At 73.8% G+C, this 56,087-nt stretch carries 53 protein-coding genes (1 of these 53 running past the window's edge); 22 read left to right on the top strand and 31 right to left on the bottom strand.

The genetic code is table 11. The features are described from left to right. Positions 1–5,179: the 3' portion of a metallophosphoesterase gene (locus tag KME80_RS28695; RefSeq protein WP_219509481.1), read on the top strand. 215 nt of this gene lie to the left of the window's left edge; 5,179 of the gene's 5,394 nt are visible here — the last part of the coding sequence; the start codon falls outside the window, past its left edge; the stop codon is at positions 5,177–5,179. 24 nt (positions 5,180–5,203) lie between these two features. Here KME80_RS28695 and KME80_RS28690 read toward each other — a convergent pair whose 3' ends face one another. The 3 genes from KME80_RS28690 to KME80_RS52880 all read right to left on the bottom strand — a co-directional run bounded on the left by KME80_RS28690 (position 5,204) and on the right by KME80_RS52880 (position 8,310). Further along, positions 5,204–5,914 (bottom strand): YqjF family protein, encoded by a 711-nt coding sequence (locus KME80_RS28690; protein WP_219509480.1) that lies wholly within the window; start codon positions 5,912–5,914, stop codon positions 5,204–5,206. A 65-nt stretch (positions 5,915–5,979) separates the two neighbouring features. Next, positions 5,980–7,245, bottom strand: a complete 1,266-nt coding sequence (gene eno, locus KME80_RS28685; RefSeq protein WP_219509479.1) for a phosphopyruvate hydratase — start codon at positions 7,243–7,245, stop codon at positions 5,980–5,982. Positions 7,246–7,371: 126 nt separating this feature from the next. After that, entirely contained in the window at positions 7,372–8,310 is a 939-nt protein-coding gene (locus KME80_RS52880; protein ID WP_219509478.1) for a winged helix-turn-helix transcriptional regulator, read from the bottom strand. Positions 8,311–8,461: 151 nt separating this feature from the next. Here KME80_RS52880 and KME80_RS28675 point away from each other — a divergent pair, with 151 nt between their 5' ends. From KME80_RS28675 to KME80_RS28665, 3 genes are read left to right on the top strand one after another with little or no spacing between them, the layout of a single operon-like run. Beyond that, on the top strand, positions 8,462–8,788 hold the full coding sequence (locus tag KME80_RS28675) for a PadR family transcriptional regulator (protein ID WP_219509477.1): 327 nt from the start codon (positions 8,462–8,464) through the stop codon (positions 8,786–8,788). Beyond that, complete coding sequence (locus tag KME80_RS28670) at positions 8,785–9,141, top strand: DUF1048 domain-containing protein (protein WP_219509476.1); 357 nt, start codon at positions 8,785–8,787, stop codon at positions 9,139–9,141. The genes KME80_RS28675 and KME80_RS28670 overlap by 4 nt, the downstream gene beginning before the upstream one ends. A 1-nt stretch (position 9,142) precedes the next feature. Continuing rightward, the gene (locus KME80_RS28665) at positions 9,143–9,469 is read left to right on the top strand and encodes a DUF1048 domain-containing protein (RefSeq protein WP_219509475.1); all 327 of its coding nucleotides are present in this window, start codon (positions 9,143–9,145) and stop codon (positions 9,467–9,469) included. Here KME80_RS28665 and KME80_RS28660 read toward each other — a convergent pair. Beyond that, a complete protein-coding gene (locus KME80_RS28660; RefSeq protein ID WP_372455399.1) occupies positions 9,438–10,940 on the bottom strand; it encodes an MFS transporter in 1,503 nt (500 codons plus the stop codon). The genes KME80_RS28665 and KME80_RS28660 overlap by 32 nt on opposite strands. A 102-nt stretch (positions 10,941–11,042) precedes the next feature. On the opposite strand from KME80_RS28660, the gene KME80_RS28655 reads away from it, so the two are divergent. Beyond that, the gene (locus KME80_RS28655) at positions 11,043–11,645 is read left to right on the top strand and encodes a TetR/AcrR family transcriptional regulator (protein ID WP_219509474.1); all 603 of its coding nucleotides are present in this window, start codon (positions 11,043–11,045) and stop codon (positions 11,643–11,645) included. A 178-nt stretch (positions 11,646–11,823) separates the two neighbouring features. Here the strand turns inward: KME80_RS28655 and KME80_RS28650 are convergent, their stop codons facing one another. Then, entirely contained in the window at positions 11,824–12,585 is a 762-nt protein-coding gene (locus KME80_RS28650) for an MBL fold metallo-hydrolase (RefSeq protein WP_308125965.1), read from the bottom strand. Positions 12,586–12,678: 93 nt separating this feature from the next. Between KME80_RS28650 and KME80_RS28645 the strand changes: the two genes are divergently transcribed. The 3 genes from KME80_RS28645 to KME80_RS28635 all read left to right on the top strand — a co-directional run bounded on the left by KME80_RS28645 (position 12,679) and on the right by KME80_RS28635 (position 14,902). Continuing rightward, positions 12,679–13,146 (top strand): GNAT family N-acetyltransferase, encoded by a 468-nt coding sequence (locus KME80_RS28645; protein ID WP_219509473.1) that lies wholly within the window; start codon positions 12,679–12,681, stop codon positions 13,144–13,146. Between the two features lie 23 nt (positions 13,147–13,169). Then, a complete protein-coding gene (locus tag KME80_RS28640) occupies positions 13,170–14,498 on the top strand; it encodes an MFS transporter (RefSeq protein ID WP_219509472.1) in 1,329 nt (442 codons plus the stop codon). A gap of 98 nt (positions 14,499–14,596) precedes the next feature. Then, positions 14,597–14,902, top strand: coding sequence for a hypothetical protein (locus KME80_RS28635; protein WP_219509471.1), 306 nt, complete (start codon positions 14,597–14,599; stop codon positions 14,900–14,902). On the opposite strand, the gene KME80_RS28630 is transcribed toward KME80_RS28635, so the two are convergent. From KME80_RS28630 to KME80_RS28605, 6 genes are all read right to left on the bottom strand, one after another. Next, positions 14,878–15,276: a DUF6223 family protein gene (locus tag KME80_RS28630; protein ID WP_219509470.1), complete on the bottom strand. Its 399-nt coding sequence runs from the start codon at positions 15,274–15,276 to the stop codon at positions 14,878–14,880. The genes KME80_RS28635 and KME80_RS28630 overlap by 25 nt on opposite strands. A 119-nt stretch (positions 15,277–15,395) precedes the next feature. Next, the gene (locus tag KME80_RS28625; RefSeq protein ID WP_219509469.1) at positions 15,396–16,415 is read right to left on the bottom strand and encodes a hypothetical protein; all 1,020 of its coding nucleotides are present in this window, start codon (positions 16,413–16,415) and stop codon (positions 15,396–15,398) included. Next, a complete protein-coding gene (locus KME80_RS28620; protein WP_219509493.1) occupies positions 16,412–16,762 on the bottom strand; it encodes a PadR family transcriptional regulator in 351 nt (116 codons plus the stop codon). Before KME80_RS28620 ends, KME80_RS28625 begins: the two co-directional genes overlap by 4 nt. Positions 16,763–16,806: 44 nt before the next feature. Then, positions 16,807–17,655, bottom strand: a complete 849-nt coding sequence (locus tag KME80_RS28615; protein WP_308125964.1) for a cytochrome c biogenesis CcdA family protein — start codon at positions 17,653–17,655, stop codon at positions 16,807–16,809. Between the two features lie 7 nt (positions 17,656–17,662). Continuing rightward, positions 17,663–18,241: a redoxin domain-containing protein gene (locus KME80_RS28610; RefSeq protein ID WP_219509468.1), complete on the bottom strand. Its 579-nt coding sequence runs from the start codon at positions 18,239–18,241 to the stop codon at positions 17,663–17,665. A 63-nt stretch (positions 18,242–18,304) separates the two neighbouring features. Next, positions 18,305–18,658, bottom strand: coding sequence for an ArsR/SmtB family transcription factor (locus KME80_RS28605; protein WP_219509467.1), 354 nt, complete (start codon positions 18,656–18,658; stop codon positions 18,305–18,307). A gap of 50 nt (positions 18,659–18,708) precedes the next feature. On the opposite strand from KME80_RS28605, the gene KME80_RS28600 reads away from it, so the two are divergent. From KME80_RS28600 to KME80_RS28590, 3 genes are all read left to right on the top strand, one after another. Further along, entirely contained in the window at positions 18,709–19,476 is a 768-nt protein-coding gene (locus KME80_RS28600; RefSeq protein ID WP_219509466.1) for an SDR family NAD(P)-dependent oxidoreductase, read from the top strand. A 160-nt stretch (positions 19,477–19,636) separates the two neighbouring features. Continuing rightward, the gene (locus KME80_RS28595; RefSeq protein ID WP_219509465.1) at positions 19,637–20,848 is read left to right on the top strand and encodes a cation:proton antiporter; all 1,212 of its coding nucleotides are present in this window, start codon (positions 19,637–19,639) and stop codon (positions 20,846–20,848) included. Between the two features lie 200 nt (positions 20,849–21,048). After that, positions 21,049–23,439 (top strand): PEP/pyruvate-binding domain-containing protein, encoded by a 2,391-nt coding sequence (locus KME80_RS28590; RefSeq protein ID WP_219509464.1) that lies wholly within the window; start codon positions 21,049–21,051, stop codon positions 23,437–23,439. Positions 23,440–23,449: 10 nt separating this feature from the next. Here the strand turns inward: KME80_RS28590 and KME80_RS28585 are convergent, their stop codons facing one another. Both KME80_RS28585 and KME80_RS28580 read right to left on the bottom strand, forming a co-directional pair. Beyond that, positions 23,450–24,031, bottom strand: coding sequence for a TetR/AcrR family transcriptional regulator (locus KME80_RS28585; protein ID WP_219509463.1), 582 nt, complete (start codon positions 24,029–24,031; stop codon positions 23,450–23,452). Positions 24,032–24,081: 50 nt separating this feature from the next. Then, positions 24,082–25,593, bottom strand: coding sequence for an MFS transporter (locus tag KME80_RS28580; RefSeq protein ID WP_219509462.1), 1,512 nt, complete (start codon positions 25,591–25,593; stop codon positions 24,082–24,084). A gap of 130 nt (positions 25,594–25,723) precedes the next feature. On the opposite strand from KME80_RS28580, the gene KME80_RS52035 reads away from it, so the two are divergent. From KME80_RS52035 to KME80_RS28565, 3 genes are read left to right on the top strand one after another with little or no spacing between them, the layout of a single operon-like run. Further along, positions 25,724–26,395 carry a TetR/AcrR family transcriptional regulator gene (locus KME80_RS52035; RefSeq protein WP_219509461.1) on the top strand — a complete coding sequence of 224 codons (672 nt, stop codon included), beginning with the start codon at positions 25,724–25,726 and terminating at the stop codon, positions 26,393–26,395. Then, positions 26,388–27,260 carry an ABC transporter ATP-binding protein gene (locus tag KME80_RS28570; RefSeq protein WP_219509460.1) on the top strand — a complete coding sequence of 291 codons (873 nt, stop codon included), beginning with the start codon at positions 26,388–26,390 and terminating at the stop codon, positions 27,258–27,260. Before KME80_RS52035 ends, KME80_RS28570 begins: the two co-directional genes overlap by 8 nt. Continuing rightward, positions 27,257–28,813, top strand: a complete 1,557-nt coding sequence (locus KME80_RS28565) for an ABC transporter permease (protein WP_219509459.1) — start codon at positions 27,257–27,259, stop codon at positions 28,811–28,813. The genes KME80_RS28570 and KME80_RS28565 overlap by 4 nt, the downstream gene beginning before the upstream one ends. Before the next feature lie 43 nt (positions 28,814–28,856). Here the strand turns inward: KME80_RS28565 and KME80_RS28560 are convergent, their stop codons facing one another. After that, positions 28,857–29,252 (bottom strand): RidA family protein, encoded by a 396-nt coding sequence (locus tag KME80_RS28560; protein WP_219509491.1) that lies wholly within the window; start codon positions 29,250–29,252, stop codon positions 28,857–28,859. A 106-nt stretch (positions 29,253–29,358) separates the two neighbouring features. Here KME80_RS28560 and KME80_RS28555 point away from each other — a divergent pair, with 106 nt between their 5' ends. Then, positions 29,359–30,327 (top strand): helix-turn-helix transcriptional regulator, encoded by a 969-nt coding sequence (locus KME80_RS28555; protein WP_219509458.1) that lies wholly within the window; start codon positions 29,359–29,361, stop codon positions 30,325–30,327. Positions 30,328–30,391: 64 nt separating this feature from the next. Further along, positions 30,392–30,823 (top strand): pyridoxamine 5'-phosphate oxidase family protein, encoded by a 432-nt coding sequence (locus tag KME80_RS28550; RefSeq protein ID WP_308125963.1) that lies wholly within the window; start codon positions 30,392–30,394, stop codon positions 30,821–30,823. A gap of 18 nt (positions 30,824–30,841) precedes the next feature. Here KME80_RS28550 and KME80_RS28545 read toward each other — a convergent pair whose 3' ends face one another. Then, on the bottom strand, positions 30,842–33,214 hold the full coding sequence (locus KME80_RS28545) for a SpoIIE family protein phosphatase (RefSeq protein ID WP_308125962.1): 2,373 nt from the start codon (positions 33,212–33,214) through the stop codon (positions 30,842–30,844). 71 nt (positions 33,215–33,285) lie between these two features. Then, a complete protein-coding gene (locus tag KME80_RS28540) occupies positions 33,286–37,260 on the bottom strand; it encodes a HAMP domain-containing protein (RefSeq protein ID WP_308125961.1) in 3,975 nt (1,324 codons plus the stop codon). Between the two features lie 141 nt (positions 37,261–37,401). Here KME80_RS28540 and KME80_RS52875 point away from each other — a divergent pair, with 141 nt between their 5' ends. Continuing rightward, positions 37,402–38,586 carry a PP2C family protein-serine/threonine phosphatase gene (locus tag KME80_RS52875; RefSeq protein ID WP_219509456.1) on the top strand — a complete coding sequence of 395 codons (1,185 nt, stop codon included), beginning with the start codon at positions 37,402–37,404 and terminating at the stop codon, positions 38,584–38,586. Between the two features lie 26 nt (positions 38,587–38,612). Then, on the top strand, positions 38,613–39,155 hold the full coding sequence (locus tag KME80_RS28530) for a MarR family winged helix-turn-helix transcriptional regulator (protein WP_219509455.1): 543 nt from the start codon (positions 38,613–38,615) through the stop codon (positions 39,153–39,155). A 24-nt stretch (positions 39,156–39,179) separates the two neighbouring features. Here KME80_RS28530 and KME80_RS28525 read toward each other — a convergent pair whose 3' ends face one another. The 7 genes from KME80_RS28525 to KME80_RS28495 form a co-directional block, all read right to left on the bottom strand. Further along, the gene (locus KME80_RS28525; protein WP_219509454.1) at positions 39,180–39,446 is read right to left on the bottom strand and encodes a YkvA family protein; all 267 of its coding nucleotides are present in this window, start codon (positions 39,444–39,446) and stop codon (positions 39,180–39,182) included. A 63-nt stretch (positions 39,447–39,509) separates the two neighbouring features. Beyond that, positions 39,510–40,544 (bottom strand): flavin-containing monooxygenase, encoded by a 1,035-nt coding sequence (locus KME80_RS28520; RefSeq protein ID WP_219509453.1) that lies wholly within the window; start codon positions 40,542–40,544, stop codon positions 39,510–39,512. Between the two features lie 48 nt (positions 40,545–40,592). After that, a complete protein-coding gene (locus KME80_RS52870) occupies positions 40,593–41,306 on the bottom strand; it encodes a helix-turn-helix domain-containing protein (RefSeq protein WP_219509452.1) in 714 nt (237 codons plus the stop codon). Next, the gene (locus KME80_RS28510) at positions 41,303–41,929 is read right to left on the bottom strand and encodes a vitamin K epoxide reductase family protein (protein WP_219509451.1); all 627 of its coding nucleotides are present in this window, start codon (positions 41,927–41,929) and stop codon (positions 41,303–41,305) included. The genes KME80_RS52870 and KME80_RS28510 overlap by 4 nt, the downstream gene beginning before the upstream one ends. Next, positions 41,910–42,599 carry a DsbA family protein gene (locus KME80_RS28505; protein ID WP_308125960.1) on the bottom strand — a complete coding sequence of 230 codons (690 nt, stop codon included), beginning with the start codon at positions 42,597–42,599 and terminating at the stop codon, positions 41,910–41,912. The genes KME80_RS28510 and KME80_RS28505 overlap by 20 nt, the downstream gene beginning before the upstream one ends. Positions 42,600–42,705: 106 nt before the next feature. Next, on the bottom strand, positions 42,706–43,638 hold the full coding sequence (locus KME80_RS28500) for a M56 family metallopeptidase (protein ID WP_219509450.1): 933 nt from the start codon (positions 43,636–43,638) through the stop codon (positions 42,706–42,708). Beyond that, positions 43,635–44,006, bottom strand: a complete 372-nt coding sequence (locus KME80_RS28495; protein ID WP_308125959.1) for a BlaI/MecI/CopY family transcriptional regulator — start codon at positions 44,004–44,006, stop codon at positions 43,635–43,637. Before KME80_RS28495 ends, KME80_RS28500 begins: the two co-directional genes overlap by 4 nt. Positions 44,007–44,107: 101 nt before the next feature. Here KME80_RS28495 and KME80_RS28490 point away from each other — a divergent pair, with 101 nt between their 5' ends. Then, positions 44,108–44,527 carry a hypothetical protein gene (locus KME80_RS28490; RefSeq protein WP_219509449.1) on the top strand — a complete coding sequence of 140 codons (420 nt, stop codon included), beginning with the start codon at positions 44,108–44,110 and terminating at the stop codon, positions 44,525–44,527. A 102-nt stretch (positions 44,528–44,629) separates the two neighbouring features. Further along, entirely contained in the window at positions 44,630–45,406 is a 777-nt protein-coding gene (locus KME80_RS28485; RefSeq protein ID WP_308125958.1) for an acyl-CoA thioesterase domain-containing protein, read from the top strand. A gap of 21 nt (positions 45,407–45,427) precedes the next feature. Here KME80_RS28485 and gnd read toward each other — a convergent pair whose 3' ends face one another. Both gnd and KME80_RS28475 read right to left on the bottom strand, forming a co-directional pair. After that, positions 45,428–46,858, bottom strand: a complete 1,431-nt coding sequence (gene gnd, locus KME80_RS28480) for an NADP-dependent phosphogluconate dehydrogenase (protein WP_219509448.1) — start codon at positions 46,856–46,858, stop codon at positions 45,428–45,430. A gap of 60 nt (positions 46,859–46,918) precedes the next feature. Further along, complete coding sequence (locus tag KME80_RS28475; RefSeq protein ID WP_219509447.1) at positions 46,919–47,611, bottom strand: HAD family hydrolase; 693 nt, start codon at positions 47,609–47,611, stop codon at positions 46,919–46,921. Between the two features lie 23 nt (positions 47,612–47,634). On the opposite strand from KME80_RS28475, the gene KME80_RS28470 reads away from it, so the two are divergent. Further along, positions 47,635–48,276, top strand: coding sequence for an NAD(P)H-binding protein (locus KME80_RS28470; RefSeq protein WP_219509446.1), 642 nt, complete (start codon positions 47,635–47,637; stop codon positions 48,274–48,276). Positions 48,277–48,455: 179 nt separating this feature from the next. Further along, positions 48,456–50,948, top strand: coding sequence for an ATP-dependent Clp protease ATP-binding subunit (locus KME80_RS28465; RefSeq protein ID WP_219509445.1), 2,493 nt, complete (start codon positions 48,456–48,458; stop codon positions 50,946–50,948). Positions 50,949–50,975: 27 nt separating this feature from the next. On the opposite strand, the gene ptsP is transcribed toward KME80_RS28465, so the two are convergent. Genes ptsP through mtlA form a run of 6 tightly spaced genes read right to left on the bottom strand, consistent with a single transcriptional unit; the run spans position 50,976 to position 55,964 of the window. Next, on the bottom strand, positions 50,976–52,565 hold the full coding sequence (gene ptsP, locus KME80_RS28460; RefSeq protein WP_219509444.1) for a phosphoenolpyruvate--protein phosphotransferase: 1,590 nt from the start codon (positions 52,563–52,565) through the stop codon (positions 50,976–50,978). Further along, entirely contained in the window at positions 52,558–53,052 is a 495-nt protein-coding gene (locus tag KME80_RS52865) for an HPr family phosphocarrier protein (protein ID WP_308125957.1), read from the bottom strand. The genes ptsP and KME80_RS52865 overlap by 8 nt, the downstream gene beginning before the upstream one ends. A gap of 11 nt (positions 53,053–53,063) precedes the next feature. Then, positions 53,064–54,068, bottom strand: a complete 1,005-nt coding sequence (locus KME80_RS28450) for a zinc-dependent dehydrogenase (RefSeq protein ID WP_219509443.1) — start codon at positions 54,066–54,068, stop codon at positions 53,064–53,066. After that, on the bottom strand, positions 54,065–54,490 hold the full coding sequence (locus KME80_RS28445; RefSeq protein ID WP_219509442.1) for a PTS mannitol transporter subunit IIA: 426 nt from the start codon (positions 54,488–54,490) through the stop codon (positions 54,065–54,067). The genes KME80_RS28450 and KME80_RS28445 overlap by 4 nt, the downstream gene beginning before the upstream one ends. Next, positions 54,483–54,791, bottom strand: coding sequence for a PTS sugar transporter subunit IIBC family protein (locus KME80_RS28440; protein ID WP_219509441.1), 309 nt, complete (start codon positions 54,789–54,791; stop codon positions 54,483–54,485). Before KME80_RS28440 ends, KME80_RS28445 begins: the two co-directional genes overlap by 8 nt. A gap of 3 nt (positions 54,792–54,794) precedes the next feature. Further along, positions 54,795–55,964, bottom strand: coding sequence for a mannitol-specific PTS transporter subunit IIC (mtlA, locus tag KME80_RS28435; RefSeq protein WP_219509440.1), 1,170 nt, complete (start codon positions 55,962–55,964; stop codon positions 54,795–54,797). Positions 55,965–56,087: the final 123 nt, after the last annotated feature.

Below are 56,087 nucleotides of genomic sequence, written 5' to 3'. Positions count from 1 at the left end.
CACGACCGGGGCCGACTTCTTCACGGTGTCCGAGCACGACGTCATGTGGGACATCCGCAACGGCGACGACTACCTCGACGACTGGCGCGAGGCCGACTCGGCCGAATGGCGCTACCTGCACGAGAGCGCCGAGAAGTTCAACGCCGGCCAGGACGAGCTGGTCGCCGTCCCGTCGATCGAGAACACCTGGTACGACGGCACCGGCCACATCAACGTGTTCAACGCCGACTGGCACGCCACGGCCAGGGCGACCGAGAAGGGCAGCGTCGACGGCTACGGCAACGCCTTCGGCACCGGCGACCTGAAGTACGACTACTTCACGTTCCTGGCCCGCATCAAGCAGGACCCGGACGCGATCGGCCAGTTCAACCACCCGTCCCCGACCGCGAAGGGCGACTTCTTCGGCTTCAAGGGCCTCGACCCCGTCGCCGACGAGCGGATGGAGCTCATCGAGGTCAAGTCCGCCGACGCGGTGAAGGAGTTCCAGAAGGCGCTCGACGCCGGCTGGCACCTGGCCCCCGTGTGGAACGGCGACGAGCACTCCGCCACCTGGGTGTCCGGCAACCCGTCGATCACCGGCGTGTGGGCCGCGGAGCACTCGCTCAAGGGCCTGTACGCGGCCATGCGCGAGCGCACCCTCTACTCGACGACCGACGTCGACGCCGTCGTCGCGCTCGGCGGCAACGACAAGCCCATGGGCACGATCCTGCCCGCCGCCACCACCGCCCTGAACGTGGACCTGCGGCTCGCCGACCCCGGCGACGGCGACTCCTTCACCGGCGCCCGCCTCATCACCAACGGCGGCGCCGTCGCCCACGACTTCGGCAAGCTCAGCGGCAACGACCTGACGCTGAAGGCCGAGCTCGCCGTCCGCGACGGCGACTTCTTCTACGTCCGCGCCGACCAGGCCGACGGCGACTTCGTGGTCTCCGCCCCGATCTGGATCGGCGAGACCACCCGAGGCGCCAACTACGCCCCGAAGATCACCGTCTCCGGCGTGCCCGCCACCGCCCGCCACGGCGACACGATCACCCTGCCCCAGGCCACCGCCACCGACGACTCCGGCACCCGGCCGGCCGTCAGCGTCGAGGTGTACGACTCCGCCGGCGAGGTCCCGGTCACCGGCGGCGCCTTCCGCGTCCGCTCGTACGACGACGCGTTCGTCGTCGTGAAGGCCACCGACAACCTGGGCAACACCAACGCCGAACTGCTCCGCATCCGGATCTCCCAGGACAAGCCCGACCCCGAGTCCGTCTTCCTGCGCGCCAACGTGGCCGTGGGCGACAGGCCAGGCACCGCCGGCATCGCCGTCACCACCGACCGCGCCATCCGGAAGGTCTACGCGCAGGTCCTGCCCGAGGGCTCGGGCGACTGGGCCGAAGCCCCGGTCCTCACCTCGGAGAACAGCCGCCCGTACGAGGTCGACGTGGTCGGCAACGACGAGCCCGTCCGCCAGCACGCGATCACCGGCCGGACGCTGCGCTCCCACGAGTTCCGCCTGACCGGGCTGAAGACGGGCGCCGCCTACCGCTACCGGCTCAGCGCCGACCGCTCCTCCTGGACCGGCGAGCGCGGCCCGTTCCTCGCCGGCGACGCCGGACCCGTCTACCTCCTGGGCGACGTCCAGGTGCCCGACGGCGACCCCGGCGCCCTCGCCCTGCCCGGCAAGGTGCTCGACCGGCTCAAGGCCCAGCGGCCCGGCGGCGGCACCGTGCTCCAGGTCGGCGACCTCGTCGACCGGGGCGGCCGCGGCGAGCAGTGGGCCGAGGTCCACGAGCACTTCCTGTCCCGCCTCGGCCTGCAGTACGCGGGCCTCGTCGGCAACCACGAGACGTACGAGGACCTGGACTACGACGTGGTCGGCGGCAAGCCGGCCGCGATCTTCACGAACACGTTCGCGCTGCCCGCCAACGGCGCCATCGGGGAGAGCAACTACTCCTTCGACCGCGGCGAGATCCACTTCTCCGTGCTGAACTCCAACACGCGCCTCGACGAGCAGCTCGCCTGGCTGGTCGACGACGTGCGCGCCTCCGGCGCCAAGTGGAACGTCGTCACCGGCCACTTCTCCTACTACGGCGGCCAGCACGCCGACGACGCCGGCATGGACCTCGCCCGGGAGAAGGTCACCCGCGTGCTCGACCGGCTCGGCGTCGACCTGTACCTCGGCGGCCACGACCACGTCTACAAGCGCTCCACGATCTTCGAAGGCCGCCTGGCCAGGACCCCCGAGGAGCAGGCCGCCGGCACCACGTTCGTGACCCTGGGCTCCTCCGGGCCCAAGTTCTACGACAACCAGCAGTTCTGGTGGGACGACAAGGTCTTCGACGAGAACGTCCAGATGGGCGCCGTCCTGGAGGCGACCGAGGCCGGGCTGAAGCTGTCGGCGTACACGATCGACGGGCGGCCCGTCGACGAGGTGACCGTCACCAAGCCGCAGGGCTCCTGGAAGGTCTCCGCCGCCGAGGTCGAGAACCGCGAGCTCGCCGGCGTGGGCCTGCTGTCCTACCCGGGCAGCCTGGACAAGGCCACCGTCATGGCCGCCACGTACGACAACACCCACCAGCGGATGATCGACGTGCGCACGGCCGACGTCACGTTCGACCACCTCGGCCGCGAGCAGTACGTCCGCTTCCGCACGCCGCTGCCGGTCGCGCCCAGCGCGACCGTCAAGCTGTACGTGTGGGACTCGCTCGCGTCCGGCAGGCCGCTGCGGCCGGTCATGACCGTGCGCGAGGGCCTGGCCGGCGAGGGCACCGCCGAGTCGCCCTACCTGATCGACTCCGCCGACGACCTGGCCAAGGTCGACAACGACCCGGCCGGCCACTACCGGCTGACCACCGACCTCGACCTGACCGGCGTCAGCCGCGCCCAGCTCGGCCGCGCGACCACGTTCACCGGCGTCCTCGACGGCGACGGGCACACCGTCTCCGGCCTGGCCGCCCTGCCCGACCAGGGGCCCGGCCTGTTCGCCGACAACCACGGCACCATCGAGGACCTCGTCGTGCACGGCGACGTCACCACCGACCGCACCCCCGCCGGGCTGGTCGCCGACCAGAACCACGGCACCATCCAGCGGGTCCGCGCCGGCGGGACGCTGACCGCGCACAGCTACGCCGGCGCCGTCACCGGCCACCACTTCGGCACCGTGCGCGACAGCGTCTCCACCGCCGACGTGCGCGCCACCACCCAGTACGCGGGCGGCGTCGTCGGCGTCGCCGTGGGCGGCTCCGTCACCGAGAACGTGCTCGCCACCGGGGCCGTCAGCGCGCAGAGCGCCTCCGCCGGCGGCGTGGCCGCCTACGGCTACACCGGCACCCAGGTGAGCCACTCCGTCGCCCTCAACGCGAACATCACCGCGTCGAGCTACGCGCACGCCATCGTCGGCCGCGTCTACGGCGGGCAGACCGCCACCCTGGAGGACAACCACGTCAGCAGGTCCGTGCCGATCAGCGGCCAGACCATCACCGACCCGCCGTCGGCCGGCAACCAGAAGGGCAACGTCGTCGCCCCCTCAGAGATCCAGCGGCAGGCCTTCTACGAGGCGCGCGGCTGGGACTTCGGCGCCGTCTGGCAGTGGGACGACGTCGCCAGGAGGCCGACCCTGCGGATGGCGCCCGAGAAGCTCGAACCGGCCCCGGCGCCCCCGCTGCCCACCGACCCGCGCGGCTTCCACCTCGTCGACAGCGCCGCGGACCTGACCGTGATGGGCGAGCACCCGTCGCACGACTACGCGCTCGCCGCCGACCTCGACCTGACCGGCACGCCGTTCACCAGCCTGCCCAGGCCGTTCACCGGCGAGTTCGACGGCGCCGGGCACAGCATCAGGGGCCTGACCGCCCCGCTGTTCACCCAGGTCTCCGGCCGCGTGCACGACCTCGCCCTGGCCGGCGTGGTGAACACCACCGCCGCCCGCGCCGGCATCCTGGCCGCCACCAGCACCGGAACCGTCGAGCGGGTTCTCGTCTCCGGGTCCGTGACCGCGGGCTCGCGCGCGGGCGGCCTTGTCGGCGACTCCCAGGGCGTCGTGCGCGACTCCTACTCCACCGCCGACGTGCACGTACGCGCCACCGAGGCGGGCGGCGTCGTCGGCGTGGCCCTGGCCGGCTCCACCACCGAACGGGTCTTCGCCACCGGGACCGTCCGCGCGGACACCCGCAACGACGGCGGCGTGGCCGGATACGGCTACACGGGCACGGTCATCCGCGACTCGGCCGCCCTCAACCCGGCCGTCTCGGCCCCGTCCTGGGCGCACCGCTTCCTGGGCCGCGTCGGCGCGGGCCACGTCGCCACCCTGGAGAACAACTGGGCGCTCGAAACCGTCCAGGCCACCACCCAGACCGACACCACGACAGGCCCCGCCACCCTCAACGGCGCCACCGCCACCCGTGACCAGGCCGCCGCCGAGGCGTTCTGGTCGGGCGAGCTGGGCTTCGACCTGGCCTCGACCTGGCAGTGGGACGCCGCCCTCGGCCACCCCACCCTGCGCGCCACCGCCGCGGCCGCCACGAAGCTCTCGGCCGCCGCGACCCTGTCGGCCACGGCCGCGTCGTCGGCCTCGACAGCCTCGACAGCCTCGGCGACGGGGAGCGGGATCAGCCACGCGGCGACCGCGGGCGACGGGACGGTCACCGTCGCCATGTCGGCGGGCGCCGGCGCGGCCGGGGCCCAGCTGTCGTTCCTCCTGCTGAAACCCGGCGCCTCGGCGTCGGCGCCCGGCGAGGCCGACATCGCCCACCTCGGCGAGGTCCGGCTCGACGAGCAGGGCAACGGCGCCCTGACCGTACGCCTGGCCGAGCCGGCCGGGACCGTCCTGGCGCTGAACACCTCGGCCGGGACCCAGCGCTACACTGCGCCCCTGCTCGCGCGGGAGCCCGGCGGCGCGGGGATGAGCGTGGCCGACGACACCGTCACCGCCACGCTCAAGCCCGGCAACGCCCCCGCCCAGGCGACGATCACCCTGATCTGCGCCGGAAAGAGCAAGTGCCAGGAGCAGGTCACCGTCACCCACGACGGCGACCCCGTAGACGCCAAGAAGGTCACGCTCCAGCCCGGCAAGAGCCGCGACCTGAAGCTGAACCTCCGCGGCGACGCCCGCACGGCCCTGCGCGCCGGCACCCCGATCACCCTGGAGGTCCGGATCGGCGCGTCCCCGCCCACCCGGGTCACCGTCACCCCGTGACCCGCGGCGCCCGTGACCTCGCGGTCACGGGCGCCACATCCCCACCCGGACCGGCACCCCGGGCGAGGCGTGGAGCAGGGCGGGCCCCTGCGGGTCCGGCAGTCCCGCGGCCCGGGTCAGGTCCTGCTCCAGGCTGATCAGGCTCGCGTGCCGCAACGGCCAGGGCGGATGCTCCACCGGCGCCCACACCGTCCGGCCCGCCACCCTCGTGAAGAGCCGGAACCGGGCGGTCAGGAAGTACGCGAGCTCGTCGCGTTCGTCCTCCGTCAGCGTGCCGCCCAGCTCCACCTCGACGTCGCAGCGCGGGCCGCCCGGCCAGTGGCGGCGGCACCGGTAGCGGACGCGGCTCCCGCCGCCGTCCACGGACATGTCCGACCAGAAGTACGGCAGCCCGTACCCGGCCCGGCCGCCGAGCGCGGCGGGCAGCCGGCCGGCGTCCAGGGACAGGAACCACAGGCCCGTACGCCCGCGGGCGTCGCGGACGTACGTGCGCAGGTTGGTCTCCGGGAACGTGGACAGCCACGGCAACGCGGGCACGCCCGGGACCCGTACGCCCTCCATGAGAAAGGGCGTCAGCCCCACCCACGCCGTCCCGTCGAAGGTCTCGGGGGTGAGGCCGTCCGGCAGCAGCGCCCGCACGTCGGCGACCGGATAGCGCCAGTGGATGAAGGTCAGCCGCGACCAGCGGTGATACATCACCGGCCGGGTGACGTGAGGGGACGGCGGGGCGCGCATCCCGCACCCCTGCCCTCCGGCGCCGGGTCCAACCCCGGGCCCCGGGCGCCGCGAGGTCCGGGGCGTCAGGGCAGGCGGCCGGCGTAGCGCGCCTGCGTGCCCAGCTCCTCCTCGATCCGGATGAGCCGGTTGTACTTGGCGGTGCGCTCCGACCGGGACAGCGAGCCGGTCTTGATCTGGCCGCAGCCGGTGGCCACGGCCAGGTCCGCGATCACGGTGTCCTCGGTCTCCCCCGAACGATGTGACATCACCACGCCGTAGCCGGCCTCGTGGGCGGTCCTGACGGTGGTGAGCATCTCGGTCAGCGTGCCGATCTGGTTGACCTTGACCAGGATCGCGTTGGCGACGCCGTGCTCGATGCCGCTGCGGAGCAGGGCGGCGTTGGTGCAGAAGACGTCGTCGCCGACGAGCCGGCAGGCGCCGCCGAGGGTGCTGGTGACGAGCTGCCAGCCCTCGAGGTCGTCCTGGGCCATCGGGTCCTCGATCGAGACGACGGGGTAGGCGGCGGCCAGCCCGGCGAGGTAGGCGACGTGCTCGGCGACCGACCGCGTGGCGCCCTCGCCGGAGTAGACGTAGGCCCCGTCGCGGTAGAACTCCGACGCCGCCGGGTCGAGCGTGATGGCGACGTCCGTGCCGGGGACGTAACCGGTGTTCTCGATCGCGGCCATGATGAAGTCCAGCGCCTCCTCGGCCGAGCGCAGGTCGGGCGCGAAGCCGCCCTCGTCGCCGACGCCGGTGTGGTGCCCGGCGGCCTTCAGCGCCGCCCGCAGGGTGTGGAACACCTCCGAGCCCATGCGCACGGCCTCGGCGAAGGTGGCCGCCCCGATCGGCGCGATCATGAACTCCTGGAAGTCGAGCAGGTTGTCGGCGTGGGCGCCGCCGTTGATGATGTTCATCATCGGCAGGGGCAGCAGCGCGGCGTCCGCGTCGAGATAGCGGTAGAGCGGGAGCCGGTGCGAAGCCGCCGCGGCCTGGGCCGAGGCCAGGGAGACGCCCAGGATCGCGTTCGCGCCGATTCTGGCCTTGCTCGCCGTGCCGTCCAGCTTGATCATCGTCTCGTCGATCGCCGTCTGGTCCTCGGCGTTCATGCCGGTGACGGCATCGGCGAGCTCGGTGCGGACCGCCTCCAGCGCCTTCCGCACGCCCTTGCCGTGATAGCGGCGCGGGTCGCCGTCGCGGAGCTCCATGGCCTCGTTGGCCCCGGTCGAGGCGCCCGACGGGATGGCCGCGCGCCCCAGGCTGCCGTCCTCGAGGATCACGTCCACCTCGACGGTCGGGTTGCCGCGGCTGTCAAGGATTTCCCGGCCGGTCACCCGGACGATCGCTGTCATACTCGCCCCTCAGCATGAGTTTCAGTATGGAACTCGGTAAGTTCCAGAGCAAAACTTAACCGGTCGCCGCGTCGAGCGCCACTCGCCGCCCTCCGCTGCGGGGCCGAGGTGTGGGTGGCCGGCGCGTCAACGCCGGGTCGAGGCCCTCAGGCGCTGCGCCATGCCCCCGGACGCGGCCCGCCGCTCCTCCGCCACCTCGGCGCCGAGCCGCAGGGCCTCCTCCACCGCGCCGGGAATGTCGGTGATCGGATAGCGGACGCGGCGGATCGTCCGGGCGGAGTCGACGACGACGACGGCCCGCTTGAGGCGCAGGGCCTGACCGGCCCGGAAGGTGGGCAGCCGCAGGGCCGCGCACAGGGCGAGCTCGGCGTCGGAGAGAAGGGGGAAGGGGAGGTCCTCGGCCTCGGCGAAGGCCTGCTGCTCGTCCGGGCCCTGGGTGCTCACCCCGCGCAGGGCGATCCCGGCGTCGGCGAAGGCGGCGGCGGAGTCGCGGAACAGCCGGTTCTCCAGCGTGCAGCCGGCCGCGCCGGGGATCTGCGACCAGTTCGCCGGCAGCGGGCCCGGGATGCCGGTGGCCGGGTAGGTGAAGACGACGGTGACGGGCGCGTCGCCGGCCACGACGTCCAGCTCGCCGCCGCCCGTCGCGGGCAGGCGCAGCGGGGCGGGCACCCGGGAGCCGACGAGGGTGTGCAGCCGGTCGGCCTGGGGACTGCCGGGGGCGGCGTCGCCGGTGACGGAGCCGTCGCCGAGGACGAACCGGTCCGCCCAGTCCTGCAGGCCGATCAGCACCGGCGCCAGCGCCCGGCCGGCGTCGGTCAGGTGGTATTCGTACCGGGTCGGCCGCTGCTGGTAGGGGCGGCGCTCCAGCACGCCGTGGTCGAGCAGGTGCTTGAGCCGCTCGGCGAGCACCCGGCGCGAGATGCCCAGCTCCGTGTGCAGGTCGTCGAAGCGGCGCCGGCCGCGGATGACCTCCCGTACGAGGAGGAGGCTCCACCATTCGCCGACCACGGCCGCACCCTGTGCGATCGCGCACACGGCGTCCTGCTCCCGCACCTGTCGTGACACTGCCCGTCTCCTTGCCGATCACCGCGCTGCGCGGCGACACTCGCTCCAGTGTAGGTATCGAAGCGAAACCCACCGGGTCCCGCCGCACTACTCTGTGATGCTGTATAGTGGTACTCGGTGCTACAGAGTACCGAGAACGAAGAGGGCCAGGATGGACGACCTGACGGAGATGCTGAAGGGCACGCTGGAAGGCTGCGTGCTCGAGATCATCGGCAGCGAGGAGACCTACGGGTACGCCATCACGCGACGGCTGAACGAGCTCGGGTTCGCCGACGTCGTCGAGGGGACGGTTTACACCATCCTGCTGCGACTGGAGAAGAAGGGGCTCGTCCAGGTCACGAAACGGCCGTCCGGGCTGGGCCCGCCGCGCAAGTTCTACGCGCTCAACGACGCGGGACGCGAAGAGCTCGCGACGTTCTGGGCGAAATGGGAGTACATCACCTCCCGGATCGACAAGCTCAAGGAGGGCGGGACATGAACTTCTGGGAGACCGTGACAGGCAGCGATCTCACCAGGGAATGGAAGGAGTTCGAGACCCGGGCCCGGAAACTGCCCGCCGACCACCAGGCGGCGTGGGAGGAGATCAAGGGTCACCTCGTCCTCTACTCCGACTTCACCGGCCGGAACCTGATGCCGATCTTCGACAGCGCCCTCGGGCTGCTCGAAGAGACGGCGGCCGACGGCCAGAGCGTGCACGAGGTCCTGGGCGACGACATCGCCGGCTTCTGCGCGGCGCTGGCCGGGGGAGAGGGCGGCCGGACCTACCGCGACCGGTGGCGCGAGCAGCTGAACAGGAACGTCGCCCGCAAACTGGGCCGGTTGGGAGGCTGACATGGGCATCCGGGACATCATCGAAGGCAAGAGGCAATGGCGGGCCCACATGGCGCGGGTCAAGGCGCTCCCGCCGGACTACGAGATCGTCTACAAGGAGATCCAGCGATACTTCTTCAAGGTCGGACCGGTCGGCCTGCTCGACGGCTCCCTGCTCCCGGGGCTTCTCGACTTCTTCGAGGAGGGCGTCGCCGCCGGCAAGGGCGTCCTTGAGCTCATCGGTGACGACGTCGCCGCCTTCTGCGACGACCTGATCAAGGACTCGCCCACGTACGCCGACCTCTACCAGCAGTCGGTCAAGGGAAAGTCCGGCCCGGCGGAGACGTGACACCGGACTCCCCGGACGTCTGGGACCCTCTGGACGCGGCCGGGGTGCCGTCGCGCCGCCGCGGCAGCGCCACCGCCAGAACGGCGACGGCGGTCAGCACCACGGCGATGGCGGCGAACGCGTCCCCGTAGCCGGCGGCCGGCACGTGCGCCGGTGCCGGGCCGCCGCCCGGCGCCGCCGTCAGCGCGACCAGAACCGCCAGGCCGAGGGCGCCGCCGACCTGCTTGGCGGTGTTCAGCAGCCCGGAGGCCGCTCCCGCGTCGGCCGGTGCGACCCCCGAGGTGACCATGACGGTCAGCGGCGTGTTCAGCAGGCCGCCGCCGAGCGAGATCAGTACGGCCGGGCCGAGGACGGCCGTCAGGTAGTCCTGGCCGGGGGCGATGCCGCTCTGCCACCAGAACCCCGCCGCGCCGGCCAGCGCCCCGGCGGCGACGAGCACGCGATGATCGACGCGGCGCATCAGCCACGGGGTCAGGCGCAGGCCGACGAGCATGGTCAGCACGGTGTGCGGCAGGAACGCCAGCCCGGTCAGCAACGGCCCGTACCCGAGGACGTTCTGCAGCGACAAGGTCAGGAAGTACCACATCGGGTTCAGGCACGCCCCGGCCAGCAGCATCGTCACGTTGCCCAGCCAGATCGCCCTCGGCCGCAGCAGCGACGGCGGGATCAGCGGCGCCCGCGCCACGCGCACCTCGACCAGCGCGAACAGCCCCAGCAGCACGACCCCGCCGAACCCGGCGACGAGCGTGACGGCAGGGGCGAAGGCGAGGGCGGCGGCGGGCGCGTCGGCAGGGGCGGCGGCGGGCGCGTCGGACAGGCCGCCCGACAGGCCATAGGCCAGCGCGGCCAGCCCGCCGGTGGACAGCACTGCGCCGAGCACGTCCAGCCGCCTCCCGCCGTGCCTGTCGGGCCCGCCCTGCCCGCCGCGCCGGTCGGGGCCGGGCGCGAGCCGGCGGGTCGCGGCCAGGCAGGCCAGCCCGATCGGCACGTTGGTCAGCAGGGTCCAGCGCCAGGACAGAAACTCCGTCAGCGCCCCGCCGACCAGGTTGCCCGTCGTGCCGCCGGCCAGGCTCACCGCCGTCCACACGGCGATCGCGCGCGTGCGCCGCGCGCCCTCGGGGAAGGCGGACGTCAGGATCGTGAGCGTGGCCGGGGCCAGCACCGCCGCCCCCACCCCCTGGCCGGCCCGGGCCGCGATCAGCCAGCCCGGCGCCTCCGCCAGCCCGCCGCCCAGGCCGGCCACGGTGAACACCACCAGCCCGGCGGCGAACACGCGCCGGTGCCCGTACAGATCGGCCAGCCGCCCGCCGAGCAGCAACAGCCCGCCGAAGGTCAGCGCGTACGCGTTGCCCACCCACGCCAGGTGCGCCGCGTCGAAGCCGAGCGCCCGCTGAATGGACGGCAGCGCGACGTTCACCACGGACACGTCCAACACGACCATGAACTGCGCTGCGCACAGCACCGCCAGCACGACCGGCACCGGCTCCTCCCCCTATCGCAATGCGATCACATCGGATTACGGCGTCCACCATATAATCCGATGTGACCGCATTGGAAAACTTTGGGAGGACTGATGGGCCGGGGACCGGGAGCGCACCACGAGCAACGCCGCGCGGACATCGCCGACGCGGTGCTCGCCATCGTCGCCGAACGCGGCCTCGCCGCCGTCTCCCTCACCGAGGTGGCCGCCCAGGCGGGCATCTCACCCGGCCGCGTACAGCACTACTTCCCCGCCAAGCGGCAACTCCTGGAAGCCGCCTTCGAACGCGGCAACGACCTGTCCAGCGCCCGCATCCGCGCCAAGGCCGGCGCTGACCTGCGGGCCGCCGAGCCACGCCTGGTGCTCACCACGGTGCTGGGCGAGCTCATCCCGTACGACGCCGCCACCGAGGCGCACATGCGCGTCCGGCAGTCCTTCCACGCCTTCGCCTTCGCCGAGGAGGCCATCGCCGCCCGCCTGCGCGTCCTGTACGCCGACTTCCACCGCCGGCTCGCCGATGTCATCACCCGCGACCAGCAAGCCGGACGCGTCCCCGCCGCCCTCGACCCGCACACCACGGCGCTCACCCTGGTGGCGCTGGCCGAAGGACTGGCCGCCTACGTGCTCACCGGCGTCACCCCCGCCCCCACCGCACGCGCCCAGCTCCTGACAGCCGTCGCCACCCTGTACGACTGAGCCGCCGGGGCCCTACGCCTCGCCGTCCCCGGCCCTCAGATGATCAACCGAGAGGACGGGGAGGCGGAACCCCACCTTGCCGCTCACGAGGTCGACGGCCGCGACCTGAACCTCGCCGCGAGGATCGGTCCCTCCCGCCATGCTTCCGCGCATCCCCAGGCCACCTCTCTGGACTCATTCATGCGGTACCCCGGGCGGGGCGGCCCAGGGGGGTGGTGAGGTCCTCGTCCGCGATCAGGATCTCGCCGGGGAAGGCCGTCCCGGGTGCCTGTAGCGCGGCGGTCCGGTCGTTGCCGGGCCAGAAGTGCGTCAGCATGACCCGGCGCGCATGCGCACGCCGTGCCCACAGGCCGGCTTCGGCTGCGGTCATCAGGTTGCGGTCCGGGCGTTCGCGCTCGCCCGGCCGGTCGGTGGCCTCGACGATGAACAGGTCCGCGTCGCGGCCCAAGTCCGCCAGCAGGGGAGTGGGGCCGGTGTCGCCCGAGTAGGCGATGGCCGTGCCGTCCGCCTCCAGCCGGATGCCCGCGTTGTCGACCCAGTGCGGCAGCAGGGTCCCGCTGAGCGCGAAGGGGCCTGCCCGGTGGTGGCCGGGCAGGGGGCGCGGGTCGAAGACGGTGCGCAGGTCCACGTCGGGCTCCAGCCCGGCCAGCCGGTCGAGAACCCCGGGCGGGCAGTACAGCGGCAGCCTCGGCCCGCCGGAAGGGCCGTACAGGCGCATGCGGAACAGCGCGTGCAGGTCGACGCAGTGGTCGGGATGCTCCTGCGTGATCACGACCGCGTCCACGGCGGCGTCGGGCCAGCGGGCGAGCAGCCGGGGAAACGTGGCGTAACCCAGGTCGAGCACCAGCCGGAAGCCGTCCCATTCGATCGCTAACCCGCTGCATGCCCGGCCGGGTTCGGGGAAGGCCCCGCAACTGCCGAGAACGGTCACCTGTCTCACGGCACCAACCTCTCACCGCCGCGGTGGTGGTTCCCCCATTACGCGCGCAAGTGGTCATGCCCTGGCGGCCGCCTCCGTCCCTATCGTGTACGGATGATCGACATCGGGCCGCTGTCAGCCGGTGAAAGAGCCGGTTGGGAAGCCCTGTTCCGCGACTACCTCGCCTTCTACGGGCGGACCGAGCCCGCGTCCATGTACGAGCAGGCGTGGCGCAGATTCCAGGACGGCGCGGGCGTACACGCTCTGGGCGCCCGCATGGACGGCGCGCTGGTCGGCATCGCGCACTTCCTGTCCCATCCCAACACCTCGGCGCCCGGGGTCGACTCCTGCTACCTGCAGGATCTCTTCACCGCCCCGGCAGCCAGGGGCAAGGGCGTGGCGCGGGCGCTGATCGGCGCGGTGCGGGAGTGGGCGGCCGAGGCCGGATGCGGACGCCTCTACTGGCACACCCAGGACACGAACGCCACCGCCCGCCGCCTGTACGACCAGGTGGCCGATCACCGTGGCTTCATCGTCTACCAGGTCGCGCTCACTCCGCCCGGCGGGGGAGCCGAGCGGTAAGATCTGCGGCATGCCTCTGATGGATGTCTAGCGCGGGTCGGCCTTCCCCTGAGCGGAAACCCCCGACCTCCCGTGCTGAAATCCGAGGCTCCGTCATGCCCTCCCTGTCTTCGTCGAGCCGTGGCGCCGTCGCGCTCGTGGCCTCCCTTCTGCTCGCCTCGATCGGCAGCGGGCTGTTCATGCCGCTGTCGATCGTGTACTTCACCACGCTGTCCCACGTCCCCCTGCCGGTGCTGGGCGTTCTGCTCGGCGTGGCCAACGTGCTCACGATCCCCGTCCCGCTGTGGGCCGGGGTCCTCGCCGACCGGTACGGGTCGCGCACGCCGGTGATCGGCGCGCAGGTTCTTCAGGCCGGGTCCTTTCTCGCCTACGTGTGGGTCAGCGAGCCGATCGGGATCTTCCTGGCCGCCTCGGTGGGCGCCCTCGGCGTCAGGCTCTACTGGTCGTCGATCTTCACGCTCATCGCCGACCACGCCGATCACCGTGCTTCTGCGGGCAAGGATCTGTGGTACGCGCGGGCCAACATCGCCAGGACCGTGGGGATCGGCGTCGGCGGGTTCGTCACCGGCCTGCTCGTCACCGACGGCCGCCCCGCCGCCTACCACGCGGTCGCCTGGGCATCCTCCGCCTGCTTCCTGCTGGCCGCGCTCGCCCTGGCCGCCCTGCTCCGCCTCCCCTGCCGCCCCGGCCCGGCCGCGCCGGACGCACCGGCCGCCGGTTACCGCGAGCTCGCCGGTGATCGGGTGTTCCTGGGGCTGACCGCGCTGAACGTCGTCTTCGCCCTGTCCACCCTCATGCTCGGGCTCGCGCTCCCGACCTTCGTGCAGACGGCGTTGCGCGGCCCCGCCTGGCTGACCTCGGCCGTGCTGGCGGACAACGCGATCATCGTCTTCGCCCTCGGCGGCGCCCTCACCAGGCGCCTCGCCCCCTACCGCCGCACCCGCGTCCTGTGCGCCGCGGCGGGCCTGTGGGCCTGCTGGAGCCTGTCCCTCGCCGCCCTCATCCCGGACCCGGGCCGGTGGGCGATCGTGGCGCTCGTCGCGGCGACCTTCCTGTTCACCGTCGCCGAGATCATGCACGCGCCCGCCTCCATGGCCCTCGCGGCCACCCTCGCACCGCCGCACGCCCGCGGCCGCTACCTGGCGGTGTTCCAGTACTCCTTCGTCGCGGCGGAGATCCTCGCCCCGGTCCTGTTCGCCACCCTGTTCGACCTCGACCACGCGGCGCCCTTCCTGGTGCTCTCGGCCCTGAACGGCGTCGCGATCGCCTGCACCCTCCGCCTCGAACGCCACCTCCCGGGCCCGGCCCTGCACGCGACACCCCGGCCCGCCCCCAGCACCGACCTCACCTGAGCCCCATACGGCGGAAGTATGGAAAAGCGAGGGCTCCCCGTGGCCGGCGATCGGTGCTCATCTGAAGGTGTTCTCCCACCCGACCGTGAGGAGCCTCCGTGAAGATCCGCAGCTTGTCCGGCGCAGCCCTGGTCGCGGCCGCGCTGGGCGCCGCCGTGCTGGCCGGGGCGGCGCCCGCCTCCGCTTCCGTGGCCGAGGCCACGCCGGCCTCGGCCGGAGGCCACGCCCTCGCGCCGGTGCCGCCGGACTGGTACTGGTCCAGCCGCTACGACACCCTGGCCGCCTGCGAGGTGGCCTTCGAGGACGCCGCCGTGAACGGCCAGTACACCGGGCTCGCCCCCTGCCGGTGGTACCAGGACCGGTACCGGGCGGCCGGTTACTACTTCCTCATGTACATCCCCTGACCCCGGGTCAGGGCCAGTCCGCCGAGGGCCGCGCCCGCCAGTCCGAGGGTCAGGGCGACGGCTCCGCCGAACACCCCGTTGCCGGTGCCGAGCCCGCCGTCGGCGACGGCCAGGTTCGCCGCGCCGTTGAGCCCGCCGGTCAGCCCCAGGACCAGGGCCGCGACGGCTCTCCTCCGCCCGCCGCCCGACCGGCGGGCGGAGCGCGAGGCCGGCCGGCCGGCGATCACGCCGGCCAGCGAGACCAGCGCCGCCACGCTGGCCCAGACGCGCTGCGGGGTGCCGAGGAAGGTGCCGACCCCCTGGCCCGCGCACTCCGCGGCGGACGTGCAGACGGGTGAGGCCGCTTGGGCGGCGAGCACCGACAGGACTGACATGGAGTTCTCCTCCGCTTTCCCGCGACCGGACGTCAGAACTATGTCCGCCGGCCCCGCCGCCGGTCATCCCGCCGGCGGAGACATCTCTCCCTGCTGCGGATGCCGTACGGCCGCGGGATCTACCGCGTCCGCGGCAGTCCGGGAAGCGCCGCCGCGTGGGGGCGTGGCAGGGCGCGCACGGCCGAGACGATCAGCGCCAGGCACAGGAGCAGCAGCGCCGCGCTCTGCGCGGTCAGGGTGATCGTGAGCGGCTGCGCCGGGGCGACGTCGATCAGGAAGTGCGGGGAGCGCGCCGCCATCAGCGGCACCGCGACGACGGCGAGGGCCAGCCGCCCGGCCGGGGCGGTCCCGCGTAGCAGGCTCACCAGGCCGGCGACCAGGAGCGCCGCCGTGGCCACCCCCTGCGGGTCGAGCCAGCCGGCAGCCCACGCGGCCGCCGCGTCCGTCCCGCCTCCGAGGCCGGTGACGGCGAGCACGGCGGCGGCGTACGCGACGGTCAGCCCCAGCGGCAGGGCGGACAGCGGCGGGGAGCGCCGCACCGGGGCGTCCCGGTGGTAGGCGGTCAGCAGGGCCGCGACGGGCACCACGGTGACCAGCAGGTGAGGCGCGGAGTCGACGAGCGCTCGCGGCCAGGTGAAGGCGTCGACCCCGAACATGGCCAGCACGTACAGCAGTCCCAGGCCGGCCAGGAGCTTGGCCGCCCGCACCCTGCCGAGCGCGAGCGTGGCGAAGGCGGCGATCCACACCAGGCTCTCGGCCGCCGACACGAGCTCCGGCGCCGCCCCCCGGGGCGTGAGGACCGGCGACTGCCCCGGCAGCGGGCCGAGCACCTGCACGGAGAAGGCCAGGCCGATCCAGCCGATCACGGCCTGGTAGCCCAGCCCGAGCAGGGCGGCCAGCCTGACGGCGTCGCCGACGGCGCGGGAGCGGGGGGCGGCGCCGATGCCGCCGACCCTGATCCTGATCGCCAGTGCGGCGATGGAGACGACCTCGCCCCAGTCGGGCTGCGTGCCGCGCTCGCCGTGGGCGTGGCGAGCGCCTTCGAGGAAGGCCTCGACCATCTCCTCCTCGCGCTCGGCCCGGTAGGAGGCGGGCAGCATCCTGAGGGCGAGGCGGTAGCGCTCCTCCAGGAGGGTCATGCGGGACCTCCGGCGGTCGAGGGGCCGATGGTGAAACCGCGCCGCCGGGCGCCGAGGCGTTCGGCGGCGAGCCGGAGGGTGCCGGTCAGCCTGGCGAGCTCCGCCGCCAGTGCCGCCTCGCCCTGCTCGGTGATGCGGTAGTAGCGGCGCAGGCGGCCCGAGTGGGCCTCCTCGTGGTCGAGCTCCACCAGGCCGTCGGCGGTCAGGCGGTCGAGCACCCCGTACAGCGACCCGATCTTGAGCTGCACGGTGCCTTCGGACAGCCGGTCCACCTCCCGCACGATCCCGTAGCCGTGGCGCGGCTCGTCCAGGAGTGCCGTCAAGGCCAGGAACATCGGCTCCGTCATAGTCACACGGCCATCATAACTTGCAAGGCAAGATATGCGAAAGGTCATGGCTTCTGGCGGGCCCTGCGCACGGCCGCCGCCGCCAGGACCAGCAGGAGGACGAGCGCGAGCAGGAGCGGGCCCGGCCCGAGTCCGGCCACCCAGCGGGCCAGGGCCGCCTGCACCTCCGTCGCCGCGCCCACGATCGGGTCGCGCGCGTCCTGCCCGGCGAGGACGCGCAGCTCGTACCAGCCGTAATACAGCACGTACAGGCCCGCGAGGGCGAGCAGGCCGCCGCTGACCCGGGACACGTACGGCAGCACACGCCGCAGCCGGGCCACGACGGCGGCGCGGGCGAGCGCCACCGCCAGCGACAGGACGGCGACGATCAGCCCCATGCCCAGCGCGTACGCGGTGAAGGCCGCCATCCCGCCGGCCACGCCGCTGCCGGACAGCGCCGCCGAGGTCACCGCCAGGAACGGGCCGGCCGTGCACGACAGGGAGGCCACCGCGTACGACAGGCCGTAGCCGTACAGGGACAGCGGCGAGGTGGTGGGACGGCCGGTGGGCAGCCCCGGCAGGCGCAGCACCAGCTCGCGGCCGGACAGCAGCCACAGGCCCAGCCCGGCCAGCACCGCCCCGATGACCAGGGTCGCCCACGGCAGCCGCCCGCCCACCGAGACCGCCAGCACGGTCACGACCAGCCCGAACAGGCCGAAGATCGTGACGAACCCGGCGGTCATCGCCGCCGCGAGGACCAGCGCCTGGCGTACGGGCGCGGCGCTCCGGCCGGTGATCAGCAGCGTGAGGTAGGCCGGCAGCATGGCGAAGCCGCAGGGATTGAACGCGGCCACCATCCCGGCGGTGAGCGCCAGGGCCAGCGGCGCCTCGGACAGCGACGAGGACAGGGACACGGCCGCGCTACCGGGTGGCCAGGGCGCGCAGGTGGGTCTCCAGCTTGTCCTGGCCGAGCGGGCCGGTGACCTTCTCCGTGGAGCCGTCCGGTCTCATGAACACGAAGGTGGACTGCTCGCTGACGCCGAGCTTCGTCCAGAGCGCCCCTTCGGCGTCGGACAGGTGCACGAGGTCACCGGTCCCCGTGCGCCGGACGAACTGCTCCATCGCCGCCTCGGTGTCCAGGCCGGCGACCCCGACGACCGTGACGTCGCCGTGCCGGGCGGCGGCGGCCTTGACGGCGGGCGCGTCCGACAGGCACTTGGGGCACCACGGCGCCCAGAACCAGAACGCGACGGGCCTGCCCGCCAGGCTCTCACCCTCGAACGGCTCGCCGTCCAGCGTCCGGGCGTCGAACCGTAACGCGGCGGGCGCCGAGGACGCGCTCCCGGGCCCGGCGGGGGAGGCCGCCGGGGCCGAGGTCCTCATGGCCGTGTCTCCAGTGTTCCCCATGTCTCCGGGCTCGTCCCGCATGCCGGTGCCGCACGCGGCGGCCAGCAGGGCGAGCGCCGCCAGCGCGGCGGCCGCGCTTCGCACGTTGCTCATGCCGGTCACCCTAGGAGCGCGCGGCGGCCCGATTCCTTACGAGGCGATGACGGCCCGCCCGGTTCAGGCGGGCTGCGGGCTGTCGTGCGTCCCGACGTGCGCGCCGACGTCGTCGGCGTCCGCCACCTGGAGCACCACGTCGAGCAGTCCGGGGAAGCGGGCGTCCAGGTCGGCGCGGCGCAGCCGCACGAAGCAGCGGGTGCCCTCCTGTCGGGTCCGGGTGATGCCGGCGTCGCGCAGCACGCGCAGATGGTGGCTGAGCGTCGACTTGGCGACGGGCGCGCGCAGCTCGCCCCAGCCCCGCTCGCGGCCGTCGGCCAGCACGCGCACCAGCCCGACGCGGATCGGGTCGCTGAGCGCGCCCAGCACCGCGACGAGGGTCATCTGCTCGAGCTCGGGATGCTGCGCCTGCTTCACGACCCCATGCTACCTTGTTCGACGTTTCACGAACAACGAACAGGGGAGTCATGGTGGACCAGCAGCCCTGCGCGGACCTCACCGGCAAGGCCGTCATCGTCACCGGCGCAGGCTCGGGCATCGGCCGTGCCGCCGCCCGGGAGTTCGCCCGCGCCGGAGCCCGCGTGCTCGGCGTCGCCCGCCGCCTGCCGACGCTGGAGGAGACCGCTGACGGCCACCCCGGCATCGCCGTCCACGCCGCCGACCTGCGCGACCCGGACGCCTCCCGGCAGGTCGTCGAGGCCGCCGTCGACCGGTGGGGCGCCGTGGACGTGCTGGTCAACAACGCCGGAGCCACCAGGAGGATGCCCTTGGCCGAGGTCACCGCCGACGGCGTCGCCGACCTGTTCGCCCTCAACGTCACCGCGCCCAGCCTGCTCGCCGCCGCCGCCCTGCCGCACCTGCGCGCCACCCGGGGCGTGATCGTCAACGTCTCCAGCACCTACGGTCACCGGCCGCTGCCCGGCGCCGCCCACTACGCCGCCTCCAAGGCCGCACTCGAACAGCTCACCCGCAGCTGGGCGCTGGAACTGGCCGCCGACGGCATCCGCGTCAACGCCCTGGCCCCCGGCCCCACCGAGAGCCAGGCCCTGGCCGCCGCCGGCCTGCCGGACGACGTCGTCGAGCAGATCAAACGGGACGAGGCCGCCCGCATCCCGCTCGGCCGCCGCGGCGCCCCCGAGGAGGTCGCCGCCTGGATCGTCCACCTCGCCACCCCCGCGACCGCCTGGGTCACCGGCCAGGTCATCACCGTCGACGGCGGCCTCGAACTCACCTGAGCCGCCCCCGCCGCCCCGCCGGGTCGCCCGCACAGCGGAGTCTGTCGCCCGGGCGGCGCCGCTGTTAAGGTGAGCGCGGTGCGCCGGGAAGCCTGGTCGGCAAGATGGTTCTCTGTCCCGACCGGAGGTGCCCGATGATCTTCCCCGCGCGGTGTCCCTGATGGGCGTGCTGCTGACCGCCTTCGCCTGCGTGCTCCTGCTCGCCGTGCTGCTGTCGAGCCTGGCCCACCGCACCATCCTGTCCACGGCCGCGCTGTTCCTGGTGGCCGGGTTCGTGCTGGGCGACGGCGTGCTCGGCGTCGTGTCGCTGAGTCCCGGCGACGACCTGGTCGCCACGCTCGCCGAGCTGGCCCTGTTCACGGTGCTGTTCACCGACGGCATGCGGGTGGGCTGGACCGAGCTGCGCAGCGCCTGGCGGCTCCCCGGACGGGCGCTGGGCTGGGGCCTGCCGCTCACGCTGGCCATCACCGCGCTCGGCGCCCACTACCTGCTCGGCCTCGGCTGGGTCGAGGCGCTGCTCATCGGCGCGATCCTGGCGCCCACCGACCCGGTGTTCGCCGCGGCCCTGGTCGGCAACGACAAGGTGCCGCCCCGGCTGCGCCAGTTGCTGAACGTCGAGTCCGGCGTCAACGACGGCCTGGCGCTGCCGTTCGTGATCGTGTTCCTGGCCGTCGCGGCGGGGTCGCACGATCTGCACCTGGGCGAGCTGGGGCTGGAGCTCGGGCTGGGCATCGTCATCGGGGTCGCGATCCCGTGGGCGGCGATCAAGCTGGAGCGCACCCGCTGGTTCGCCGCGTCCACCGCCTACGAGCCGCTCAACGCGCTGGCCATCGGCCTGCTCGTGCTCGCCGTCGGCAAGGCCACGCACGGCAACCTGTTCCTGGCCGCGTTCTCGGCCGGGATCACCGTGGCCACGTTCGGGCCCCGGCAGCGGGAGTCGTTCGAGCACTTCGGCGAGCTCATCGCCGAGGTGTTCAAGCTGGCCGCGCTGCTGGTGTTCGGGGCGCTGATCACGCCGGCGCTGCTCGGCGCGGTCGGCTGGGCCGGCTGGCTGTTCGCGGTGCTCGCGCTGGTGGTGGCGCGGCCGGTGGCGATCTGGCTGTCGTTCCTGCGTTCGGGGCTGTCGGTGCGCGAGCAGGCGGCCGTGGCCTGGTTCGGGCCCAAGGGCTTCGCCTCGGTCGTGTACGGGCTGCTCGTGCTGGGCTCCGGCATCGCGGTCGCCGAACCGGTGTTCCAGTACGTCGCGGTGACCATCGTGGTGTCGATCCTGCTGCACTCCTCGACCGACATCGTGGTGGCCCGCTGGTTCGACGACGAGCGCGAGGTCCCCGCCTGGCACACCGCCGTGACGCGCCGCATCCGCCGCCCGTGAGCAGGCCGCCGCCGGCCTGCTGCCCGGCGGGCTCGAAGTGCCTGGCCTGACCGGGGGACCGCCGCCTACTGGACGGATGGTCACGTACGCGTAGATTGACTGCTGAAGGCTGCTGCGGGTTCACGGGGTCCGCGCCGACCGGCCGTTCCGGGTGGCGGACCGGCCGGATCCGGGCGCCACGGCTGCGAGGAGGATCCGGGATGAAGCTGATCCGGCTGGCCGAGATCGACGCCTCGATGATCGGCCTGGTGGGCGGCAAGGCCGCCGGGCTCGGGGAGATGATCAGAGCGGGGGAGCGGGTCCCCGACGGCTTCTGCGTGACCGTCGAGGCCTACGCGAGCGGGCAGGTCCCGCAGGAGGAGCTGGCCCGCGCCTACGAGCGGCTCGGCGGCGGGAAGGTGGCGGTGCGGTCGAGCGCCACCGCCGAGGACCTGCCGCACGCCAGCTTCGCCGGCCAGCAGGACACCTACCTGGGTGTCGAGGGCCAGGACGCGCTGGCCGAGGCGGTCCGCCGCTGCTGGGACTCGCTGCACACCGAGCGCGCCGTGGCCTACCGGGCGAACGTCGGCATCGAGGACGCGGCGATGGCCGTCGTGGTGCAGCGGATGGTCGACCCCGAGCGCGCCGGGGTGCTGTTCACGGCGAACCCGATCACTGGCCGGCGCACCCAGATGGTCGTCGACGCCGCGGAGGGCCTGGGCACCGCGATCGTCGACGGCACCGTGGCGCCCGACCACTACGAGTTCGACGACGACGCCCCGCAGACCGGCTGGCTGGAGGAGCTGCGCGCGGCGGGGCTGCGGCTGCGCGAGCACTTCGGCTCGCCGCAGGACGTCGAGTGGGCCCTCGACCGGGACGGCGTGCTGTGGTTACTGCAGTCCCGCCCGGTCACGACGCTGTTCCCGGCGCCGCCCGCGACCGCCGACACCCGGCTCTACCTGGAGTTCGGCCACATCCAGGGCATGCTCCGGCCGATGACGCCGATGGGCGTGTCGCTGCTCAGGACCGGCGCGGGCCTCTGGTTCGAAGCGGCCGGAGCCAAGGTCGACCGCCGAGATCCGCTGCCCCGGATGGTCGCGATCGGCGGCAGGCTCTACTTCGACCTGACCGACTTCCTGCGCAGCAAGGTGATGCGTGACCGGCTCGGCACGTCCTTGGAGGTGTACGGCCCGCGCGTGCAGGGCGCCGTGCGGCGGATGCTGGACGACCCGCGCTTCGCCCCGCGGCCCGGCCTGCCGTTCGACGTGCGCGCCGTGGTCAAGGGGGTCGCGCGCATCGCCCCCCGGGCCGTCGCCGGCGTGATCGCCGCGCTGGCCTGGCCGGACGCCGCGCGGGGCCGGGCCTACCGCGGCGTGCGGAGGATCAGGCGGCTGACCGTGCCGCCCGGGCCGGACGCGAGCGCCGCCGAACGCCTGCGCTGGGTGGCGGAGGACTCGCACCGGCCGATCATGACCCTGGACATGCAGGGCATCGTCTGGCCGCTGACCGCCGGGATCGTGGCGGGCACCGTCCCCGCCGCCCTGCTCGACGGGGTGGCGAGCGAGGAGGAGCTGGACACCGTCCTCGGCGGCATGCCGTACAACGTGACCACCGAGATGGACCTGGCCCTGTGGCGGCTCGCCGTCAGCGCGCGCGAGCACCGGGAGCTGTTCGCCGGCACCCCCGCGCCGGAGCTCGCCGCCCGCTACCGCGACGGCGACCTGCCCGACATCGGCCTGGCACAGTTCCTGGAGAGGTACGGCCTGCGGGCCGCGGCCGAGATCGACGTCGGCATGCCGCGCTGGGCGGAGGACCCGGCGCCGCTGTTCGCCACGATCGCCAACTACCTGCGGGTCGGCGATCCCGAGCAGGCGCCGGACCGGCGCTTCGAGCGCGCCGCGGATCGGGCGGAGCGGACGCTCGCCGCGCTGGCGCGGCGGGCCACGCGCGGGCGGCCGGTCCGCGGCAGGGTCGCGGTCTTCCTCATGCGCAGGTCCCGCGAGCTCACCGGGCTGCGCGAGCTGGGGAAGTTCGCCTGGCTGATCCCGCTGCGGGCGGCGCGGGAGCAACTGCTGCTGGCCGGCGCGGAGCTGTTCGAGCGGCCGGACGACATCATGTTCCTCGACCTGGCCGAGGCCCGCCAGGCCGCCCGGGGCGCGGACCTGCGCGAGGTGATCGCGGCCCGGCGCGCCGCGTACGAGCGTGAGCTGCGGCGGCCCGGCGTCCCCGGCGCGCTGCTGTCCGACGGCACCGACGTGGAGGCGCTCGCGCCGGCGGTTCCGGCGGGCGACGGGGTGCTCACCGGCATGGCCGGGGCGGCGGGCCGCGCGACCGGCCGGGCGCGGGTGATCCGCGACCCGGCCGGCGCGTACATCGAGCCGGGCGAGATCCTGGTCGCGCCCACCACCGACCCCGGCTGGACGCCGCTCTTCCTGACGACGGCGGGCCTGGTCACCGAGACGGGCTCCCCGGTCGCGCACGGCCCGACCGTCGCCAGGGAGTACGGGATCCCGGCCGTCATCTGCGTACGCGACGCCACCCGCGAGATCAGGACGGGCCAGCTCATCACCATCGACGGCGCCGCGGGCACCGTGCGCATCGAGGAGGAATGAGCCGGGCCGCTCAGGAGACAGCGGCGGCGGGGTGCGCGTGGACGGCGCGGGTCAGGATGCGGTGCACGTAGCCGGCGTCGGCGGGGGCGTTGTCGATGAGGATGGCGGTGCACAGGCCGTCGGCGGCGGCGACGACGGCGGCGATGGCCTCGGGGTCGTCGGTGAGGGTGGCGGCGAGCTCGCCGATGTCCTGCCGCCAGCGGCGGGCGACGGGCGCGAGCGCCGGGCGGCGAGCCGCCAGGGTGGACAGCTCGCGCTCGGCCAGGGCGTGGTCACGGCCGGGGCCGCCGGACTCGGCGATCAGCTCGGCCAGCGCGCGGAGCTTGTCGCCGGGGCCGTCGATGATCTGGCGGATGCGCCGGGTGTAGGTGTCGGCGACGCTGGACAGGGCCGCGACGAGCAGGTCGTCGAGGGTGGCGAAGTAGTAGGTGCTCAGGCTGGTGGTGATGCCGGCCTGCTTGGCGACGGTGCGGTGGGTGACGCCCGCCGCGCCCTCGCGCGTCACGACGGCGAGGGTGGCCTCGATGATCTCGGCGCGGCGCCGGTGGCCCCGGGCCTTGCGGCCGTCGATGTGCCCGCTGTCGTCGTTCATGCACCCCTCCCGTGAGGTCCAGGGTAGACGAGCCAGGGTGGACGAGCACGTCACCGCTCGTTCTCTCCGAGAGGCCGCACGTGCCGCAGCGCCGTCAGGCACAGCGCCGCCGCCGCGACGATCGCGACGCCGGCCACGGCCGAGGCGATGTTCACCCCGCTGGTGAACAGCGCCTGCGCCTCCCGCACCACCGGGGCGGGCACCTGGCCGGCGACCGACAGCGCGCCGGGCAGGCTGTCGGTGAGACGCGCCGCGAGCTCGGGCGGGACGTCCGCCGGGGCGGTCATGCGGGCGGTGTAGAGGACGGTGGTGAGGCTGCCGAGGACGGCGACGCCGACGGCGATGCCGAGTTCCTGGACGGTCTCGGACATCGCGGCGGCCGACCCGGACTTCGAGGCCGGCGCGGCGCCGACGACCATGTCGGTGCCGAGGGCGGCGATCGCGCCGAGGCCGAGGTAGACGAACGCGAACCCGGCCACCACCCGTGCCGCGTCGCCGGTGCCGGCGGTGGCCAGCAGCGCGTAGCCGATCACCGAGAGGGCGAGCATGAGCGCCATGACCAGGCCGGGACGCACCCGCCTGGCGATGATCGGCGCGCCGATCGCCGCGGCGAACATCGCCAGGGCGGGCGGTCCCATCCACAGGCCGGCCGCGAACGGCGTCAGGCCCTCGACGAGCTGGAGGTACTGGGTGACCAGGTACATGGTCCCGCCCACGCCGACCAGCCCGATCAGCAGCACGGCCAGCGCCGCGGAGAACGCCCGGCTGGTGAACAGCGTGACGTCCAGCAGGGGCGAGGCCAGGCCGCGCTGACGCCGTACGAAGAGCGCCCCGGCCACCGCGCCGAGCACGGCCAGGGCCGCCGTGCCGGGGCCGGGACCGTCCGCCGCCGCGTGCTTGATCGCGTAGACGACCGGCAGGATCGCGGCCAGCGACAGGCCGACGCTGGCCAGGTCGAGGCGGCCCGCCTGCGGGTCGGCGTACTCGGGCAGCAGCGCCCGCGCCCCTGCGAGCACGGCGACCGCGACGGGGACGGCGAGCAGGAACGCGGCGCCCCACCAGAACGTGCCGACCAGGGCGCCGCCGGCCACCGGGCCGGCGGCCATGCCCAGGGCGAACATCGTCGCCCAGATCCCGATCGCGACCGCGCGCTGCCGGGCGTCGGCGAACATGTTCGAGATCAGCGACAGCGTCGAGGGCATCAGCGTGGCCCCGGCGACCCCGAGCAGCGCCCGGGCCACGATCAGCAGCTCGGCGTTCGGCGCGAAGGCGGCGAACACCGACACCGCGGCGAACGCGGCCGTCCCGATCACCAGCAGGCGGCGCCGCCCGATCCGGTCGCCCAGGGTCCCCATCGTGATGAGGAACCCGGCGATGAAGAACCCGTACGCGTCCATGATCCAGAGCGTCTGGGTCGCCGACGGGTCCAGGGCTTCGGCCATGCTCGGCAGGACCAGGTACAGCACGGTGACGTCCAGGCCGAGCAGCACCGTCGGCAGCGCCAGCAGTCCCAGACCGGCCCACTCCCGCGTTCCCGCACGCCGGGTGACGACTTCGGGCATGACATCCTCCTTGGGCAAGAATATTTGAACGATAGTACAACTAGGACGATCGTTCAAATAAAGAGGAGCCTGCTGGATCGCTGCGACAATATCTTGATATGGTTTCCAATATGCAGATATTGTTCCCGGTATGTCGATACCGCCAACGGGGGACCGCCCGCCGGAGGACCTGACCGCGCGTGCCCGCATCCGCGACGCCGCGCTGGAGCAGTTCGCCGCCCGGGGCGTCAAAGCCGCCACGCTGAAGGACATCGCCGACGCCGCCGGCGTCTCCGTCGGCCTGGTCCAGCACCACTTCGGCTCCAAGGACCGCCTGCGGGAGGCCTGCGACCAGCACGTCCGCGACACCGTCCTGGGCGCCGCCGGCCGGGTCCAGGAGGGGGCCGAGGTCAACGCCGACTTCCTCAGGGGCATGTACGAGGCGAGCGAGCTCAGCGTCCGCTACCTGGCCCGCGCCCTGGTCGACGGCTCACCCGTGGCGGCCGAGCTGTTCGACGAGGGCTCGGCCGGGGCCGAGCGGTTCTTCACCGACACCTGGCCCGACACGTTCACCCCCGGCGAGGCGAAGGTGCGCGAGCGCGCCGCCGTCATGGCCGCGATGCACCTGGGCACGATCGTCCTGCACGAGCACCTGTCCAGGCGGCTCGGCATCGACGTGCTGCGCCGCCCGAACTCCGGCCTGCTCGGCGCCGCCATGCTCGACGTCTACGCGCACATGGGGCAGTGGATCGCCACCCAGCAGGGTGACCGGGTCCGCCAGGCCGTCACCGACGTCCACGACGAGGAGCACCCCGATGCCTGACGCGATCCGGATCCGCCGGCTGGTCAAGAACTTCGGCAAGGTCCGCGCGCTGGACCAGCTGGACCTGACCGTGCGGGAGGGAGAGGTCCACGGCTTCCTCGGCCCCAACGGCGCGGGCAAGAGCACGACCCTGCGCATCCTGCTCGGCCTGCTGCGCAAGGACTCCGGCGAGGTGAGCCTGCTGGGCGGCGACCCCTGGAACGAGGCCGTCGAGCTGCACCGGCGGCTCGCGTACGTGCCCGGCGACGTCACGCTGTGGCCCAGCCTGTCCGGCGGCGAGGTGATCGACCTGCTCGGCCGGCTGCGCGGCGGCGCCGACGCCAAACGGCGCGACGAGCTGATCGAGCGGTTCGCCCTGGACCCGCGCAAGAAGGCCCGCACCTACTCCAAGGGCAACCGGCAGAAGGTCGCGCTGATCGCCGCGCTCGCCTCCGAGGTGGAGTTACTGCTGCTCGACGAGCCGACCTCCGGGCTCGACCCGCTGATGGAGGCGGTCTTCCGCGAGGTCGTCGGCGAGGAGCGGCGCGCGGGCCGCACGGTCCTGCTCTCCAGCCACATCCTCGCCGAGGTCGAGGCGCTCTGCGACCGGGTGAGCATCATCCGCGACGGCCGGATCGTGGAGTCCGGCACACTCGCCGAGCTGCGCCACCTCACGCGCATCTCGGTCACGGCCGACCTGGCCAGGGTTCCGGAGGCCGGCCTGCCCCACGTCCACGACCTCACCGGCGAGGGCGGCCGCGTCCGCTTCCAGGCCGACGCCGACCACATCGGCGAGGTCCTGACCCGCCTGACGGAGTACGGCATCCGCGACATCACCGCCCAGCCTCCCACTCTCGAAGAGCTGTTCATGAGGCACTACCGATGAACACCGGCACCCTGATCCGGCTGATCCTGCGCCGCGACCGCGTCTGGCAGCCGCTGTGGATCCTGAGCGTCACGCTCTTCGTCGCGGCCACGGTCACCACCATCCGCGAGCTGTTGCCCACCCCGGAGGCACGCCGCGACTACTTCGTGAACATCATCGACAACCCGGCCATCATGCTGCTGCAGGGACCGGCGTACGGCGACAGCGTGGGCGCGGCCGCCGCCCAGCAGCGCGGCGCCGCCACCACCATCTTCGCCGCTCTGGCCAGCATCCTGCTCGTGGTCAAGCACACCCGCTCCGACGAGGAGCAGGGGAGGCGCGAGCTCGTCGGCTCGGCCGCCGTGGGCCGCCACGCCCCGCTCACCGCCGCCCTCGCCGTCGTGCTCGGCGCGAACCTCGTCCTGGCCCTGCTGATCACCGTGGTCGGCGCGAGCGCCGGGCTCGGCCTGGCCGGGCCGCTCGCCTGGGGGCTGATGGCCGCCTCCGCCGGCTGGCTCGGGGCCGGGCTGGCCGCGGTGACCGTGCAGCTCACCCGGAGCGCCCGCACGGCCGGGGCCGCGGCCTTCGCCGTGTTCTTCGCCGCCTACCTGGTCCGCGGCATCAGCGACCTGGCCGGTCCCGGCCTGGAATGGCTGGGCTGGCTCGTCCCCAACGGCTGGATCCTGCGCGCCCGCGCGTTCGGCGCCGAGCGGTGGTGGGTGTTCCCGCTGCTCGCGGTGTTCGTCGCGGCTCTGGCCTGGCTCGCCTACACGCTGTCGGCCCGGCGCGACCTCGGCGGCGGCCTCCTCGCGCCGCGGCTCGGGCCCGCCCGCGCCCCGGCCGCGCTGCGCGGGCCGCTCGGGCTGGCCTGGCGCGTTCACCGGGGCGCCGCGCTGGCGTGGATCGCGGGCGCCGCGTTCGTCGGCGCGGGGCTCGGGCTGGCCGGGCCGAGCGTCCTGGAACAGTTCGGCCAGAGCGGCGGGCTGGACCACTGGGCCAGGCGGACGGGCACGGACGACCCCGTGGAGATCTTCTTCCGGCTCGTCGTGTACGAGCTGGCCGTGTTCTCCATGTCCCTGTACGCGATCATGACGGTGCTCCGGCTGCGCGGCGAGGGGGCCACCGAGCTGTTCCTGTCCGGGCCGGTGAGCCGGGCGCGCTGGGTCCTCGGCCATCTGGCGTTCGCGGCGGCGGTGCCCGGCGCCATGCTCGTCGTCGCCGGGCTCGGCCTGGGCCTGGGCAGCGGCGACGTCGGCTCCGGCCTGGCCCTCACCACGGTCGTCCTGCCCGGCGTCTGGGTGATGGCCGGTGTCGCCGTGGCGGCGTACGGCCTGTTCCGGCGCGCCGGGACGGTCGTCGCGTGGACCGCGCTGGCGCTCGCCATCGCCCTCGAACTCGGCTGGGAGCTCCGGCTGGTGAACGACCAGGTCTTCATGATCTCGCCGTTCGCGCACGTCCACTACTCCACGCTGGCCGACCCCGGGCCCGGCACGCTGCTCGGCCTCACGCTCGTGGCGACCGCCTTCACCGCGCTCGGCCTGTACGGGCTCCGCCGCCGCGACCTGACCCTGTGACGGCCTGCCGCCTCCGGCAGGGGACGCCGGAGGCGGCGGGGTGTCACGCGACGGCGGTGCCCTCCAGCTCGATCATCAAGGTGGGGATCGCCAGCCTGGTCACCCCGAGCATCGTGGTGGGCGGCGCCACCCCGGCGGCGCCCAGCCGCGACGCCAGCACGCCGTAGTGCTCGAAGAGCCGGTCGACGTCGGTGGTGTAGACGTTGAGCCGGACCAGGTTCGCCAGCGACATCCCGGCCTCGCCCAGCACGGCCTCCAGGTTGTCCAGGCTCAGCGCCAGCTGCGCCGCCATGTCGTCGGCGTGCTCGGGCTTGCCGTCGCCGTTCATCGCCGTCTGCCCCGAGCAGTACAGGGTCCGGGTGTGCCCGGAGACCACCTCACCCTGGTGGTATCCGAGCTGCTGCGACCACGCCCACGGGTTGACGGCCGTTCGTTCCACTGCCATGTCGGCTCCATTCGGTTCATCGACAATCGCGTTCCGATCGGGCAAAAGCCTCGCAGCCAATCACGACATCTTTTGTCGTGTATTTCGGTACAGTTCGGATATGCGTGCCGACCGGTTGGTCTCGCTGGTGCTGTTGCTGCGCCGGCACGGCCGGATGTCCGCGACCGCGCTGGCCCGGGAGCTGGAGGTGTCCACCCGGACCGTGCTGCGCGACATCGAGGCGCTGTCGTCGGCGGGCGTCCCCGTGTACGCCGAGCGCGGCCGGCACGGCGGGTTCGCGCTGCTGCCCGGCTTCCGGACCGAGCTGACCGGGCTGAACCACGACGAGGCCCTCGCCCTGCTGGTGGCCGGGTCGCGGCGCGGGGCGCAGGCGTTCGGGCTCGGCTCGGCGCTCGCCTCGGCGATGCTCAAGGTGGTCGACGCGCTGCCGGAGAGCTACCGGGACACGGCGGCGGGCGCGGCCGAGCGGCTGCTCATCGACCCGGAGACCGACCTGCTCTCGCGCCGCCTGGCCGACGAGGAGGTGCCGGACGCGATCGTGGCCGAGGTGCTGCGCGCGGTGTTCGCCGGGCACAAGCTGCGCATCCACTACGCGGCCGTGAACCAGGCGGCGCAGTGGCGCACGGTGGACCCGATCGGCCTGGTCACCGTGCGCGAACGCGGCTACCTGCTGGCCACGCGGGCCGGCGCGGACCGTACGTACCGGCTGTCGCGGATCCTGGCGGCCGAGGAGCTCGCCGAGCGCGCGGAGCGGCCGGACCGGGTCGACCTGGACCGGGCCTGGCAGGAGCGCAGCACCCGGTTCCGGGCCGGCGGCGACCAGGTCAGCGTGCTCGTGCGGGTGAACCCGGTGCGGCGGGAGGACCTGGTGGGCACCGCGCTGGCCGTCCGCGCGGAGCGGGCCGACGCGGACGGGTGGCTGCGGATGGAGGTGTCCTTCCAGGACCGCAGGCACGCCGAATGGGCGCTGTGGCAGCTCACCACGAACGCGGAGGCCCTCGAGCCGCAGTGGCTGCGCGACGCGCTGCGCGACCGCGCCGCCGCGATCGCCGCCCGCTACGGCGGCTAGATTGTCTGCAACGAAACTATCTGTTACGGTCCTCTCGTTGGCAGCCGCACGACGGAGGAGAACCGTGGACGAGAACCAGCAGGGGCCAGCGCCCCGGCCGCTGAGCGACGACGAGCTGGTCAAGCTGCTCGAAGGGCAGCGGTTCGGCGTGCTGGCGACGGTCCGGCGCACCGGCCACCCCGCCCTGTCCACGGTCCTGTACCGATGGGACCCCGCCGGGCGCGTCATCCGGATCTCCACCACGGCCGGCCGGCTCAAGGCCCGCCAGATCGCCCGCGACCCGCACGTCGCCCTGCACGTCCAGGGCCCCGACGTGTGGTCGTTCGCCGTCGCCGAAGGCGAGGCCGAGGTGTCCGGCGACCCCGCCGACCTGCTCGCCTTCGCCGGCGATCAGCCCGACCCCGCCGCCTTCCTGGAGCAGCAGGCCCGCGAAGGGCGCGTGGTGATCAGGATCAGCGTGTCGCGCCTGTACGGCACGGCCCTCGACCTGCCCTGACGACACGCCACCCGCGGCTCAGCGCACCTGGATGCCGAGCAGGCAGGTGTCGTCGTCGGTGTCGGAATGGCTGTGGGTGAGGAGATGGTCCAGGCGGTGCTCGAGGCTCGTCACTGGGTGCTGCACCGTCGTCAGGAGCTGCTGCTGCGAGTGCTGCAGGGCGCGGTCCCGGCGCTCGATGAGCCCGTCGGTGTACATGAGCAGCGTGTCCTCGCCCGCCAGGCGGATCTGCCCCTCCTCGTAGTCGGTCTCGGAGACGGCGCCGAGCATGATCCCGTGGACCAGCGGCAGCTCCTCGGCCGTGCCGCCCCGCACCAGGATCGGCGGCAGGTGCCCCGCCCTGGCCCAGCGCAGCACCCGGGTCGCCGGGTCGTACAGGCCGCAGAGCGCGGTGGCGGTCAGGCTGTTGGTCAGGTGGTGGGCGACCATGTTGAGCCAGGTCATGAGCTGGCCGGGCCCGGCGCCGGTGACGGCCAGGCCGCGCAGGGCGTTGCGCAGGATGACCATGCCGGTGGCGGCCTCGATGCCGTGGCCGGCGACGTCGCCGAGCGAGAGCAGCACCTGCTTGGAGGGCAGCACGACGGTGTCGTACCAGTCGCCGCCGACGAGGTGCTCCTTCTCGGCGGGCCGGTAGCGGACCGCGATGTGCAGCCCGGACGCCTCGATGATCCGCTGGGCGGGCGGCATGATGGCCCGCTGGAGCTGCAGGGTGAGCCGGTTGCGCTCGGAGATCTGCTGCTCGGAGTGGGCGAGCTGGTCGCGGGTGGCGGCCAGCGCCACCTCCGTCCAGTGCTGGGCCGAGACGTCCTGGTACGCGCCGCGTACCGCCAGCATGCGGCCCTCGGCGTCGATGACGGGCTCGGCCACGACCCGGGTGTGGCGGGCCACCCCGTCGGGGCGCTGGAGGCGGAAGGCGACCGAGGCGGGCAGCCGGTGGTGCAGCACGGTCCGCAGGAAGCGGCCGATGGCGGTGGCGTCGTCGGGGTGGGCGTGCTCGGCCAGCCGGTCCAGCGGGATCGGGTGCTCGCCGGGCGGCAGGCCGTACAGGTTGAACAGCTCGCTGTTCCAGGTGATCTCGCCCGTCTGCACGTCCTGCTCGAAGCCGCCGATGCGGCCGAGGCGCTGGGCGTGCTGGAGCAGGCTGGCCAGGCGGACGGCCTCGTCCTGGACCCGCCAGATGAGCAGGACGCAGTCGCCGTGGCGGGTGATGCTGATGTCGGCGACCGTGGTGAGCGGCACCTGGTCGACCAGCGCCGTGAGCGGCACCCGCTCGGCCCGGTACGGCTCGCCCGTCCCGTACACGTGCTCGATCTTGCCGAACAGCCCGTCGTCGTGGGCGGCCAGCGGGTACGCCTCCAGCATCGTGGCCCCCGTCACGACGGCGCGGGGGCGTCCGGCGGGGTCGGCGAAGCAGTTGTTGGCGTGCTCGATGAGGAAGTCGGCGAGCAGCCCGTCCTTGCCGAACGCGGGCCGGAGCAGCAGGGCGGAGTCGTGCAGCCCGTCGGTGAGGTTGACCAGCTCGGCCAGGTCGGGCGCGGGCTCCTCGCAGGGTTCGAGCGTGTGCGCGCACAGCTCGGCCAGCGCCTCGACCTGCTTGTGGATCTGCGGCGGCTGCGGCTCCAGCGCGTGCGGCCAGCCGATCTCCAGCACGCCGAGGACCCGCCCTCCGGTGCCGGCGGGGACGGCCACCCGGCCGCCCGGCAGGTGGAGGTGGCCGATGGAGGGCAGGCCGGTGCCGGAGAGGCTGGGGAACCAGACGGTCCGGCGTTCGACCAGCGCGCGCCGGGCGGGCGTCGCCACGCCGGGCGGCACGTACCGCCAGCGCCTGGCCTCCTCGGCGCTGTAGCCGGCGTAGCCGGTCAGCGTGAGCGAGGCGTCGGCTCCGGCCGCCCACACGGCGACCGCCGTCGCGCCCAGCGGGGCGAGCGCGTGCTCCAGCAGGGATTCGGCGACGAGCTGGCTGTCCGTGGCGACGAGCGCGCCGCTCTCGGCCGCGCGCAGCCGCACCGCGATGGAGGTGTCGTCCGCGCCGGCGCCGCCCGGCTCGCTCCGTGCCCAGGCGAGGAAGTCGCGCGCGGCGTCGCTCAGGCGGTCGTGCGCCGCCTGGTCGATGAGGTCGGCGGCCAGCTCCAGAGGGGAGAGCCCGGCCTTCTCGGCCAGGTCGGCCAGCTGGCGGGCCGCCTCGGCGGGGCCGCAGCGCAGCCGCTCGATCAGGATGCCCTTGGCCAGCTCGATGAGCGCCCGGCCCTCGGCCGCGTGCTGGGCCTGCCTGATCTGCTCGCGCAGCCGTTCGATGGTGGCGGCGAGCCGGCCGACGTTGGTGGCCTCCTCGGGGGTGGCGGCCTCGCCGGGGGAGGCCGGCTCGTCGCCCGGGTGTTGCTGGATGCGCACTGCGTGCAGCTCCTTCGTACGTGGCGCGAAGACGTGGCGCGAAGACGTGGCGGGGACGGACGCGCGGGGGGTTACGCCGTCAGCCAGCGCTGGATCAGCCCGAGGAGGTGATCGGCGTCGACGGGCTTGGTGACGTAGCCGCTCGCGCCCGAGGCGAGGCTCTTCTCCTGGTCGCCCGGCATGGCCTTGGCCGTGACCGCGATGATGGGCAGGTCCGCGTACTGCGGCATGGCCCTGATCGCGGTGGTGGCGGCGTAGCCGTCCATCTCCGGCATCATCACGTCCATCAGCACGATGTCGATCTCCGGATGCGCCACCAGCGTGTCGATGCCCTTGCGGCCGTCCTCGGCGTGCAGCACCCGCAGGCCGTGCATCTCCAGGATGCTCGTCAGCGCGAACAGGTTGCGCGCGTCGTCGTCGACCACCAGGACGGTGCGGCCGGTGAGCGCGCCGTCCTCCGGCCGCTCGACCGGCAGGTCCGCCTCCTCCGAGCGCACCAGTGGCAGCACGTCGCCGGGCTGCTCGGCGGTCAGGTGCAGGGCGATCCGCTCGCGCAGCTCGTCCAGGCTCGACAGCAGCTCCAGCGGCTGGGAGACGGCCCGCGCCTGCAACGCCCGCTCCTGCGCCGCGTCCATCCGCCAGTTGTTGTAGGCCAGGACCGGCACGCCGTGCAGGGCGGCGTCCCCGTCGATGGCCTCCAGCAGGCCGAACCCGGCCCGCCCCGGCATGTCGAGGTCGAGCACGATGCAGTGGCAGGGGGCGGCGGCCAGCGTCGCCGCCGCCTCCTGCCCGCCCACGGCGGTCACGATCTCCACGGGCGCGTGCGCGCCGCCCGCGTCGCGGCGCGCCAGGTCGGCCACGACGCTCTCGGCCACCAGGGAGAGCAGGCCGCGCGAGCGTTCCTCCACCACCAGCAGCCTGCGCTGCTGGGAGGGCGCCGGGGCCGCCGCCTTGACGGGCTCGCCGTCGGCCGGGGCCTCCGGCAGCTCGCGGTGCGAGGGCGCGGCCTGGCCCGGGCCCTGCTCGGCGAAGTCCGGCCGGGCGGCCGGCAGGAAGAGCGTGAACGTGCTGCCCTGGCCGGGCGTGCTCTGCGCGGTGATCGCGCCGCCGAGCAGGTAGGCGATCTCCCGGCTGATCGACAGGCCGAGCCCGGTGCCGCCGTACTTGCGGCTGGTGGTGCCGTCGGCCTGCTGGAACGCCCCGAAGATCGCCTCCAGCTGCTGCTCGGCGATGCCGACGCCGGTGTCGATGACGCGGAAGGCGATCGCCGCGCCGTGCGGCCGCACGGAGGCGGGCACCTGCGCCGGGGCGGCCGGCTCGATGCGCAGCTCGACGCTGCCGCTCTCGGTGAACTTGACCGCGTTGGACAGCAGGTTGCGCAGCACCTGGCGCAGCCGCGAGTCGTCGGTGAGCAGGCTGTCGGGCACGCCCGGCGCCGTCGTGATGCGGAACTCCAGGCTCTTCTCGGTGGTCATCGGCCGGAACGTGGCCTCGACGTAGTCCAGGAGCTGACGCATCCCGACCCGTTCGGGACTGATGTCCATCTTGCCCGCCTCGACCTTCGACAGGTCGAGGATGTCGTTGATGAGCTGCAGCAGGTCCGAGCCCGCCGAGTGGATGACGCTGGCGTACTCGACCTGCTTGGGCGTCAGGTTGCGGGTCGGGTTCTGGGCGAGCAGCTGCGCGAGGATGAGCAGCGAGTTCAGCGGCGTGCGCAGCTCGTGGCTCATGTTCGCGAGGAACTCGCTCTTGTACGTGGAGGCGAGCGAGAGCTGCTGGGCCCGCTCCTCCAGCTCCTGGCGGGCCTGCTCGATCTCCAGGTTCTTGGCCTCGATGTCCTGGTTCTGCGAGGCGAGCAGCGCCGCCTTCTCCTCCAGCTCGGCGTTGGAGCGCTGCAGCTCCTCCTGCTGGTTCTGCAGCTCCTCCGAGCGGGCCTGGAGCTCGACAGTCAGCCGCTGCGACTCCGCCAGCAGCTCGTCGGTGCGGGCGTTGGCGACGATGGTGTTGACGTTGACGCCGATCGTCTCCATCAGCTGGTCGAGGAAGGCGCGGTGCACGGGCGTGAACGTGCCGAGGGAGGCCAGCTCGATCACGCCGAGCACCTGCTCCTCCACCACGATCGGCAGCACGATCAGCGAGCTCGGCGTGGTCCGCCCGAGCGCCGAGGAGACCGTGACGTAGCCGGGCGGGACGTCGTCGACCGCGATCGTGCGGCGGGCCCGTGCCGCCTGGCCCACCAGCGTCTCGCCCAGGCCGACCCGGGTCGCGGTCTGGCCCGCCGGGAACCCGTAGGCGTTGATGAGCCGCAGCTCGTCCTCGTCGGCCAGGAAGAACGCGCCGTACTGGGCCGAGACCAGCGGCGCCAGCTCGTTCATGACCAGCTCGGCGACCGCCGCCAGGTCGCGGTGGCCCTGCATGAGCCCCGACAGGCGCGCCAGGTTGGTCTTCAGCCAGTCCTGGTCCTCGTTGGCCTTGGTGGTCTCGCGCAGCGACTTCACCATCGAGTTGATGTTGTCCTTGAGCTCGGCCACCTCGCCCGAGGCGTCGACGGTGATGGAGCGGGTCAGGTCGCCGGAGGTGACGGCGCTGGTCACCTCGGCGATCGCGCGCACCTGCCGGGTGAGGTTGCCGGCCAGCTCGTTCACGTTCTCCGTCAGCCGCTTCCAGGTGCCGGAGACGCCCTCGACCTCGGCCTGGCCGCCGAGCCTGCCCTCGCTGCCCACCTCCCGGGCGACCCTGGTCACCTCGGCGGCGAAGGAGGAGAGCTGGTCGACCATCGTGTTGATCGTGGTCTTCAGCTCCAGGATCTCGCCCCGCGCGTCCACGTCGATCTTGCGGGTCAGGTCGCCCCTGGCCACGGCCGTGGTGACCTGGGCGATGCTGCGCACCTGGTTGGTCAGGTTGTCGGCCATCGAGTTGACGTTGTCGGTGAGGTCCTTCCACGTGCCGGACACGCCGCGGACCTGGGCCTGGCCGCCGAGCTGTCCTTCGGTGCCGACCTCGCGGGCGACGCGGGTGACCTCGTCGGCGAACGCCGAGAGCTGGTCGACCATCGTGTTGATGGTCTGCGCGAGCGCCGCCACCTCGCCCTTGGCCTCGACGAGGATCTTCTGCGACAGGTCGCCCTGGGCCACCGCCGTGGCCACCTGGGCGATGCTGCGCACCTGACCGGTCAGGTTCGAGGCCATGAAGTTGACGTTGTCGGTGAGGTCCTTCCACGTGCCGGACACGCCGCGGACCTGGGCCTGGCCGCCGAGCTGTCCTTCGGTGCCGACCTCGCGGGCGACGCGGGTGACCTCGTCGGCGAACGCCGAGAGCTGGTCGACCATCGTGTTGATGGTCTCCTTCAGCTCCAGGATCTCCCCGCGCGCGTCGACCCGGATCTTCTGCGACAGGTCGCCCTTGGCCACGGCCGTGGTCACCTGGGCGATGCTGCGCACCTGGGCGGTGAGGTTGTCGGCCATGACGTTGACCGACTCCGTCAGCGCCTTCCACGTGCCGGACACGCCCTTCACGTCGGCCTGGCCGCCCAGCCGCCCCTCGGTGCCGACCTCGCGGGCGACCCGGGTGACCTCGTCGGCGAAGGAGGAGAGCTGGTCGACCATCGTGTTGAGGGTGTTCTTCAGCTCCAGGATCTCGCCCTGGGCCGAGACGGTGATCTTCTGCGACAGGTCGCCCTTGGCCACCGCCGTGGCCACCTGCGAGATGTTGCGCACCTGGCCGGTGAGGTTGCCGGCCATCGCGTTGACCGACTCGGTGAGGTCCTTCCAGGTGCCCGACACGGCCGGCACGTCGGCCTGGCCGCCCAGGCGTCCCTCGGTGCCGACCTCGCGGGCCACCCGGGTGACCTCCGAGGTGACGAGCGAGAGCTGGTCGACCATGCCGTTGAACACCGAGGCGATCTCGCCCAGCAGGCCGTCGGCGTCGGCGGGCAGCCGCGTGCCGAAGTCGCCGTCCCTGACGGCGGTCAGTCCGGTGAGCAGCTGACGCAGTTCGAGCTCCCCGGCGTCGTGGACCCGCTGTGTTCCCGACCGGCTGCCACTCACGGTGTTGCCCACCTCTCAATAATTGCCATAGTGCAAATAATTGGCTTGGAGGCTAGCGTAGGCGCACGCGGCACGACAACCGCAGCGCACACGAGGGGCAGCTCGGGTGCGCCACTTCCCTGCCCATGAGGAACTACGCCCGTGACCACCGACAACGACATGAGCGCCGTCTACCGGGCGCTACGCGCGGCACCCCCGTACCGGCTGGGGGAGGCCGCCCGCGACGCGCTCGTCGCGCACACGGCCGCGACCGGCGTCGAGCTGCTGCTCGCCGACTACGCGCTGACCGTGCTCAGGCCCGTGCTGGACCCGCCCGGTCCCGACGCGCCCGAGATCCGCATCGACGCCAGCGAGCGCGGCCGCGTGTTCGCCTCCCAGCGGCCGGCGTGGGACCCGGAGCGCGGCGCCCTGCACCTGCCGATGTCGGCGTGCGGGGAGCGCCTCGGCGTCCTCAGCCTCAGCCTGCCCGCCGCCCCCGGCGACGAGCGGATCCACGAGTTCCACGAGCTGGCCTCCGCGCTCGCCGCCGCCCTGTGGGGCGCGGGGCGGGTCACCGACCGCTACCGCAGGGCCCGCCGCCTGTCCCGGCTCACCCTCGCCGCCGAGATGCAGTGGGAGCTCCTGCCCGGCTACGGCCACCGGGGTGACTCCTACGACCTCGCCGGCCAGCTCGAACCGGCCTACGCCGTCCACGGCGACAACTTCGACTGGAGCTGCGACCGCGACTCGCTGATGCTCTCCGTCACCAACGGCATGGGGGAGGGGCTGCGCGCCGCGCTCCTCACCTCGCTGGCCGTCACCGCCATCCGCAACGCCCGCCGCTCCGGCGCCGACCTCGTCGAGCAGGCCGGCCTCGCCGACGAGGTCGTGCACGCCCAGTACGGCGGCCGCGAGCACGTCTCCACCCTGCTGCTGCGCTTCGACGCCGTCACCGGCGAGGTCGCCGCGGTCGAGGCCGGGTCGCCGCGCATCTTCCGGCTGCGCGGCGCCGAGGTCGAGACCGTCAAACTGGACGCCCAGCTGCCGCTCGGCATGTTCGGCGCCACCGCCTACGTCGAGCAGCCCGTCCCGCTGCAGCCGGGCGACCGGCTGGTCATCGTCAGCGACGGCGTGTACGGGGCGCGGTCCACGGCCGACGTGGAGTTCGGCGCCGGTCTGCTGGAGACGACGGTCCGCTCCACCCGCCTGCAGCCCGCCGGAGAGGCCGTCCGTACGATCGTCCGTGACATGATGGCGTTCAGGGCCGGGGTGGACGTCATCGACGACGCCGTCGTGGTTTGCCTAGACTGGACCGCCGCGGCACCCGCGCGAGGCATACGCGCGTAGTCACGCTTCGACCCCTGGAAGCCAGCATGAGCCACCGCGATCTCAGCCACCTCCCCCCGACCGCAGCCGGAGCCTCCGGCGAGGCCTCCACCGGGGCCGTCGTCGAGAACGCGGCGGCCGCCCTGGTCGCCGTCTGGGCGCACTCCCGGCACGCCGCGGTCACCAAGGTCTCCTCCATCCAGCTCCAGGCGCTGCTCACCCTCGAACCCCACCGGCACATCAACCTCGCCACCCTCAGCGAGGCCCTGGGGGCGCTGCCGTCGTCCACCAGCCGGCTCTGCGACCGGCTGGAGGCCACCGGCTGGGTGCGCCGCTCCACCTCCCACGACGACCGGCGGGAGCTGACCATCAGCCTCACCCCCTCCGGGCGGGCCCTGCTGGCCGAGCTGCGCGCCCGGCGCCGCGAACACCTGGCCGAGGTCATCGACGAGATGCCGCCCGACGCGCGGGCGGCTCTCCTGCTCGGGCTGCGCGCGTTCACCACGGCCGCGAGCCGCGTCCACGCCGCTCAGCGGCCGGGCCAGTCCGACGACACCTGGACGAACATCGCCGGCCGCTTCACCGCCTGACCCCCGGCCGGCGCGGCGGGGTTTTCAGGGCGCGGCGGGCGGCCAGTCCAGCCCGGTCAGCCGGGTCAGCACGGCGAAGCCGTCGTCGGTGCCCGGCCAGTGCCGGCGCACCGCGGGCAGACCGGCGCGGCGGACCACCGAGCGCAGCACCGCGGTGACGATGATCGCGTCGTCGGCGTACCCCAGGACGGGGATGAAGTCGGGCACCAGGTCCAGCGGCAGGGCCAGGTAGGCGATCAGCAGCGCGGCCACGACGCCGAGCAGGAGGTCCCACCCCCACGCCCCGGTCATGGCCGGCGGCCGCGCCGCCCGCCGGCGTCACCTGTCACGGGGCCCATGCTACGTCCGGGCCGATCACGCCCGCCGGGCGGCGTGGGCCTCGGCGATCAGCGCGGCGTCCTCGCCGACCCAGCCCAGCAGGGCCGAGCCGCGGCAGCGCTGGAAGGGCAGGCCCACGTACGTGAGACCGGGGACCGGGCTGATCCCGCCGGTGTGGCGCGGAACCCCGCCGGCCAGGGCGCCGGGGACGCGCAGCCACCCGTAGCCGGGCCTGTAACCGGTCGCCCAGATCACGCTGCGCGGAGCGAGCCGCAGGCCGGAGGCGGTGCGCAGCAGCGGCCCCTCGCCATCGACGCCGCCCTCGACGACGCGGTCGACGACGCGCACACCCATCCGGCGCAGCCCCCGGGGGCCGAGCCCGATCAGCGGGTCGCGGGCGCGGACCAGGCGGCCGAGCCGGCCGGTGACCGGAGCCCGGACCACGCCGAGGGCGCGGAGCCAGGTGAAGACGTCCAGGCCGCCGAGACGCTGGGGGAGGACCGGTTGCCGCGCGCCGGCCGCGAGGGTGACCGGGTGGGTGGCGGCGAGCTCGGCGGCGATCTGCACGCCGGAGTTGCCGCCGCCGACGACCAGCACGGGGCCGTCGGGAAGCCGGTCGGGGGCGCGGTAGGCGGAGCTGTGCAGCGCGTGGACGCCGGGTGGCAGCTCCAGGGCGGGAACGCGCGGCTCCTGGAACGGGCCGGTGGCGACCACGACCCCGTCGCCGGCGATCACCCCGTCGCCGGTCACCGCCTCGAACCCGCCGCCCGGGCCGGGGCGCAGCTCCGACACCCGCGCGCCGAGGCGGACGGGCAGGTCGAAGCGGGCCGCGTACGCCTCCAGGTAGCCGGCCACCTCGTCCTTGCCCGGGTAGCGGCTCCCGCCGGGCATCGGCAGGCCGGGGAGCGAGCTGAGCCGGGCCGGGGTGAACAGCCGCAGGGAGTCCCACCGCCGCCGCCACGACTCGCCGATCCGGTCATGGGCTTCGAGGAGTACGACGTCAAGCCCGGCCAGACGGAGGGCGCGGCCTGCCGCGAGCCCCGCCTGACCGGCGCCGATCACGATGATCATGGGGTCAAGCCTGCCCGGCGGGGTGGCGGCCGGGCTTGAACGAACCTGCTAGGAAAGCCACCGCACCCCGGCGGTCATGGTGGAGGGCGCGTTCCCCATCATCCGGCGGACCACCCGGCTCAGGTGGGCGGCGTCGGCGAACCCGGCCGCGTGGGCGGCCTCGGTCAGCGTGGCCCCGGCCGCCAGCGCCGACCACACGCCGTCCAGCCGGGCCCACAGCACGTACGGCCGGAACGGCAGCCCGAACTCCGCCGTGAACAGGTGGGACAGCCGGCTCTCCGACAGGTGGACGGCCCGCGCGACGTCGGACAGCCGCACCCGGCCGGGCAGCATGCGCCGCACGGCTCGTTCGGCGCCGGCGAGCGCGGGGTGCGGCGGCCGGGGCGGGACGTGCCCGGTCAGGGCGTCGACCAGTGCCGTCAGCGTGTCCAGGTCGCCGGTGACGGGGACGTCCGGCCCGAGGCGCCACGCGGCGGCCGAGCCCGGAGCCGCCTCGCCGCCGCCCGGCTGCCCGATCCGGGCCGGGTCGACGAGGGCAAGCAGCCCGTCGGCCGTCCCGCGCACGATCGTGTGCGGGGCGTTGGCGGGGATGAGCGCGGCGCGTACGGCATGATCGCGGCCGTCGGCGCCGCGCAGGACCAGCCCCTCGCCGGTCAGGAATTGCGCGGCGCGGTGGGCGTGCGGGCCGGTCGCGCCGATCCGGCCGCCGTAGCACAGCACGCCCGGCCGCAGAGCCGCCCACCCCTGCCAGCGAGGAGTCACAGCAGGGTGCTCCAGTAGCTCCAGAAGCGGACGCCGATCAGGGTGACGACGGTCAGGAACCACACCGTCAGCACGACGCCGTGGTAATCGGTCAGCGCCTCGACCGGGCGGCGCACCGGACCGGGGACGGGCAGATGGCCCTCCCGGAGGTTGTGCAGGCTCACGTACCAGAAGACCGGGACGGTGACCGACCACACCACCATGCAGTACGGGCACAGCGCGCCGATCTCGTACAGGCTCTGGACGATCAGCCAGTGCACGAACACCGCCCCGGCGGTGACGCCGAGCTGCAGGCCCAGCCAGAACCAGCGCCGGAACGCCGCGCCGGCCAGCAGCGCCGCGCCCACGGCGGCGACGACGGCGAACGCGGCGACGCCCAGCAGCGGGTTCGGGAAGCCGAACACGGCGGCCTGCGGCGTGCTCATGACCGACCCGCACGACAGCACCGGGTTGAGGCTGCAACCGGGCACGTAGCCGGGGTCCGCCAGCAGCGCGATCTTCTCCACCGCCAGCACGAACGCGGCGAGCAGGCCGATCAGCCCGCCGGCCAGCAGCAGGCCGGGCAGCAGCCGGGGGAACGGGCCGGCGGAAGGCCGCGCGGCGTCACTCGGCGAGTGCCGCATCGATGGCCGCCCTGAACTCCGCCAGGGTGCGGGGTTCGATCCTGGTGCCGTTGAGGAAGAACGTCGGGGTGCCCTGCACGCCCAGGGCCCGGCCGTCGGCCATGTCCTTCCGGATGCGGGCCAGCGTCGCCGGGTCGTCGTAGGCCCTGTCCCAGGCCGCCAGGTCCAGGCCCAGGTCCTTGGCGAAGCCGCGGAACGTCTCGTCGGCCGGGACCCGCTTCTCGCCCCACTGGGGCTGCGTCTCGTACATCCGCCGGTACATCGCCTCGAACGCGCCCTGCGCGGCGGCGGCCTCCACCGCGCGGGCGGCGCGCTCGCCGTTGAAGTGGCCGGGCATCGGGAAGTAACGCGCCACGAACGTGACCTTCCTGGCGTAGTCCTCGCGCAGCTCCTCCACCGCCGGGTAGTAGGCCAGGCAGCCCTCGCACTCGAAGTCGAGGAACTCCACCAGCGTCACCTTGCCGTCCGCGGCCGACTGCAGCCGGTGGCTGTCGGCGCGCACCAGCTGCGACTCCCCGGCGGACAGACCGGCCTGTTCGACCGCCTCAGGGCCGGGCCGGCCGAACGCGAACAGCACCGCCACCGCCAGCACGAAGACGCCGATCACGGTCACCGACACGGTGACGTTGCGCTTACGGGCCGCCTGGCGACGCTCGGCCTCTGATGACACGGGTGCTCCCCTTTTCGGTCCACGGCTTACTTCTACTTTGTGTAGAAGATAGTGGGCGGTGGTCCCGCCTCCCCGTCCAGGGGTGCCGCCCGGCCGTCCGCGCCTCTCAGATCGCGGCGCAGACCAGCGGGGCGACCAGCACCGCCAGCGGCCCGCTGAGCAGCAGCCCGGCCGTCGAGCAGGCCGCCGCGGGCGCCCAGCGGGGCCGCTCGCGCTCGGTGAGCAGGCGCTGAAGCCGCTCGACGACCCCCTGTTCGGCCGGCGCCGGCGTGGACGCCTGCGGTCCTGGCCCGCCGGCCGTCATCCGCACCAGCGCGCCGGCCAGCGGCAGGCCGCCGTGGGCGCGGCGGGCATGGTCGTCGGCGACCATCTCCAGCAGCACGGCCACCGCCCGCCGGGCGGTCCGCGCCGCCGGCAGCCAGGGGAAGGCCCGCGCCAGCGCGACGAACGGCAGCAGAGCCAGGTCGTGGTGGCCCCGCGCGTGCGCGCGCTCGTGCCCGAGCACCGCCGCCAGCTCCTGCGCGCTCAGCGCGTCCAGGGCGCCCTGGCTGAGCACGATCCGCCGCCGCCTGCCCGGAACGCAGTAGGCCACCCGGCCGGACGCGGGCAGGATGTACGCGTCGTGCTCCGGCGAATGATCGGCGACCACGTCGATCAGCAGCCGCCGGCGGCGCCGCTCCCGGAACGTCCCGGCGGCCACCCGCACCGTGTGGACCACCAGCCAGGCCGTCAGGCCCGCCGACCAGGCCAGCGCCACCAGGTGCGCCGGACCCAGCCCCGCCAGGCCGTGCCCGCCGGCGATCCGGCCCACCAGCGTGTGCACGCCGTGCGGGAACGCCGCGGCCGACGGCGCCACGGCCGCCACCAGCCCCAGCCCGATCGCCCCCAGTCCGGCGGACGCCCCGGCCGCGTGCCACAGCACGAGCGCCGCCCGGGGACAGCGATGCGTCCACGCCGCACCGGCCAGCGCCCGCGCCGCGCGATCGCCCAGCGCCACCGGCAACAGCGCCACCCCGGCCGCCACCAGCCAGGCGATCATCGCGCCGAACCGTCCCGCTCGCCCAGCGCCGCACGCAGCGCCGAGGCCACCTCGGGCGACACCGTGCCCACGAAGCGCTGCACCGCCGCCGCGACGTCACCCGCCTCGTCCAGGGCCGCGCGCATCGCCTCGGCGACGAAGGCGTCCTTGCCCGCCGTCGCCCGGTACAGATGCGCCCGGCCCACCCGCTCGCGCGAGACCATGCCCTTGTTCGACAGCCGCGTCAGCACCGTCAGCACCGTCGTGACCGCCGGGCCGGACGGCAGCAGCGGCGCCAGGTCGTGGGCGAACATGCCGCCGGGATGCTCCCACAGGGCTTCCATGACCGACCGCTCCAGATTGCCGAGCTGCACCGTCACCCTCCTCACGCCCGCGCCTTCGCGAGAAGGCTACTGCCGCCGTGGTGAACCTCCCGCGCCGCCGGTGCGTACCTGCGGCAGGAACGTTTCACCGTCCACGGGATGAGGCCATGCAGACTTCCACCGGCAAGCCGCTCGCCGTCGCCGTCGCGCTCGCCGCGCTCCTCACCGCCTGCACGGCCCCGGCGGCCCCGCCCACCCTGGCGGCCCCGGCCGCTCCGGCTGCCTCGGCGGCCCCGGCCGCACCGGCGGGCATCGACCAGATCGGCGCCGCCGCCGGATGCCCCCGCCCCGCCCTGCAGATCGACGCCGCCGACCTGCGCCAGGCCGACTGCCGTACCGCCCGGGGCCACTACACCCTCGTCACCTTCACCACCGAACGAGGCCAGCGGGACTGGCTGGAGCTCGCCCAGATGTACGGCGGCGCCTACCTCGTGGGCGAGCGCTGGGTCGTCGTCTCCACCCCGCCCCTGCTGGAAGGCGTCCGCGCCCAACTGGGCGGCCGGATCGAATCCGCCCACCACCACTGACCGCCGACTTCCAGGTGGCCGACCCGGAGGTCCTCGAACCGGACGGGCTGCGGGATCAGCTGCGTAGCCTGGGCGAACGGCTCTCCACTAGAATCTGATTCTGTGACGTCTGCCTTCTTCACCACGGCCGGGGACGAGTTCGTCCCGGCGCCCCACGCCCGCAGCCCCTGGGCCCTTGACATGCTCCACGGCCGCCTGCTCGGCGGGCTGGCCGCCCGTGCCGTCGAGGACCGGTACGGCGATCCGGAGATGCAGTTCGCCAGGCTCACCGTCGACCTGTTCCGCAACAGCCCGATGCTGCCCGTCACCGTCGAGACCGCCCTGGTCAGGGACGGGCGGCGGATCCGCGTGGCCGACGCCGTCATCCGCACCGAGCAGGGCGTGATCGGCCGGGCGAGCGCCGTACTGCTCAGGAAGGGCGAGCAGCCCGGCGGCGAGCGGCCGGTCACCCCCGCGTGGGACGAGACGCCGCCCGACGGACCGCCCGCCGAGGGGCCCGGCTGGACGCCGCCGTTCGACCTGTGGCGCCTGTCGGAGTGGGGCGACCCGGGCCGCAGGCGGGTCTGGACGCGGGAGAACCGGCCGCTCGTCGACGACGAGGAGGTCAGCCCGTTCGTCCGGGTGGCGCTGGCGGCCGACTTCGCCAGCCCGCTCAGCGGCATGACGGCGGGCGGGCTGCCGTTCATCAACGCCGACTACACGCTCACGCTGGCCCGGCTGCCGCGCGGCGAGGTGATCGGCCTGGACGCCACCGGCCATCTCAGCGCGGACGGCGTGGCCAACGGGCAGTGCACCGTGCACGACGCGTCCGGGCCCATCGGCTACTGCGTGGTGACGGCGCTGGCCAACCGGATCCCGCCGCCCCCGGCGGCGCGCTGACGCCCGCCGGGGGAGGCGGCCTCAGGAGGCGGGACGCTCGGCGCGGTCGCCCGACCAGTCGGTGTGGTAGGCGCCCTCCTTGTCGACCCGCAGGTAGGTGTGCGCGCCGAAGTAGTCGCGCAGCCCCTGCACCAGCGCGGCGGGCAGCCGGTCGCGCCGCAGCCCGTCGTAGTAGGCCAGCGCCGAGGAGAAGCCCGGCGTCGGCACCCCGATCTTCACCGCCGTGGCCACCACCCGGCGCCACGACTCCTGCGCGGCGTTGAGCGCCTCGGCGAACGACGGGTCGGCCAGCAGCGTCGGCAGCGCCCGGTCGGCGTCGTAGGCCGCGCGGATCCGGTCCAGGAACTTGGCCCGGATGATGCAGCCGCCCCGCCAGATGGTCGCCATCGCGCCCAGGTCGAGGTCCCAGCCGTACTCCTTGGACGCCGCCGCCATCTGGTCAAAGCCCTGCGCGTAGGCGACGATCTTGGACGCGTACAGGGCCTGCCGCACGTCCTCGACCAGTTCCTTGCCGCCGGTCCCGGTCAGCTCGGGCCCCTGGAGGAGCGGCCGGGCCGCCTCCCGCTGCTCGGGGTGGCCCGACAGCGCCCGCGCGAACACCGCCTCGGCGATCCCCGTCACCGGCACGCCCAGCTCCAGAGCGCTCTGCACGGTCCACCGGCCGGTGCCCTTCTGCTCGGCCCGGTCGACCACCACGTCCACGAACGGCTTGCCCGTCTCGGCGTCGACCTGGTCGAGCACCTCGGCGGTGATCTCGATCAGGTAGGAGTCCAGGTCGCCCTGGTTCCACTCCCGGAACACCCCGGCGAGCTCGGCGGGCGTCGCGCCCAGCGCCTGGCGCAGCAGGTCGTAGGACTCGGCGATGAGCTGCATGTCCGAGTACTCGATGCCGTTGTGCACCATCTTGACGAAGTGACCGGCGCCGTCGGGGCCCACGTGCACCGCACACGGCACGCCGTCCACCTTGGCCGAGATGTCCTGGAGGATCGGGCCGAGCGCCTCCCACGACTCCTTCGAGCCGCCCGGCATGATGCTCGGGCCGTTCAGCGCGCCCTCCTCGCCGCCGGAGATGCCCGTGCCGACGAAGTGGATGCCGCGCTCACGCAGCGCCGCCTCGCGCCGCCGGGTGTCCTCGAAGTACGCGTTGCCGCCGTCGACGATCATGTCGCCCGGCTCCATCAGCGCGGCGAGCTCGTCGATCACCGCGTCGGTGCCCGGCCCCGCCTTCACCATGATGATCGCCCGGCGTGGCCGCTTCAGCGACGCCACGAACCCGGCCAGGTCCTGCGACGGCAGGAACGTGCCCTCGCCGCCGAACTCCCGCACGAGCTGTTGCGTACGGGATTCGGTGCGGTTGTGCACGGCCACCGCGTAGCCGTGCCTGGCCAGGTTGCGCGCCAGGTTGCGGCCCATGGTCGCCAGGCCGGTGACGCCGATGTCTGCCAATTCCATAGTCAGCTCCTCCAAAAGGGGTACGCGTGATCAAAGCTCCGTGGTTCGGCCGGATATTCCTCAGTCGCTCTGCCGCACGCCCAGCTCGTCGAGCCGGTCGAGCATGTCGGCCGGGTCGGCGTAGACGCGGAACGCCCCCGCCCGCTCCAGTTCGTCGCGGCCGTAGCCGCCCGACAGCAGCCCGATGCCGAGCGAGCCGGCCCGCCGCGCCGCCAGCAGGTCCCAGATGCTGTCACCCACCACCATCGCGTGCGCCGGGTCGACGCCGAGCCGCGCCGCGCCGGCCAGGAACAGGTCGGGGTCCGGCTTGGCCCGGCGCACCAGGTCGCGCGTCACCATCGGCGCGTCGTCCGGCAGCCCGAGCAGGCCCAGCGCCAGCCGGGCCGTGCGCGCGTAGCCGCTGGTCGCGATCGCCCACGGCACGCCGCGCGAGGACAGCTCCGCCAGCAGCTCCACCGACCCCGGCAGCGGCCGCACCGAATCGGCCTGCTGCTCGTACGCCTCGGCGTGGGTGGTCTGCAGCTCGTCGATCTGCGCCTGGGTGAGCTTCAGCCCGGTCTCGCGCAGCAGGGCGTTGACGAACAGGCCGCCGCTCATGCCGATGCGCCGGTGGATCCGCCACACCGACAGGTCGATGCCCATCCCCGCCAGCGCCTGCCGCCAGGCGATGACGTGCTGGTAGACGCTGTCGATCAGGGTGCCGTCCAGGTCGAACAGAAACGCCGGGGCGGGCGCGTGCGGGAAGTCGTTCATGGCTCCATGACACCATGACGCCCATGAGGATCATCATCGCGGGCGGGCACGGGCAGATCGCGTTGCGGCTGGAGAGGCTGCTGGGAGCGGCGGCCGTCGGCCTGGTGCGCAACCCGGCGCACGTGGCCGACGTCGAGGAGACCGGCGCGCAGGCCGTGCTGTGCGACCTGGAGAAGGCGGGCGTGGAGGAGGTCGCCGGGATCGTCCGGGGGGCGGACGCGGTGGTGTTCGCCGCGGGCGCCGGGCCGGGCAGCGGCGCGGCGCGCAAGGACACCGTCGACCGGGCCGCCTCCGTGCTGATGGCCGACGCCGCCGAGCGGGCCGGGGTGCGCACGTTCGTGCAGATCTCGTCCATGGGCGCGGGCAAGCCGCCCAAGCCGGGCTCCGACGAGGTGTGGGCCGCCTACATCGCGGCCAAGACCGCCGCCGAAGACGACCTGCGCCGCCGCGACCTCGACTGGACCATCCTGCGGCCGGGCCGCCTCACCGACGAGCCCGGCACCGGCCTGGTCCGGCTGGCTCCCGAGGTGCCGCCCGGCCCGGTGCCGCGCGACGACGTGGCCGCCGTCGTCGCCGCCCTGCTCCAGGCCCCGGGGACGGGCCGCCGCACGTTCGAGCTCGTCTCCGGTGACACGCCCATCGTGGACCTCCTCGCGACGGAGTGAGCCGCGCCCCCGGAGGGGGCCGCACCCCCCGGAGTGACCCGCACCCCCCGGAGTGACCCGCACCCCCCGGAGTCAGCCGCACCCCCCGGAGGCGCGGAGGCATTTTGCCGATCGCTGGCTATGCCTTGCGACGGGCCCGGCAAGAGGTCCCGGAGGTGCGCGAGAAGGGGACGAGCAAAATGTCGGATATGTCGTTCTTTGGGCGGGATCCTTTCCGGGGTTTCGAGGAGCTGACCGGCCGGGTGTTCGGCGGGATGGACGCCTGGCCGCCGACCCGGCCCAGCGTCCAGCGCGTCGACGTGGGCAAGCTGCTCAGCGCCTCCGCCCGCGAGGTGCTCGCCGACGCCGTGGAGATCGCCGGCCGGCGCGGCGCCGCCGACCTCGACGCGCTCGACCTCCTCGGCGCCCTCGCCCGCGCCGAGCCCACCCGCGAGCTGCTGCGCTCGGCCGGCGTCGACACCGGCAGGCTCGGCGACCGCATCGGCACGCTCGCCGGGCAGGGACCCGCCGCCGAGCCGCCCGACACGCTCTCCCCGTCGGCCAAGCGCGCCGTCCTGGACGCCCAGCGCGTCGCCCGCGCCCTGAACTCCTCCTACATCGGCCCCGAGCACCTGCTGCTCGCGCTCGCCGCCAACCCCGAGTCCACCGCCTCCGAACTGCTGCGCGAGCAGGGCGTCTCCGCCAACGAGATCCAGCGCGCCCTGCTCTCCTCCGGCCCCGGGCAGCCCGGCGGAGAACGCCGCGACAGCGGCACCCCCTCACTCGACGAGTACGGGCGCGACCTCACCGAGGAGGCCAGGCAGGGCCGCGTCGACCCGGTCGTCGGCCGCGAGGACGAGATCGAGCAGTCCATCGAGGTCCTGTCACGCCGCACCAAGAACAACCCCGTGCTCATCGGCGAGCCCGGCGTCGGCAAGACCGCCATCGTCGAGGGCATCGCCCAGCGCATCGTCAACGGCAGCGTCCCCGACACGCTCAAGGACCGGCGGGTCATCGCCCTCGACCTGACCGGCATGGTCGCCGGGTCGAAGTACCGGGGCGAGTTCGAGGAACGGGTCAAGAAGGTCGTCGACGAGGTACGCGCCCACGCCGACGAGGTCATCGTGTTCATCGACGAGGTGCACACGCTGGTCGGCGCCGGGTCGGCCGAGGGCGGCATGGACGCGGCCAACATCCTCAAACCCGCCCTGGCCCGCGGCGAGCTGCACGTCATCGCCGCCACCACCATCGACGAGTACCGCAAGAACATCGAGAAGGACGCCGCGCTGGAACGCCGCTTCCAGCCCATCCTCGTCACCGAGCCCACCGTGGAGCAGACGGTCGAGATCCTCGCCGGGCTGCGCGACGCGTACGAGGCCCACCACCAGGTGCGCATCACCGACGAGGCGCTCGACGCCGCCGCCACCCTGTCGGCCCGCTACGTCGCCGACCGGTTCCTGCCCGACAAGGCCATCGACCTGATGGACCAGGCCTCCGCCCGGGTCCGGCTGCGCTCGCGCACCCCCGGCAGCGACGTGCGCGAGCTGGAGGAACGCCTCGCCTCCCTGCGCCGCGACAAGGACCAGGCGGTCTCCGCCGACGACTTCGACCGGGCCAAGGAGATCACCGGCCAGATCGACAAGCTCCGCCCCGAGCTCGACCGGGCCAGGCAGGGCCGCGACGCCGCCCCGCAGGTCATGGTCGAGGACATCGCCGAGGTCGTCTCCCGCCGCACCGGCATCCCCGTCACCCAGCTCACCACCCAGGAGCGCGACCGGCTGATGCGGCTGGAGGAACACCTGCACGAGCGCGTCATCGGCCAGGACGAGGCCGTCGTCGCCATCGCCGAGGCGGTCCGCCGGGCGCGCGCCGGTCTGGCCGACCCGAACCGGCCCATCGGCAGCTTCCTGTTCCTCGGCCCGACGGGCGTCGGCAAGACCGAGCTGGCCAGGGCGCTCGCGGCGGCACTGTTCGGCGGCGAGGACCACATGGTGCGCATCGACATGAGCGAGTTCCAGGAGCGGCACACGGTCTCGCGGCTCATCGGCGCCCCGCCCGGCTACGTCGGCTACGAGGAGGCCGGGCAGCTCACCGAGGCCGTCCGCCGCCGCCCGCACGGCGTCATCCTGCTCGACGAGATCGAGAAGGCGCACCCGGACGTGATGAACATCCTGCTCCAGATGCTCGACGACGGCCGCCTCACCGACGGCCAGGGCCGCACCGTCGACTTCACCAACACGATCGTCATCATGACCAGCAACATCGGCGCCCAGATGATCCTCGACGCCCAGGGCGACACGCCCGACCTGCAGGACCGGCTCATGGACCTGCTGCGCCACTCCATCCGGCCCGAGCTGCTCAACCGCATCGACGAGACCATCGTCTTCCGCCGCCTGGACAGGAGCCAGCTCCGCCAGATCGTCGACCTGCTGCTGGAGCGCACCCGGCAGCGGCTGCGCGGCCAGGACGTGGCGCTGGAGGTGAGCGACGCGGCCAAGGACTGGCTCGCCGAGCGCGGCCACCAGCCCGAGTTCGGCGCCCGCCCGCTGCGCCGCACCGTGCAGCGCGAGCTGGACAACCGCCTGTCCACGATGCTGCTCACCGGCGAGGTCGGGGAGGGCGGCGCCGTCGACGTGGACGCCCAGGACGGCGAGCTCACCCTGCGCGCCCGCACCCCGGAACCGGCGAGCTGACCGCCCGCCACTCCCGGCCCGGGCCTGTCAGGAGAGGGCGGCGCGCGCCAGCTCGCGGCATTCGGCGTACGTGTGCCGCGACAGCGCGTCCCGGACGGCGGGGACGCACGACGGCGCCATCGACAGGCTCGTCACCCCCAGCCCGGCCAGCACCGGGGCGAGCGCCGGATCGCCGGCCGCCTCGCCGCAGACGCCGACCGGCTTGCCCGCCGCCAGGCCCGCCTCCGCGCACGCCGCCACCAGGCGCAGCAGCGCCGGCTGCGCCGGGTCGAGCAGGTCGGCCAGCGCCGGATGCTGCCGGTCGGCGGCGAAGGCGTACTGGCTGAGGTCGTTGGTGCCGACGCTGAGGAAGTCCACCTCCTCCAGCAGCCGGTCGGCCAGCAGCGCGGCGGCCGGGATCTCCACCATGACGCCCACCCGGGCCACCCCCCGGGCGCGCGCCCTGGCGGCGAACCCGGCGGCCTCGTCCCGGGTGGCGACCATCGGCGCCATCACCCACGCCTCCGCGCCCGTCCGCCGCGCCGCCTCGGCGATCGCGTCGAGCTGCGTGTCGAGCACGCCCGGCAGCACCCGGTCGACCCGCAGCCCGCGCATGCCCAGCGCCGGGTTGTGCTCCGGCGGCAGCCCGAGGAACGGCAGCGGCTTGTCGGTGCCCGCGTCCAGCGTCCGCACCACGACGTGCGCCGCCCGCCCGAACACCTCCGCATAGGCCGCCACCTGCTCGTCGAACGACGGCGCCCGCTCGCGACCCAGGAACAGGAACTCGGTGCGGAACAGCCCCACCCCCTCACCGTCAGGCACCAGATCGGCGGCCGAGCCGATGTTGAGCAGCAGTCCGACCGGCCGCCCGTCGGCGGTCCTGCCGGGCCCGCCGGTCGCGGCCAGCCGCTCCCGCTCCCGGCGGTCGCGCTCGCACGCCGCCTCGGCCTCCTCCCGGCTGATGCCCGCCGTGACCTCGCCGGTCACGCCGTCCACGCACACGTACGTGCCGTCCGCCAGGTCCATCACGCCCGGGCACGCCACCACGGCGGGCAGGCCCCGGCCGCGCGCCAGGATGGCGGTGTGGCTCGTCGGGCCGCCCTTCGCCGTCACCAGCGCCAGCACGTCCGGCCCGAGCCCGGCGGTGTCGGCGGGCGACAGGTCCTCGGCGGCCAGCACGTACGGATGCCCGGGGGAGGGCAGGCCCGGCATCGGCACGCCCAGCGCAAAGGCGACGGCCCGGTGCCTGAGGTCGTCCAGGTCGGCCGCCCGTTCGGCCAGGTAGCCGCCGAGCGCCGCGATCGCCTCCCGGTGGCGGGTGAACGCGGCGTCGAGCGCGTGCGGGGCGTCCAGGCCGTCGCGTACGCCCTGCTCGGCCTCCTCCCGCAGCATCGGATCGTCGGCGATCATGGCCAGCGCGCCCAGGATCTCGGCCGCGTCACCCTCGGCCGCGGCGGCGCGCTCGCGCAGCCCCGCGGCCACCGCCCCCAGCGCCCCGGCGGCCACCGCCCCCTCGGCCTCCGCGTCGCCGACCGGCCGAGGAGCCGGAAGCACGGGCGGCGCGGCCATCCGCACCACCGGCCCCGCCACCACCCCCCGGCTGACCCCCAGCCCGGCCAGCCTCACCACCTCACCCACCGACAACCTCCCCAGCCCCCAACCCTGCCCCCTGGCCTGTACCCGGTATCGCGCCCGCGCCCGAGCCCGAGCACGCACCTCCGCCCAAGCCCGCGCCCCCTTCCGGGGCCGCGCCTTCCTCCGGGGCCGGGGTTTCTTCGGGAGGTGGGGGTCCGTCCGGGGCCGCGTTTCCCTTCGGGGGCTGGGCCCCTTGCGGGGTTGGGGGTCCGTCCGGGGGCGGGGGGTCGTCGAGGTCGCGGGAGAGGAGGGCGGCGAGGGTGTCGAGGGCGGCGTCGGCGCCGGGGGCGTCCGACTCCAGCGTCACCTCGGTCCCGCGGACCGCGCCCAGCGACAGCACGCCGAGCATGCTGGACGCCGGGACCGCCTTCCCGTCGCCCGCCCGGATGCGCACCGGCACCCCCAGCCGCGCCGCCTCCTGGACGAACAGCTTGGCGGGCCGCGCGTGCAGCCCGCTCGCCGACGCGATGGTCACCGTCCGCGATGCCATGGCCTGCCTCCTCAGGGTTCGATCGTGACCTTGATGGCCGCGCCCCGGCTGACGAGCTCGATGCCGTCGAGCACCCGGGACAGCGGCAGCCGGTGGGTGATGAGGTCGCCGACCGGCACGGCGCCCGCGGCGATCAGCCCGAGCGCCTCGGCGTTGTGGGCGGGGCTGGAGCCGTTGGCGCCGACGATGGTCAGCTCCCGGTAGTGCACCAGGTTGGAGTCCAGCCGGATGACCGGATCGTCCTTGGGCAGCCCGCCGAAGAAGCTGACGCGGCCCCGCCGGGCGGCCATGCGCACGGCCTGCTCCTGGGCCACGCCCGACGCCGCGGCGGTGACGACCACGTCGGCGCCACGGCCTCCGGTCAGCTTGAGCACCTGTTCCACCACGTCCCCGTCGATGGCCGCGTCGGGCCGTACGAGGTCAGCGGCGACGGCGAGGCGGGCGGCGTTGACGTCGGTGAGGAAGACGCGGCCCGCCCCGCGCGCCCGGGCGAGCCGCACGTGCAGGCAGCCGATCGGCCCCGCCCCCATGACCACCACGTCGTCACCCGTACCCACGCCGGCCAGCGTCTGCCCGTTGAGCACGCAGGCGAGCGGTTCGGCCAGCGACGCCTCGGCGAACCCGACGCCGTCCGGGACGGCGTTGACGCCGTTGACGGCCAGCACCTTGGCGGGCACGATCAGCCATTCGGCGAAGCCGCCGTCGTAGTGGTAGCCCATCGACTCCTGCGCCGGGCAGACGGCCGGGCGGCCCCGGCGGCACTCCGCGCAGGCGCCGCACGGGATCGCGGCGATCACCTGGACCCGCTCGCCGGTGCCCGCCACCTCGCCGGCGATCTCGTGCCCCATCACGCGGGGCGGCCTGATGTGGTGGTGCCCGAACTTGTAGATCTTGGCGTCGGTGCCGCACGTCGAGCAGTTGCGCACCCGGATCTTCAGCTCGCCGGGCCCGGCGACGGGCTCCGGCGCGTCCTCCACCCGGATGTCGCCCGGGGCGTGGAATCTGGCGACCTTCACGTCAGCTCCTCGATCACGTGGTTCACCTCGGTGGCCTCGCGCAGGGTCCGGGCCCGGGCGGGGTCGAGCAGCACGTCGGCCAGCGCGGCCAGCAGCGGCACGTGCCCGTCGCCGGCGGCGGCGATGCCGACGCAGACGGTGACGCGCTCGCCGTCCCAGTCGACGCCTTCGGGGAAGCGCACCACGCAGATCGCGTCGCGCAGCACGTCCTGCCTGGCCGCCGCCGTGCCGTGCGGGATGGCGAAGCCCTCACCGGCGTAGGTGGAGATCGTCCGCTCGCGTTCGAGCATGGCCTCGATGTACGGCTCGGCGACGGCGCCGACGTCGGCCAGGGCGCGCCCGCACCGGCGGATCGCCTCGTCGCGGCCGGACGCGCTCTCGTGCAGCAGCACGGCACGGGGGTCGAGCAGGCCGTCACGCATCGACGACGCCGCCGTTCCTGATGGTGGTGACGAGCCTGGTCACCGCCGGGTCGCCGAGGAAGATCTGGAACGGCACCAGCGCCTTGCCCGGCGCCGCCGCTCTCGCCCTGGCGGCCAGGCCCGCGTGGCAGAGCACCACGTCGGCGTCGGCCGGGATGTCGTTGACCGGCGTGTGCTCGACGGCGACGCCGCTGTCCTTGAGCTGCTTCCTGAGCTGGGAGGCGAGCATCACGCTGCTGCCCATGCCCGCGTCGCAGGCGACGACGATCTTGCGGATGTCCTTGCTGTCGATGCTCGTCATGGTTCATGCCTCCTTGGCGGCGGTCCGGTGCTCGGGGGAGTCCTCGCGGGCGGCGGCGTCGCGGGGCTCGTCGGCGGCGGGCGTGGCGCTCTCGGCGGGCGGCCCGGCTCCGGCGGGCGGCTCCTTCTCGCCGCGGCCGAACCCCATGAGCAGGGCGGCGACGGCGAACGTCACGGCGGTGGCGATCGCGATCCCGAGGATCATGCCCAGCCAGCCGCCTCTCGGCGTCACCGCCGCGTACGCGAAGATGCTGCCCGGCGACGGCGTCGCCACCAGCCCCGAGCCGGTGACCATGAACGTGAACACCCCGGCCGCGCCGCCCGCGATGACGGCGAGGATGAGGCGGGGCTTCATGAGCACGTACGGGAAGTAGATCTCGTGGATGCCGCCGAAGAAGTGGATGATCATCGCGGCCGGGGTGCTGGGGCGCAGCGGGCGCGGGCCGAACAGCAGGTAGGCCAGCAGCAGGCCGAGCCCGGGGCCCGGGTTCGACTCCAGCATGAACAGGATCGACCTGCCGGTCTCGGCCGCCTCCGCGACGCCGAGCGGGCCGAGCACGCCGTGGTTGACGGCGTTGTTGAGGAACAGCACCTTGGCGGGCTCGATCAGCGCCGAGGCCACGGGCAGCAGGCCGTTGCCGACCAGCCAGTCGACCGCGTCGCCGGCGACGTTGGTGATCACCTGGACGACCGGGCCGATGCCCCACACGCCGGCGACGGCCATCGCGCCGCCGACGATGCCGGCGCTGAAGTTGTCCACCAGCATCTCGAACCCGGACCGGGTCCGCGCCTCAGTGAACTTGTCCACATATTTCAGGATCAGGGCGGCGAGTGGGCCGACGATCATGGCGCCGAGGAACATCGGGATGTCCGCCCCCACCACGACGCCCATCGCGGCGACCGCGCCCACCACCGCCCCGCGCTGCCCGTGCACCATCCGCCCCCCGGTGTAGGCGATGAGCACGGGCAGCAGGACCTTGATGATCGGCTCGACCATCGCGGCGAACGACTCGTTCGGCAGCCAGCCGGTGGGGATGAACAGGGCGGTGATGAGTCCCCAGGCGATGAACGCGCCGATGTTCGGCATGATCATCCCGGCCAGGTGGCCGCCGATCCGCTGGATCGTGGCCTTGACGCCGGTCCCGTGGACCGGAGGGGTGTAGGTGTCGGCCATTGGACATGCTCCTTCGGGGGGATGAGCAGACTCCAGGGGGTGAGCCGGTCAGCGACCCGGCGGGGGCCGCGCCGGGCCGGTGGTCGAGGTGAGCGGGCGCGCCGGGTCGAGGGCCGAGGGGGG

This window comes from Nonomuraea ceibae (assembly GCF_019396325.1).
Classification (GTDB): domain Bacteria; phylum Actinomycetota; class Actinomycetes; order Streptosporangiales; family Streptosporangiaceae; genus Nonomuraea; species Nonomuraea ceibae.
The sequence above is the reverse complement of the archived record's forward strand: the minus strand, read 5'-3'. Positions and strand labels throughout refer to the sequence as shown.

Coding starts and splice junctions, on each gene's coding strand:
- KME80_RS28690 (WP_219509480.1), bottom strand. CDS start 5,914: ATGCGCGCCCCGCCGTCCCCTCACGTCACCCGGCCGGTGATGTATCAC.
- eno (WP_219509479.1), bottom strand. CDS start 7,245: ATGACAGCGATCGTCCGGGTGACCGGCCGGGAAATCCTTGACAGCCGC.
- KME80_RS28675 (WP_219509477.1), top strand. CDS start 8,462: ATGGACGACCTGACGGAGATGCTGAAGGGCACGCTGGAAGGCTGCGTG.
- KME80_RS28670 (WP_219509476.1), top strand. CDS start 8,785: ATGAACTTCTGGGAGACCGTGACAGGCAGCGATCTCACCAGGGAATGG.
- KME80_RS28665 (WP_219509475.1), top strand. CDS start 9,143: ATGGGCATCCGGGACATCATCGAAGGCAAGAGGCAATGGCGGGCCCAC.
- KME80_RS28655 (WP_219509474.1), top strand. CDS start 11,043: ATGGGCCGGGGACCGGGAGCGCACCACGAGCAACGCCGCGCGGACATC.
- KME80_RS28645 (WP_219509473.1), top strand. CDS start 12,679: ATGATCGACATCGGGCCGCTGTCAGCCGGTGAAAGAGCCGGTTGGGAA.
- KME80_RS28640 (WP_219509472.1), top strand. CDS start 13,170: ATGTCTAGCGCGGGTCGGCCTTCCCCTGAGCGGAAACCCCCGACCTCC.
- KME80_RS28630 (WP_219509470.1), bottom strand. CDS start 15,276: ATGTCAGTCCTGTCGGTGCTCGCCGCCCAAGCGGCCTCACCCGTCTGC.
- KME80_RS28625 (WP_219509469.1), bottom strand. CDS start 16,415: ATGACCCTCCTGGAGGAGCGCTACCGCCTCGCCCTCAGGATGCTGCCC.
- KME80_RS28620 (WP_219509493.1), bottom strand. CDS start 16,762: ATGACGGAGCCGATGTTCCTGGCCTTGACGGCACTCCTGGACGAGCCG.
- KME80_RS28610 (WP_219509468.1), bottom strand. CDS start 18,241: ATGAGCAACGTGCGAAGCGCGGCCGCCGCGCTGGCGGCGCTCGCCCTG.
- KME80_RS28600 (WP_219509466.1), top strand. CDS start 18,709: ATGGTGGACCAGCAGCCCTGCGCGGACCTCACCGGCAAGGCCGTCATC.
- KME80_RS28595 (WP_219509465.1), top strand. CDS start 19,637: ATGGGCGTGCTGCTGACCGCCTTCGCCTGCGTGCTCCTGCTCGCCGTG.
- KME80_RS28590 (WP_219509464.1), top strand. CDS start 21,049: ATGAAGCTGATCCGGCTGGCCGAGATCGACGCCTCGATGATCGGCCTG.
- KME80_RS28585 (WP_219509463.1), bottom strand. CDS start 24,031: ATGAACGACGACAGCGGGCACATCGACGGCCGCAAGGCCCGGGGCCAC.
- KME80_RS28580 (WP_219509462.1), bottom strand. CDS start 25,593: ATGCCCGAAGTCGTCACCCGGCGTGCGGGAACGCGGGAGTGGGCCGGT.
- KME80_RS52035 (WP_219509461.1), top strand. CDS start 25,724: ATGTCGATACCGCCAACGGGGGACCGCCCGCCGGAGGACCTGACCGCG.
- KME80_RS28570 (WP_219509460.1), top strand. CDS start 26,388: ATGCCTGACGCGATCCGGATCCGCCGGCTGGTCAAGAACTTCGGCAAG.
- KME80_RS28565 (WP_219509459.1), top strand. CDS start 27,257: ATGAACACCGGCACCCTGATCCGGCTGATCCTGCGCCGCGACCGCGTC.
- KME80_RS28555 (WP_219509458.1), top strand. CDS start 29,359: ATGCGTGCCGACCGGTTGGTCTCGCTGGTGCTGTTGCTGCGCCGGCAC.
- KME80_RS28530 (WP_219509455.1), top strand. CDS start 38,613: ATGAGCCACCGCGATCTCAGCCACCTCCCCCCGACCGCAGCCGGAGCC.
- KME80_RS28525 (WP_219509454.1), bottom strand. CDS start 39,446: ATGACCGGGGCGTGGGGGTGGGACCTCCTGCTCGGCGTCGTGGCCGCG.
- KME80_RS28520 (WP_219509453.1), bottom strand. CDS start 40,544: ATGATCATCGTGATCGGCGCCGGTCAGGCGGGGCTCGCGGCAGGCCGC.
- KME80_RS28510 (WP_219509451.1), bottom strand. CDS start 41,929: ATGCGGCACTCGCCGAGTGACGCCGCGCGGCCTTCCGCCGGCCCGTTC.
- KME80_RS28500 (WP_219509450.1), bottom strand. CDS start 43,638: ATGATCGCCTGGCTGGTGGCGGCCGGGGTGGCGCTGTTGCCGGTGGCG.
- KME80_RS28490 (WP_219509449.1), top strand. CDS start 44,108: ATGCAGACTTCCACCGGCAAGCCGCTCGCCGTCGCCGTCGCGCTCGCC.
- gnd (WP_219509448.1), bottom strand. CDS start 46,858: ATGGAATTGGCAGACATCGGCGTCACCGGCCTGGCGACCATGGGCCGC.
- KME80_RS28475 (WP_219509447.1), bottom strand. CDS start 47,611: ATGAACGACTTCCCGCACGCGCCCGCCCCGGCGTTTCTGTTCGACCTG.
- KME80_RS28470 (WP_219509446.1), top strand. CDS start 47,635: ATGAGGATCATCATCGCGGGCGGGCACGGGCAGATCGCGTTGCGGCTG.
- KME80_RS28465 (WP_219509445.1), top strand. CDS start 48,456: ATGTCGGATATGTCGTTCTTTGGGCGGGATCCTTTCCGGGGTTTCGAG.
- KME80_RS52865 (WP_308125957.1), bottom strand. CDS start 53,052: ATGGCATCGCGGACGGTGACCATCGCGTCGGCGAGCGGGCTGCACGCG.
- KME80_RS28445 (WP_219509442.1), bottom strand. CDS start 54,490: ATGCGTGACGGCCTGCTCGACCCCCGTGCCGTGCTGCTGCACGAGAGC.
- KME80_RS28440 (WP_219509441.1), bottom strand. CDS start 54,791: ATGACGAGCATCGACAGCAAGGACATCCGCAAGATCGTCGTCGCCTGC.
- mtlA (WP_219509440.1), bottom strand. CDS start 55,964: ATGGCCGACACCTACACCCCTCCGGTCCACGGGACCGGCGTCAAGGCC.